At 60.3% G+C, this 55148-nt stretch carries 56 protein-coding genes, 1 tRNA gene and 2 pseudogenes (2 of these 59 cut by a window edge); 23 read left to right on the forward strand and 36 right to left on the reverse strand.

Annotation, left to right across the window (positions count from 1 at the left end):
• A protein-coding gene (locus D3879_RS12480) for an IS110 family RNA-guided transposase (RefSeq protein ID WP_119954543.1) crosses the window boundary here: on the forward strand, positions 1-307 show its final stretch. It extends 716 nt beyond the left edge of the window; only the last 307 of its 1023 coding nucleotides appear in the window; its start codon lies beyond the left edge, outside the window; its stop codon occupies positions 305-307.
• 253 nt (positions 308-560) lie between these two features.
• On the opposite strand, the pseudogene D3879_RS12485 reads toward D3879_RS12480, so the two are convergent.
• Positions 561-1057, reverse strand: a pseudogene (locus D3879_RS12485) (IS5 family transposase); the annotation flags it as partial.
• Between the two features lie 65 nt (positions 1058-1122).
• On the opposite strand from D3879_RS12485, the pseudogene D3879_RS27035 reads away from it, so the two are divergent.
• A pseudogene (locus tag D3879_RS27035) lies at positions 1123-1254 on the forward strand (site-specific integrase); the annotation flags it as partial.
• 70 nt (positions 1255-1324) lie between these two features.
• On the opposite strand, the gene D3879_RS12495 reads toward D3879_RS27035, so the two are convergent.
• A tRNA-Thr gene (locus D3879_RS12495) sits at positions 1325-1400 on the reverse strand.
• An 87-nt stretch (positions 1401-1487) separates the two neighbouring features.
• Entirely contained in the window at positions 1488-2324 is an 837-nt protein-coding gene (locus D3879_RS12500) for a CvfB family protein (RefSeq protein ID WP_119954544.1), read from the reverse strand.
• 145 nt (positions 2325-2469) lie between these two features.
• On the opposite strand from D3879_RS12500, the gene D3879_RS12505 reads away from it, so the two are divergent.
• The 3 genes from D3879_RS12505 to D3879_RS12515 all read left to right on the forward strand — a co-directional run bounded on the left by D3879_RS12505 (position 2470) and on the right by D3879_RS12515 (position 6180).
• Positions 2470-2691, forward strand: coding sequence for a VF530 family protein (locus D3879_RS12505; RefSeq protein ID WP_119954545.1), 222 nt, complete (start codon positions 2470-2472; stop codon positions 2689-2691).
• A 317-nt stretch (positions 2692-3008) separates the two neighbouring features.
• Complete coding sequence (locus D3879_RS12510) at positions 3009-3197, forward strand: hypothetical protein (RefSeq protein ID WP_177412398.1); 189 nt, start codon at positions 3009-3011, stop codon at positions 3195-3197.
• 766 nt (positions 3198-3963) lie between these two features.
• Positions 3964-6180, forward strand: a complete 2217-nt coding sequence (locus tag D3879_RS12515) for an LTA synthase family protein (protein WP_420800911.1) — start codon at positions 3964-3966, stop codon at positions 6178-6180.
• 57 nt (positions 6181-6237) lie between these two features.
• On the opposite strand, the gene D3879_RS12520 is transcribed toward D3879_RS12515, so the two are convergent.
• The 6 genes from D3879_RS12520 to D3879_RS12545 form a co-directional block, all read right to left on the reverse strand.
• On the reverse strand, positions 6238-7392 hold the full coding sequence (locus tag D3879_RS12520) for a PQQ-dependent sugar dehydrogenase (protein WP_119954547.1): 1155 nt from the start codon (positions 7390-7392) through the stop codon (positions 6238-6240).
• 355 nt (positions 7393-7747) lie between these two features.
• Positions 7748-8782, reverse strand: a complete 1035-nt coding sequence (locus D3879_RS12525; protein WP_119954548.1) for an aromatic amino acid lyase — start codon at positions 8780-8782, stop codon at positions 7748-7750.
• A 51-nt stretch (positions 8783-8833) separates the two neighbouring features.
• On the reverse strand, positions 8834-9409 hold the full coding sequence (locus tag D3879_RS12530) for a hypothetical protein (protein ID WP_119954549.1): 576 nt from the start codon (positions 9407-9409) through the stop codon (positions 8834-8836).
• Between the two features lie 10 nt (positions 9410-9419).
• A complete protein-coding gene (locus D3879_RS12535) occupies positions 9420-11591 on the reverse strand; it encodes a xanthine dehydrogenase family protein molybdopterin-binding subunit (protein ID WP_119954550.1) in 2172 nt (723 codons plus the stop codon).
• A 50-nt stretch (positions 11592-11641) separates the two neighbouring features.
• Positions 11642-12097: a (2Fe-2S)-binding protein gene (locus D3879_RS12540; protein ID WP_119954551.1), complete on the reverse strand. Its 456-nt coding sequence runs from the start codon at positions 12095-12097 to the stop codon at positions 11642-11644.
• Positions 12098-12317: 220 nt separating this feature from the next.
• Positions 12318-12524, reverse strand: a complete 207-nt coding sequence (locus tag D3879_RS12545) for a hypothetical protein (RefSeq protein ID WP_119954552.1) — start codon at positions 12522-12524, stop codon at positions 12318-12320.
• Between D3879_RS12545 and D3879_RS12550 the strand changes: the two genes are divergently transcribed.
• Entirely contained in the window at positions 12469-12975 is a 507-nt protein-coding gene (locus tag D3879_RS12550; RefSeq protein ID WP_476644157.1) for a glutamate-cysteine ligase family protein, read from the forward strand. The two genes, D3879_RS12545 and D3879_RS12550, sit on opposite strands and share 56 nt — an antisense overlap.
• 160 nt (positions 12976-13135) lie before the next feature.
• Here D3879_RS12550 and D3879_RS12555 read toward each other — a convergent pair whose 3' ends face one another.
• Genes D3879_RS12555 through D3879_RS12565 form a run of 3 tightly spaced genes read right to left on the reverse strand, consistent with a single transcriptional unit; the run spans position 13136 to position 16239 of the window.
• Positions 13136-13459, reverse strand: a complete 324-nt coding sequence (locus tag D3879_RS12555) for a YdbL family probable chaperone protein (protein WP_119954554.1) — start codon at positions 13457-13459, stop codon at positions 13136-13138.
• Positions 13460-13468: 9 nt separating this feature from the next.
• Positions 13469-13648: a YnbE family lipoprotein gene (locus D3879_RS12560; protein WP_119954555.1), complete on the reverse strand. Its 180-nt coding sequence runs from the start codon at positions 13646-13648 to the stop codon at positions 13469-13471.
• Positions 13645-16239 (reverse strand): intermembrane phospholipid transport YdbH family protein, encoded by a 2595-nt coding sequence (locus D3879_RS12565; RefSeq protein ID WP_218567827.1) that lies wholly within the window; start codon positions 16237-16239, stop codon positions 13645-13647. The genes D3879_RS12560 and D3879_RS12565 overlap by 4 nt, the downstream gene beginning before the upstream one ends.
• Positions 16240-16566: 327 nt before the next feature.
• On the opposite strand from D3879_RS12565, the gene D3879_RS12570 reads away from it, so the two are divergent.
• Positions 16567-16908 carry an FKBP-type peptidyl-prolyl cis-trans isomerase gene (locus tag D3879_RS12570; RefSeq protein ID WP_119954557.1) on the forward strand — a complete coding sequence of 114 codons (342 nt, stop codon included), beginning with the start codon at positions 16567-16569 and terminating at the stop codon, positions 16906-16908.
• Between the two features lie 147 nt (positions 16909-17055).
• Here the strand turns inward: D3879_RS12570 and D3879_RS12575 are convergent, their stop codons facing one another.
• The gene (locus D3879_RS12575; protein ID WP_119954558.1) at positions 17056-17673 is read right to left on the reverse strand and encodes a nitroreductase family protein; all 618 of its coding nucleotides are present in this window, start codon (positions 17671-17673) and stop codon (positions 17056-17058) included.
• A 67-nt stretch (positions 17674-17740) separates the two neighbouring features.
• Positions 17741-18640, reverse strand: coding sequence for an EamA family transporter (locus tag D3879_RS12580; protein ID WP_119954559.1), 900 nt, complete (start codon positions 18638-18640; stop codon positions 17741-17743).
• Positions 18641-18720: 80 nt separating this feature from the next.
• Here D3879_RS12580 and D3879_RS12585 point away from each other — a divergent pair, with 80 nt between their 5' ends.
• Entirely contained in the window at positions 18721-19233 is a 513-nt protein-coding gene (locus D3879_RS12585) for a MarR family winged helix-turn-helix transcriptional regulator (RefSeq protein WP_119954560.1), read from the forward strand.
• Between the two features lie 298 nt (positions 19234-19531).
• Positions 19532-20101, forward strand: a complete 570-nt coding sequence (locus tag D3879_RS12590; protein ID WP_119954561.1) for a hypothetical protein — start codon at positions 19532-19534, stop codon at positions 20099-20101.
• Between the two features lie 313 nt (positions 20102-20414).
• Here D3879_RS12590 and D3879_RS12595 read toward each other — a convergent pair whose 3' ends face one another.
• From D3879_RS12595 to D3879_RS12605, 3 genes are all read right to left on the reverse strand, one after another.
• Entirely contained in the window at positions 20415-20999 is a 585-nt protein-coding gene (locus D3879_RS12595) for an isochorismatase family protein (RefSeq protein WP_119954562.1), read from the reverse strand.
• A 63-nt stretch (positions 21000-21062) separates the two neighbouring features.
• Positions 21063-21899 carry a pirin family protein gene (locus D3879_RS12600; protein ID WP_119954563.1) on the reverse strand — a complete coding sequence of 279 codons (837 nt, stop codon included), beginning with the start codon at positions 21897-21899 and terminating at the stop codon, positions 21063-21065.
• A gap of 10 nt (positions 21900-21909) precedes the next feature.
• Positions 21910-22980 (reverse strand): alkene reductase, encoded by a 1071-nt coding sequence (locus tag D3879_RS12605; RefSeq protein WP_119954564.1) that lies wholly within the window; start codon positions 22978-22980, stop codon positions 21910-21912.
• 102 nt (positions 22981-23082) lie between these two features.
• Between D3879_RS12605 and D3879_RS12610 the strand changes: the two genes are divergently transcribed.
• Positions 23083-23964 carry a LysR family transcriptional regulator gene (locus D3879_RS12610; RefSeq protein ID WP_119954963.1) on the forward strand — a complete coding sequence of 294 codons (882 nt, stop codon included), beginning with the start codon at positions 23083-23085 and terminating at the stop codon, positions 23962-23964.
• A gap of 205 nt (positions 23965-24169) precedes the next feature.
• Here the strand turns inward: D3879_RS12610 and trhA are convergent, their stop codons facing one another.
• Entirely contained in the window at positions 24170-24787 is a 618-nt protein-coding gene (gene trhA / locus D3879_RS12615; protein WP_119954565.1) for a PAQR family membrane homeostasis protein TrhA, read from the reverse strand.
• A gap of 392 nt (positions 24788-25179) precedes the next feature.
• Here trhA and D3879_RS12620 point away from each other — a divergent pair, with 392 nt between their 5' ends.
• A complete protein-coding gene (locus D3879_RS12620; RefSeq protein ID WP_119954566.1) occupies positions 25180-25944 on the forward strand; it encodes an alpha/beta hydrolase in 765 nt (254 codons plus the stop codon).
• 283 nt (positions 25945-26227) lie between these two features.
• Here D3879_RS12620 and D3879_RS12625 read toward each other — a convergent pair whose 3' ends face one another.
• Together D3879_RS12625 and D3879_RS12630 are read right to left on the reverse strand one after the other, a co-directional pair.
• On the reverse strand, positions 26228-26653 hold the full coding sequence (locus D3879_RS12625) for a 3-isopropylmalate dehydratase (RefSeq protein WP_119954567.1): 426 nt from the start codon (positions 26651-26653) through the stop codon (positions 26228-26230).
• A 151-nt stretch (positions 26654-26804) separates the two neighbouring features.
• Positions 26805-27488, reverse strand: coding sequence for a winged helix-turn-helix transcriptional regulator (locus tag D3879_RS12630; protein ID WP_119954568.1), 684 nt, complete (start codon positions 27486-27488; stop codon positions 26805-26807).
• 104 nt (positions 27489-27592) lie between these two features.
• On the opposite strand from D3879_RS12630, the gene D3879_RS12635 reads away from it, so the two are divergent.
• Both D3879_RS12635 and D3879_RS12640 read left to right on the forward strand, forming a co-directional pair.
• Positions 27593-28534, forward strand: a complete 942-nt coding sequence (locus D3879_RS12635; protein ID WP_119954569.1) for a carbon-nitrogen hydrolase family protein — start codon at positions 27593-27595, stop codon at positions 28532-28534.
• A gap of 72 nt (positions 28535-28606) precedes the next feature.
• Positions 28607-29041 (forward strand): GFA family protein, encoded by a 435-nt coding sequence (locus tag D3879_RS12640; protein WP_119954570.1) that lies wholly within the window; start codon positions 28607-28609, stop codon positions 29039-29041.
• 335 nt (positions 29042-29376) lie between these two features.
• Here D3879_RS12640 and D3879_RS12645 read toward each other — a convergent pair whose 3' ends face one another.
• The 6 genes from D3879_RS12645 to D3879_RS12670 all read right to left on the reverse strand — a co-directional run bounded on the left by D3879_RS12645 (position 29377) and on the right by D3879_RS12670 (position 35757).
• Positions 29377-29814: a nucleoside deaminase gene (locus D3879_RS12645; RefSeq protein WP_119954571.1), complete on the reverse strand. Its 438-nt coding sequence runs from the start codon at positions 29812-29814 to the stop codon at positions 29377-29379.
• A gap of 673 nt (positions 29815-30487) precedes the next feature.
• Positions 30488-31543, reverse strand: a complete 1056-nt coding sequence (locus tag D3879_RS12650) for an HAD family hydrolase (protein WP_119954572.1) — start codon at positions 31541-31543, stop codon at positions 30488-30490.
• Positions 31544-31829: 286 nt separating this feature from the next.
• Entirely contained in the window at positions 31830-32645 is an 816-nt protein-coding gene (locus D3879_RS12655) for an ABC transporter permease (RefSeq protein WP_119954573.1), read from the reverse strand.
• A gap of 3 nt (positions 32646-32648) precedes the next feature.
• Positions 32649-33485, reverse strand: coding sequence for an ABC transporter permease (locus tag D3879_RS12660; protein ID WP_119954574.1), 837 nt, complete (start codon positions 33483-33485; stop codon positions 32649-32651).
• Between the two features lie 15 nt (positions 33486-33500).
• A complete protein-coding gene (locus tag D3879_RS12665) occupies positions 33501-34613 on the reverse strand; it encodes an ABC transporter substrate-binding protein (RefSeq protein WP_119954575.1) in 1113 nt (370 codons plus the stop codon).
• 58 nt (positions 34614-34671) lie between these two features.
• A complete protein-coding gene (locus tag D3879_RS12670) occupies positions 34672-35757 on the reverse strand; it encodes an ABC transporter ATP-binding protein (protein WP_119954576.1) in 1086 nt (361 codons plus the stop codon).
• A gap of 637 nt (positions 35758-36394) precedes the next feature.
• Here D3879_RS12670 and D3879_RS12675 point away from each other — a divergent pair.
• The gene (locus D3879_RS12675) at positions 36395-37375 is read left to right on the forward strand and encodes a zinc-dependent alcohol dehydrogenase family protein (protein WP_119954577.1); all 981 of its coding nucleotides are present in this window, start codon (positions 36395-36397) and stop codon (positions 37373-37375) included.
• Positions 37376-37452: 77 nt separating this feature from the next.
• Here D3879_RS12675 and D3879_RS12680 read toward each other — a convergent pair whose 3' ends face one another.
• The gene (locus D3879_RS12680; protein WP_119954578.1) at positions 37453-38796 is read right to left on the reverse strand and encodes a DEAD/DEAH box helicase; all 1344 of its coding nucleotides are present in this window, start codon (positions 38794-38796) and stop codon (positions 37453-37455) included.
• Between the two features lie 147 nt (positions 38797-38943).
• Here D3879_RS12680 and D3879_RS12685 point away from each other — a divergent pair, with 147 nt between their 5' ends.
• The 3 genes from D3879_RS12685 to D3879_RS12695 are packed head-to-tail and all read left to right on the forward strand — an operon-like array spanning position 38944 to position 40200.
• Positions 38944-39198 carry a hypothetical protein gene (locus D3879_RS12685; protein WP_119954579.1) on the forward strand — a complete coding sequence of 85 codons (255 nt, stop codon included), beginning with the start codon at positions 38944-38946 and terminating at the stop codon, positions 39196-39198.
• A gap of 19 nt (positions 39199-39217) precedes the next feature.
• Positions 39218-39763 (forward strand): dihydrofolate reductase family protein, encoded by a 546-nt coding sequence (locus D3879_RS12690; RefSeq protein WP_119954580.1) that lies wholly within the window; start codon positions 39218-39220, stop codon positions 39761-39763.
• Positions 39760-40200 (forward strand): NUDIX hydrolase, encoded by a 441-nt coding sequence (locus D3879_RS12695; RefSeq protein ID WP_119954581.1) that lies wholly within the window; start codon positions 39760-39762, stop codon positions 40198-40200. The genes D3879_RS12690 and D3879_RS12695 overlap by 4 nt, the downstream gene beginning before the upstream one ends.
• Here the strand turns inward: D3879_RS12695 and rarD are convergent.
• The 4 genes from rarD to D3879_RS12715 all read right to left on the reverse strand — a co-directional run bounded on the left by rarD (position 40141) and on the right by D3879_RS12715 (position 42948).
• Positions 40141-41037 (reverse strand): EamA family transporter RarD, encoded by an 897-nt coding sequence (gene rarD / locus D3879_RS12700; protein WP_119954582.1) that lies wholly within the window; start codon positions 41035-41037, stop codon positions 40141-40143. The genes D3879_RS12695 and rarD overlap by 60 nt on opposite strands.
• A 387-nt stretch (positions 41038-41424) precedes the next feature.
• Positions 41425-42024 carry an FMN-dependent NADH-azoreductase gene (locus D3879_RS12705; protein WP_119954583.1) on the reverse strand — a complete coding sequence of 200 codons (600 nt, stop codon included), beginning with the start codon at positions 42022-42024 and terminating at the stop codon, positions 41425-41427.
• A 178-nt stretch (positions 42025-42202) separates the two neighbouring features.
• Positions 42203-42523, reverse strand: coding sequence for a 3-phosphoglycerate kinase (locus D3879_RS12710; protein ID WP_119954584.1), 321 nt, complete (start codon positions 42521-42523; stop codon positions 42203-42205).
• Positions 42524-42627: 104 nt separating this feature from the next.
• Entirely contained in the window at positions 42628-42948 is a 321-nt protein-coding gene (locus tag D3879_RS12715) for a 3-phosphoglycerate kinase (protein ID WP_119954585.1), read from the reverse strand.
• Positions 42949-43330: 382 nt separating this feature from the next.
• Here D3879_RS12715 and D3879_RS12720 point away from each other — a divergent pair, with 382 nt between their 5' ends.
• From D3879_RS12720 to D3879_RS12740, 5 genes are all read left to right on the forward strand, one after another.
• On the forward strand, positions 43331-44257 hold the full coding sequence (locus tag D3879_RS12720; protein WP_119954586.1) for a LysR family transcriptional regulator: 927 nt from the start codon (positions 43331-43333) through the stop codon (positions 44255-44257).
• An 86-nt stretch (positions 44258-44343) separates the two neighbouring features.
• On the forward strand, positions 44344-45159 hold the full coding sequence (locus tag D3879_RS12725; RefSeq protein WP_119954587.1) for an alpha/beta fold hydrolase: 816 nt from the start codon (positions 44344-44346) through the stop codon (positions 45157-45159).
• A gap of 2 nt (positions 45160-45161) precedes the next feature.
• Positions 45162-45728 carry a peptidylprolyl isomerase gene (locus D3879_RS12730; RefSeq protein ID WP_119954588.1) on the forward strand — a complete coding sequence of 189 codons (567 nt, stop codon included), beginning with the start codon at positions 45162-45164 and terminating at the stop codon, positions 45726-45728.
• Between the two features lie 84 nt (positions 45729-45812).
• Positions 45813-47645: an ABC transporter ATP-binding protein gene (locus tag D3879_RS12735; protein WP_119954589.1), complete on the forward strand. Its 1833-nt coding sequence runs from the start codon at positions 45813-45815 to the stop codon at positions 47643-47645.
• 209 nt (positions 47646-47854) lie between these two features.
• Positions 47855-48133 (forward strand): DUF2790 domain-containing protein, encoded by a 279-nt coding sequence (locus D3879_RS12740; RefSeq protein WP_119954590.1) that lies wholly within the window; start codon positions 47855-47857, stop codon positions 48131-48133.
• Here D3879_RS12740 and D3879_RS12745 read toward each other — a convergent pair whose 3' ends face one another.
• From D3879_RS12745 to D3879_RS12760, 4 genes are all read right to left on the reverse strand, one after another.
• On the reverse strand, positions 48134-49258 hold the full coding sequence (locus D3879_RS12745; RefSeq protein WP_119954591.1) for a GNAT family N-acetyltransferase: 1125 nt from the start codon (positions 49256-49258) through the stop codon (positions 48134-48136). It lies immediately after the preceding gene.
• Between the two features lie 88 nt (positions 49259-49346).
• Positions 49347-50699: an OprO/OprP family phosphate-selective porin gene (locus D3879_RS12750; protein WP_119954592.1), complete on the reverse strand. Its 1353-nt coding sequence runs from the start codon at positions 50697-50699 to the stop codon at positions 49347-49349.
• A 163-nt stretch (positions 50700-50862) separates the two neighbouring features.
• Positions 50863-51147 carry a hypothetical protein gene (locus tag D3879_RS27845; RefSeq protein ID WP_238474230.1) on the reverse strand — a complete coding sequence of 95 codons (285 nt, stop codon included), beginning with the start codon at positions 51145-51147 and terminating at the stop codon, positions 50863-50865.
• A gap of 335 nt (positions 51148-51482) precedes the next feature.
• Positions 51483-53876 (reverse strand): heavy metal translocating P-type ATPase, encoded by a 2394-nt coding sequence (locus D3879_RS12760; RefSeq protein WP_177412399.1) that lies wholly within the window; start codon positions 53874-53876, stop codon positions 51483-51485.
• Between the two features lie 82 nt (positions 53877-53958).
• Between D3879_RS12760 and D3879_RS12765 the strand changes: the two genes are divergently transcribed.
• Positions 53959-54396 (forward strand): Cd(II)/Pb(II)-responsive transcriptional regulator, encoded by a 438-nt coding sequence (locus D3879_RS12765; RefSeq protein WP_119954593.1) that lies wholly within the window; start codon positions 53959-53961, stop codon positions 54394-54396.
• Positions 54397-54668: 272 nt separating this feature from the next.
• Here the strand turns inward: D3879_RS12765 and D3879_RS12770 are convergent, their stop codons facing one another.
• Positions 54669-55148, reverse strand: partial view of a LysE family translocator gene (locus tag D3879_RS12770; RefSeq protein ID WP_119954594.1) — the 3' portion only. Its footprint extends 138 nt past the window's final position; only the last 480 of its 618 coding nucleotides appear in the window; its start codon lies off the right edge, out of view; its stop codon occupies positions 54669-54671.

Raw genomic sequence — 55148 nt, forward strand, 5'->3', positions numbered from 1 at the left:
ATCTGCGCGCGACTTTGCCGCCTCACTAGGTCTGGTGCCTCGGCAACATTCAACGGGCGGCAAGACCGTACTGCTCAATATCAGCAAGCGCGGCGACAAGCACCTACGACGACTGTTGGTGCAGGGCGCTCGCGCCATCCTGATACGTATCGATAAGCGCGAAGATCTCCTCGGGGTCTGGGCCAGAGAATTGCTGACCCGCAAACACCCCAATAAGGTGGCCTGTGCCTTGGCCAACAAGCTGGCAAGGATCGTCTGGGCAGTTCTGGCCCGGGGCGGTACTTACAACCCGCATCCCAGCGTTTGAGCAATAGGAATGACCATCTGCTTTTGCGATGTCAGTGACTGATGACAGTAAACGGCACACATCCCGACTGAAAACCTGAAGACCAAGATAGCTTTCGAGGCTGATGCCCTTTTCAAGGACAGTCGGGAGCGACTTCTCATCAAGGGCCGAGCGCGCTAATGAACCGCGTTCAACAGGAGCCCGGATACATTAGCGCAAGCATGCTTTACCGTTCTCGAAACTGAGGTTGCGAAAGGTGGGCTGACCATACATTCTTGGTCTGGTGCATTTCCGGGTCGCGCTTGCCGTCTTTGTTCTTCGTCGAACTGGGCGCATGGATGATCGTGGCATCGACGATAGTGCCCTGACGCAACATCAGCCCGCGGTCGCCCAAGTAGCCATTGATGACGCCCAGAATCCCGGCGGCCAGGTCGTGTTTCTCCAGCAGGCGGCGGAAGTTGAGGATGGTGGTTTCATCCGGAATGCAATCCAGATCAAGTCCGGCAAACTGGCGCAGAATTGTGGTCTCGTACAGCGACTCTTCCATCGCCGGATCGCTGTAGCCGAACCAGTTTTGCATCAGATGCACACGCAAGATGGCCATCAACGGATACGCCGGACGACCGCCTTCACCCTTCGGATAATGGGGCTCAATCAACGCTATCAAGCCTTTCCACGGCACCACCTGATCCATCTCGATCAGGAAGCGCTCACGGCGGGTTTGCTTGCGCTTGCCGTCGTACTCGGCATCGCGAAGGAGATCTGCTTCATCGGGCAACTCGGATAACTGGACGGGCGTATTTCACCAGAATCGGGAAGTCTTTTTCAGAGTTTCCCTAAAGCGCCGCGGCGTTACGGACACACCAGGAACTCGTGCCGAGAAGCAGGACGCATCTGGGCACCGCAGCGAAGCCATGCTTGATGTATACGATCTAAGTTTGCCGCTGGTTGGGCCGTCAGCGGGCTAAAAATGTACGTCTAATTGTACGCACTGGCAAAACCGAGGGGTCTTACTACTCCGGAGACCCCTGATTCAACTGGTGCCGTTGAGAGGAATTGAACCCCCGACCTACTGATTACGAATCAGTTGCTCTACCAACTGAGCTACAACGGCTTATAAAGCGAGTAACACGGACAACTCAACAATAGCGCAAAACGTTATTCCTACTCAGCAAAAGCTGGCGTACACCTCTGGCTTGTGTCAGCTCAGCTCAATCCGATCCGCATGAATCACAATCTGGCCTTGCTTGTACAAGGCGCCAATCGCCTTCTTGAAATTGCCTTTACTGACGCCAAACAGGCTGGTGATGATGTCCGGTGGGCTTTTGTCGCTGACCTGCAGCACACCATCGTGCTCACGCAGTTTTGCCAAGATCTTCTCGTGCAGGGCGTTGGCGGCTTCCTTGCCCACAGGCTGCAGGCTCAGGCTTATTTTGCCGTCTGGACGGACTTCTTTGATGAAGCCTTTTTCCTGTTTGCCGGCACGTAAGAACTTGAAGACTTCGTTCTTATGGATCAAGCCCCAGTGCTGATTGTTGATAATGGCTTTAAAGCCCATATCCGTCGACTCAGCCACCAACAGGTCGACCGCCTGCCCGGTTTTGTAATTAGCCGGGACATTATCTAAATGCCGATCCAGGCGTGCGGTCGCAGTAATCCGGCGGGTATGTTTATCCAGATACACATAAACCACACAGTATTCGCCCGTCTGCACTTGGCGCTTTTCTTCTGAATAAGGCAGCAACAAATCTTTCGGCAAGCCCCAATCCAGAAAAATACCGATACTGTTAATTTCCACAACTTTCAAGCTGGCAAACTCGCCAACCTGCACTTTGGGCTTCTCGGTGGTAGCAATCAACTTGTCATCGCTATCCAGATAAATAAATACATTTAACCAGTCGTCAACTTCGCTCGGCGTATCTTTGGGCACATAACGGTTGGGTAGCAATATCTCGCCATCCGCCCCGCCGTCCAAATAAAGCCCAAAGCTGGTGTGTTTAACCACCTGCAGACTGTTAAAACGCCCGACTAATGCCATTCTCAATACCCTCATTGCGTGACCGGCATTCTACCCGAGTTTCACCCCGTCGGCGGTGCAGCACAGCATGACGAGATCGCCATGATCGCCGATAATTGCCCCGTCCACCGCTGGCAGTCCAGACCATCCCGAGCACAGGCAACGCATGAACACCGAGCAGAACAAGAACCCGCTTCACGGTATTACCCTGGAAGGCATCGTCAACGCACTGGTCGAGCACTACGGCTGGGAGCAGCTGGGCCAACTGATCGAGATTCGCTGTTTTCAGAGCGACCCGAGCGTGAAATCCAGCCTGAAGTTTCTGCGAAAAACCCCGTGGGCTCGGGAGAAAGTTGAAGCCCTGTATGTGAAACTGAAGCAGTGCTGATAGCTCACACGCCACGCCAAGACGGCCTTTTACGACCTCTACCGGCGCGTGATCCCACCTTCGCTGGGGGACCACGGCAATGCCCCCAGCCGAGCTGAGCGTGCGCCGAGGACGCCTGTGCCTTCTTGAGTGCACGCGTTTTTCCAGCAATGACTTGATGAAAAACAAGCAGTTACCTAGCGTCTAGGCGATATGGTGCAAGATCGTGTTTCGCTTAAATATCGCAGCCACACCCAGCTTTTATGCCATTTATTTAGCAAGCAATTACTCAGTTTTTTGTGTACAATAGCCGGTCATATTAATTTTTAAATAGGTTAATGGCCGCCATGCGCGTTAAAGCATCCGAAATGAAGAAGAAAGCACCACCCGCTGTTGAAACCCACAGTTCGATTGACGAGCAGGTTGCTGCTTTTCTGAAGTCCGGCGGTGAAATCCAGGAAATCCCAAAGGGTGTTAGCGGCCAAGTATTTGGCACCTCGAAGCAAATCACTCTTGGCAAGAAATAGTAACTTCTGCGAAACGCCCGTACTCCTCTTCTATGCGCTTTGATCTCCAGCAGACAAAGCGCTCGGGCAAAAATGCCCCTCTCCCCTCTCCGCAATACCCGCATTCAATATCTTCTGGCCTGCCTGGCTTAAATAAATTCAATTCAGCAATTACCCAGCTACTATTAATTCAGTTTTGATCTTGTTCAGCCCTCTCGCTAACGCGGTTTGGCAGCAGCAACGACCAAAGACTATTCTTTAGGTGCAATGCACAGCACATCAACCTCGTTGATGAAGAGAGGACAGCCATGAGCAAAGGTCTGGATGCAAAAAAAACGGCGAAGAAGAAGCCCGCTAAAACACTCGACGAAAAGCGCGCGATGAAGAAGGCCAAGAAGGCTGGCGGTGGTGTTTTCACCCAATAATCATCCGCTTTCCGCGATGCTCCCCTGCCAAGCAGGGGAGAAAGCTACGGAGCTTTCACCCGCAAAAATCGCTGCTTGATCAACCCATCGGCCGCGCTGCGAGGTAGCGGCACGGCCTTGGGGCAGCGAGGCCAAAGCAGCGCCCTCACAGTTGGTGCAGGGCATCACGGCTAGTGACCCGCAGCAATTCCTCCCAGCCAAATCGCTGCATAAACACTCTTTCTCACACTTAAATCCCCCTCGTTTGGCCTAAACTTACTGGCGACTAGCAAACTGTTGTTTCAAAATCATGTCCAATAAAACATCTAGCTCGTCTGGACAAATTTTTTGCGGATTCTCGCTGCCTGATCTCAGGAGTTCCTGTGCACCCTTTCAGCCGCTGGCTGCAGCACCCCGCTAGTTCTTTGATGGCTCTCGGCTTTCTGTTCCTGCTCGTACCCCTGGCCAGCCGGTATTGGCTCGGTTGGTCGAATGGTTTTGGCTACTTCTCTGACCTGGGTATCGGCTGCTTGCTGATCCTGCTGCTGCACAACCGCTCACTGCTGCTGGCTCTACCGCTGATGCTGATCTGGAGCATATTCACCCTGGGCTCGGCGGAACTGGTCGGCGCAGTCGGGCGCATGCCAGAACTCAGTGACCTGAAATACCTGACCGACCCGCAATTCGTCAGCCACTCCACCCAAGGTGGCGGCCTCACCTATCCACTGCTCGGGCTGGCCCTGGCTGGAGGCATACTGGCTAATCTGCTGTTGAGCGGCCGCAAGCCGTCGGGTCACGTGCTGGCGATCCCACGCTACTGGTATGCCCTGCCAGTAGTATTTCTCGCTGCCCATGCGGCGAGCCAATACACGAATCCCAACGAAGCGGATCAATGGAAGCAGTTCAATCTGCCGCATAAGTTGCTGGCGGAAACCTTCAATGCTGGCCAGCTACGCGTAGAAGATTGGCTGGACGGTGACACTCCCGACCCCCAGCCAGACATCGCCGGCCTGACCCAACTGGACTTGAACGGCAGCAAGTTATTCGCCGGTAAAGGCAAAGCGCGAAATGTGCTGATCATTACCCTGGAAGGCATTCCCGGCGCGTACATCGCGACCAACCGCGCCGCCATCAACAGCAGTTACCACGAGGCGCTGATGCCCAAGCTCAGTCAATGGGCCGAGCGCGCCATGAGCACTCCGGATTATGTGCTGCACAGCCACCAGACCATTCGCGGCCTCTACGCCATGCTGTGCGGTGATTACGAGAAGCTCGTCAGTGGCTCTCCGAAAGGCGTTGAGCTACTGAATAACCATGCGCGCAATCAACAGTGCCTGCCGGCACAACTGCATGAACAGGGCTTTCGCACGCACTTCCTGCAAGGTGCCGGCCTGCGCTTCATGGCCAAAGACAAAATCATGCCGCACATGGGTTTCGACAAAACCCTCGGCCGCGGCTGGTTCAAGAACAAGCCTTACCTGGAGTTCCCCTGGGGTATGGATGACAAGTCCTTCTTTGAAGGCGCCCTGAAGTACGTGAAACAACTGCGCCAGCAGAAAAAACCCTGGATGCTGACCCTGCTGACTGTCGGCACCCATCAGCCTTATTCCGCCCCCCAGGAATACCTGGATCGTTACCCCAGCGCCAAGCAAGCGGCCATTGGTTATCTGGATGATGCGGTGGCGAGCTTTTTAACCGGGCTGGAACAGCAGGGAGTCCTGAAGGACACCCTGGTGATCGTTACCTCGGATGAGTCGCATGGGATCGAGGATGTGCGCCTGGCCTCGACCTGGGGCTTCAATCTTGTACTCGCACCGGAACAGGACAAGCTACCGATACTCAAACGCGGGGTTTATGGGCATGTCGACCTGACCACCTCGGTGCTCGATTACTTCGACTTGCCGGTACCCTCGAACCTCTCCGGCCGTTCAATGTTTCGCGACTACCAAAGCGGGCGCGAAATCATGTCTTACACCAACGGCGTGCTACGCCAGCATGACGGCAAGGGCACCTTTACCGAGTGCAACTTCCAGCAGATCTGTCGGCGTTATGCCAGCGAGGGATTTATTGCCGATAAAGTGCGTTACCTCGGGCGTTTCAGTGGCAAACAGGCCCGTTTGATGGTGCAGCGTGCGGCACTGCTGGATCAATCACTGACGAGCGGGCAGATCGGCCAGCAATACCAGTTCGCCAACCGTGAGCGGATCAAGCTGCAAGAGACCATGGGCAACGACTGGGCCGACAATCTGATCGGCGCGCAATACCTGGAACTGCCGAAGGGCACCCACACCAGGGTCAGCCTGAAGATTCGCGCCGTGCGGATGGACAAGCAAGGCGCCAAACTCCTGCTCAAAACCAAAGAGTTCGATCGGGATGTGGTCGGGCTGATCCCGGAGTTGCCGCTGCTCAAGCCCGGTAAAACACTGAAAGTGAGCTTTGGCTTCGACAACCTCGACACCCGCAAGGCGTTCTCCTTCCACCTACTGGGGCAAGGCCGTGGCGCAATCGAGATTACCGACTTCAGCGTCGTCACCGAGCCACTGATAAAACCCTATCTGCTGGACATCAAGCAGGCCGAAGAAAGCGCTCTAGCTCAATAAGCCCCCTCTGGCGGCAGCCGACTTGGCGTCAAGCCGGGCCAGGCCGCCATGGCGCCTTCACTTTGGCTGCAAGCCTAACCGCAGCAGTTGCCCATCCGCTTCATCGGTCAGCACATACAGATAGCCATCCGGGCCTTGCCTGACGTCGCGGATGCGCGCGTCCAGCTCCTCAAGCAGGCGTTCCTCATGGACGATCCGGTCGCCCTCCAACTCCAGCCGAATCAGCGCCTGCTCGACCAGCGCGCCAATAAACAGACTGTGCTGCCAGTCGGGAAACCGCTCGGCAGCGTAGAACGCCATGCCGCTGATCGCGGGCGATTTCTCCCAGACATAGTGCGGCGGCTCGGTACCTGCGACGGTTTTGCCTTTTGCCTCAGGTATCGGCAGCAGCGAGTAATCGATGCCATGGGTCGCCAGTGGCCAGCCATAGTTCTTGCCGGCCTGCGCGATATTGATTTCATCACCGCCACGCGGGCCGTGCTCGTGGGTCCACAGTTTGCCGGTCCAGGGGTTGAGCGCGGCGCCTTGCGGGTTGCGATGACCGTAAGACCAGATCTCCGGGCGCACGCCCGACTGGCCCACAAAGGGGTTGTCGGCCGGCACGCTACCGTCCGGATAGACTCGCACGACTTTGCCCTGGAGCTTGCCAAGATCCTGGGCGGTCGGACGCTGGTAGTGTTCGCCGAGGGTGATGAACAGATGCCCGTCACGGTCGAAAACCAGACGCGAGCCAAAATGATTGCCAGTAGACAGCTTGGGCTCCTGCCGGAAGATCACGCTGAACCCTTCCAGCCTTGCCCGATCAACGGAGAGCCTGCCGCGCCCGACAGCAGTACCGGCACGGCCATCCGCACCACCGCCTTCGGCATACGCCAGATAGACCCAACGGTCGTTGGCAAACGCTGGGGAAAGCGCCACATCGAGCAGCCCGCCCTGCCCTTGGGCATACACCGCTGGCAGGCCCATGAGAGGTGCGGACAGAGCTCCATCCGCACCGACAATCCGCAAACGCCCCGGCCGCTCAGTCACCAGCAGCCCCTGCTCGCCCGGCAGGAAGGCCAGGCTCCAGGGGTGCTCCAGCCCAGCGGCCACTAGCGCGACGCTGAGCAGGCCGCGCTCACTGGCGTACTCCCGGGCTGGGTCCGAGCTAGCCACCGGCGCCACTAATAACGTCGCCAGGGCTAAGCCGGTTAAGAATGCCTGTCGCACCATTGATCCCTCCTGCACGGGGCTGGCCACTCGATCAATTAATAGCTCAACAACGCCCGATCGCTTACAACAATGCGAGCATTTCCTTGAGTATCAGCGCGCAGGCGCCTTGGTGCTTGATATAGCGAAGGCCACTACTGGCCGCCCACTAGTTTTTGCCTTGTCGATGAGAGGGAGAGAGTTCCGCTGGGCACACCGGACAACCGCAGAATGTCCGGTGCGCAGTCGAGCCGATCATAACCAGACGCGAGGCGGGATCGTCAGGTGAGAGGCGTCCTTGTCGACGCCCCTCCAGTAGCACGGCACCAGCGACCAATCCCAGCCGCTATTCAGCCAGTAGCCTGGCTGGATTTACCCATTACAGGCTCGGCAGAACCTTTTCCGGCAACAAAAGATTCAAGCTACGCTCGGCCAGCAACTGGCTGGCCGCCTCGATATCCGGGGCGAAGAAACGGTCCTGCTGGTAGTGGGACACCTGCTCGCGCAGTGCCTGCCGCGCCTGCTCCAGCTTCGGCGAGGTCTTGCGGCCTTCGCGGAAGTCCAGGCCCTGGCAAGCCGCCAACCATTCGATGGCGATAATCCCCCGCACGTTGTCGGCCATCTCCCACAGGCGTTTGCCGGCAGCCGGCGCCATCGACACGTGGTCTTCCTGGTTGGCCGAGGTCGGCAGGCTGTCGACGCTGTGCGGATGCGCCAGCGCCTTGTTCTCGCTGGCCAGTGCGGCGGCGGTGACCTGGGCGATCATGAAGCCGGAGTTGACCCCGCCATTGGCCACCAAGAACGGCGGCAGTTGCGACATGTGCTTGTCCATCATCAGCGAGATCCGCCGCTCGCTCAGCGAGCCGATCTCGGCGATGGCCAGCGCCAGGTTGTCGGCGGCCATGGCCACCGGCTCGGCGTGGAAGTTGCCGCCGGAGATCACATCGCCCTCGGCGGCGAACACCAGCGGGTTGTCCGACACCGCATTGGCCTCGACGCTCAAGACTTCGGCGGCCTGACGGATCTGCGTCAGGCAGGCGCCCATCACCTGCGGCTGGCAGCGCAGGGAATAGGGATCCTGCACCTTGTCGCAGTTCTCGTGGGAGCGGGAGATCTCGCTGCTCGGCGTGAGCAGATCGCGATAGGCCTCTTCGTCATCCTCGTCCTCACTCGCACCGGTACTGTAGCGACGCACCACCGGCTCACCCGAGTCGGTTAGCCACCAGGCCTTTTTCGCCACGTCGGCCTCCAGACAACCGCCGCTGATGGCGCCGACCGTCTTGCCATACAGCGGAATGAACATCCGCGCGCCAGGCCGGCGATACGCCGAACCCTCGACCTTGACCACCGTAGCCAGTACCGCTTCGTCGCCCTTTTGCTCGGCAGCCGTGATCGCCTCCAGCAAAGAACTCATACCTGAGATAGCACGCCTCCTCGCCAGATCAGCGCTTGGCCCAAGGGCAACTCAGCTTCCAGCTGCCGGGCATGGCCCGCCCGCATCCGCCCACAGCTTGAACTGGGCGACGAACTCGTCATGCGCCACCGGCACCGGCGCGCGCGTACCACCTGGGTTCCAGCCCCAGAGCACCAGCTTGTCCTCGCTGACATGTTTGATCAGCGCGGCAAAATCCCGATCGCCGTTGCGACTCTTGTCCTTGATGATTTCGCAGAGTTCATTCGCTGGCAGGCCGATCCAGGCCATTTTGTGAGCCGCCGGCGGCAAGCTCCAATGCGGCGCTCCGGGTGGAGCGTGCGGCCCGTAGCTCGCCGGTGGGTTGGCTTCAGCATGGCAGGCGGCGCAGGGCAAGCCCGCAGCGCCCTTGCCATCCTCGCCGCGCACAACGCCCATCTCATGGGGTAGGCCCGCCTCGAACTGCAAGGGTGAGTCACCGGGGATATGGCAGTTCTGGCAACGCGGGTGTTGGAAGACTTTCTGCACCGTGGCGAAGGCGGCGAGTGCGGCCTGCTGCTGTTCGCTGCCCTGGTCCGGCCCGCAGCCGGCGAGCGGTAGTAGCAGCAACGACGCTAGGAGTCTGCGCATGACTGTCTCCTCACACCTTGGCCAATTGCAGGGGCAACTCGCGCAGCCGCTGACCGGTCAACGCGAATACGGCATTGGCAACCGCCGGAGCGGTAGGCGGCACGCCGGTTTCACCTATGCCGCCCATCTTGTCTGTGCTCGGGACTATATGAACTTCGACCTGTGGCATCTCATTCAGGCGCAGCACCTGGTAATCGTGAAAATTCGACTCCTGCACCCGCCCATCCTTGAGTGTGAGTTTGCTGTGCAAGGCTGCGCTCAGGCCGAAGGCGATACCCGACTCCATCTGCGCGGCAATGCTTGTGGGGTTGACCGCGATGCCGCAATCCACGGCGCAGACCACGCGATGTACGTGGATCGCGCCGTTCTCGACGGAGACTTCCGCCACCTGGGCGACGAAACTGCCGAACGACTCATGCACGGCAACCCCTCGAGCATGCCCCTTGGCAAGCGGCGACGCCCAACCGGCCTTCTCTACCGCAAGATTCAGCACCCCCAGATGACGGGGATGGTTCTTCAGCAATGCACGCCGGTAGTCGACCGGGGCCTTGCCGGCGGCATGCGCCAGCTCATCGATCAGCGACTCCATCACGAAACCGGTGTGGCTGTGGCCGACCGAGCGCCACCACAGCACCGGGATACCGGTCTTGGGCGAATGCAGATCGACGCGATGATCCGCTACTTCCTTCATGTACGGAGAATCGGCGACCCCCTCGACCGAAGTGCCATCGATGCCGTTCTTCACGAATGACGCTTCGAACAGCGTGCCGGCCATGATCGATTGTCCGGCGATCCCATGCTGCCAGGCGATCGGCAGGCCCTGCGCATCGAGGCCGACACGTGCCCGGTGCACGAAGGCCGAACGATAGAAACCACCGCGCACGTCGTCCTCGCGCGACCAGACGGTCTTGACCGGCGCATTGGCGGCCTTGGCCACATGCACAGCCTCGAACACGAAGTCGAGCGAAGGATTGGCGCGGCGGCCGAAACCACCGCCGAGAAAGGTGGTGTGGACTTCCACCTGCTCCGGCTTGAGCCCGGTGATCTGTGCCGCGACCTGCTGGTCGAGGGTCTGGAACTGGGTGCCGGTCCAGAGTTCGCATTTGTCCTTCTCGATTCGCACCGTGCAATTGAGCGGCTCCATAGGCGCGTGCGCCAGATAGGGCACGGCGTACTCGGCCTCTACGGTCTTGGCCGCCTTGGCCAGTGCCGCGCTGGCGTCGCCGGCCTGGGCCGCGGGTTGGCCGGGTTGGCCGGCGAGGCCGGCGAACTCCTGGCGCAAGCGGTCGCTGTCCAGCGTGGCGAATTCACCGAGGTCCCAATCGATCTTCAGCGCGTCGCGGCCGAGTTTGGCGGCCCAGTAGTGATCGGCGACCACCGCGACGCCGGAAGGCACCTGCACCACCTGGCGTACGCCAGGAATCGCCTTGGTCGCCGTTGCATCGAACGACTTGACCTTGCCGCCGAACACCGGCGAACGGGCGACCATCGCGGTCAGCAGCCCGTCGAACTGCACATCCATGCCGAACTGCGCGCGGCCGGTGATTTTCTCCGGCGTGTCCAGGCGCTTGGTCGGTTTGCCGATGATCTTCCAGTCCTTCGGCTCCTTGAGCTTCAGCGAGGCGGGGTCGGGAGCCTTCAGCTTGCCGGCCGCATCGGCCAGCTCACCGTAACGGACGCGTTGGTCACCGGCTATCGCTTCGCCGTTCTCGGTGCGGATGGCCGACGGCGCTACGCCGAAGCGCTGCGCCGCCGCCTGCACCAGCAACGCCCGCGCGGTCGCGCCGGCCTGACGGTAACGATCGAATTCCGACCAGGTGCTGGTCGAACCGCCGGTGCCTTGTATGCCGAACACCAGGCTCGAATAGGCCGGCGCCGCCGGTGCATGCTCGACGCGGATCTTCGACCAGTCGGCATCCAGTTCTTCGGCGATCAGCATCGACAGCCCGGTCCAGATGCCCTGGCCCATCTCGGAATGGGCCAGCAGCACGGTGACGCTGTCGTCACTGCCGATACGCAGGAAGGCGTTGGGCACAAAAGCCGCGTCAGCCCCTTGGGTCACCGTCTCTGCCAGGGCGAAACGCTTGGCGCCAGGGATGACGAAGGCGACTACCAGGCCGCCGCCGAGTATTGCGCTGTTCTTGAGAAATCTGCGCCGGGAAGTATCGGTCACGCTATTCATGACAAGCCTCCAATCCACGAGGGTTTGCAGCGAAAATTCAGGGGCAGGTTTTACCCGAGTTCAGCCGCGCGCTTCACGGCTGCACGGATACGCGGATAGGTGCCGCAGCGGCAGATATTCCCCGACAGGGCTTGGTCTATATCGGTGTCCGTTGGCGCGGGGACCTTAGCCAGCAAGGCGGCCGCCGACATGATCTGGCCGGACTGGCAGTAACCGCACTGCACCACATCGAGTTCCGCCCAGGCGCGCTGCACTGGGTGCGAGCCGTCCGCTGAAAGGCCTTCGATGGTGACGATCTTCTGCCCGCTGGCGACCGCCGAGACTGGTGTGATGCAGGAGCGTTTCGGGGCGCCATCGACATGCACGGTGCAGGCACCGCATTGGGCGATGCCACAACCGAACTTGGTGCCGGTCAGGTGGGCCACATCACGCAGCACCCACAACAACGGCATGTCATCTGGAACGTCGAATTGCTGCTCTTTGGCATTGATGTTGAGCGTAATCATGGTTATCCCCTCATGCCATTCTCAGGACTCACGGAATCTGTTTCTGCTTACGCTGTGACTGTCATGCCTACGCGCGCAGTTATTTACCCATTCAGCTAAGCGCAGTTTCTGGATCGATACAGTTCCAGCGACCACCGGTCATATGAGCCGTGCCGCGCCATCCCAGGGGCAGCACAGGCGCACACAACGATAGCGACGAAGTTCGTGCACAGTCTGAAAGTCAAAAGTTCGTCGACGACGACAGAGCTCCCCAAGTGTCGAGCTCCTGCTGAACAAAGGCGTTCTTGCCCTCGACGAAGCTGAAGGCATCGGTGCCCAGCGGAAGCCGCAGCGGTGGCAGTCTGACCACTTCACCATTGCAATCGGGATCGATGAAGAGCGACAGCGATATCAGGTGGAACATCCGCCCATCAGCGCGCTTCCCCATCCTGGAGCTGCGTATCGCTGACTCCTGCCCGTCCGTGGCCGACGTGCTGTGCATCGCCGCGTTGTTCCGCGCCATGGTTCATCACGCAGTAGTGACGCCAGATGAGGGCGTCAAGCACAACGAGATGACCCGATTGTTAATCGAGGAAAATCGCTGGCGCGCGAAGCGATTCGGCACCAAGGCCTCTTTCCTGGATCAGGCCAGCCGCCGAAACGTCCCCATCGAGGAATGGTTGGACATGGCCTATGCCACCATTGGCGAATCCGCCGAAGCCCTTGGCGACAGCCATGCCTTCGTGCAGGCCAAAACCATCCTCCATGATGGCAGCAGCGCAGACCGGCAGCTGCGACGTTATACAGACGCCCGAAATGCCGGGCTGTCCCGCCAGCGCTCACTGATCGCTGTGGTCGACGAACTGATGGCAGTGACACGAAATGGCAGAATTAACTAGCGGGTGAAACCCTAGCCGCCGGCCTCGCTGGATTTGCTGCGCGGATTGCTCCAACCGGATCAATCGTCAGCACCCAAGACAAGCAGCTCACCAGAACCTGTGAGCAGCTTCAGGGCATGCTGAAGCGAGGGCTGATTGTGTCCGGTGCATACGCCGGGGATTATTTTTTGACCCACTGACCATCAGGGGTTTTTACGTAAGTCCCCGGCGCCGTTTTTTCTATGGCTTTCTGTCCAGCCAGACTGGCCACCTGATCCAGGGTTGCGCCATTTTTCTTGGCAATGGCCTCATAGGCATCGCGACGTTTGGCATTGATATCCGCGGCAAGCTGTACGGCGTCAGGGGTTGCCTTGACCACCCCCAGGTAACCATCGGGTTGCTCCCCCACCATTCCCTGCGACTTGGCAGCATCCAGGTCAAGCGCCATGGCCAGCGAACCGCAGGCCAGCAATAGCATTGCCACCAATAGCTTTCTGATTTTCATGGCCCTCTCCTAGAACAATGCGCTGTCTTCACTGAAGAGTTTATCGATGTCTTTTTCCACTTTGAGGCGAATCTCATGGTCAATCTTCACATTCAGATTGATGGTGATCGGCTCTTTGGGGGCCTCGAGAACGACCCGTGGGGTACAGGCTGCCAGAGCCAGTGAAACCACCAGCCAAACGGGCTTCATGGTGAATCCTCCGCGTCATGTGGTCGTGAGCCTTCTGCCGGTCTCCGGTCCAATACCGACTGGGATATCTCATCACCAATACGCAGGCTGCGCAGTAGTTCCCGCACATTTTCCCGGTGCGTGTAGTTTAGAACGACCGGCAGGTTGTTCTGCTGCGGGTTCTGGCCCTTGATGGTCACCGCAGCATCCAACCAGCCGTCCGGTTTCATATTCAGGCGGGCCTGGAGGTCATTGATCGTCAAATCGCTCAGCGTGTCCAGCGCCAACTGCACCGCGCGATTGGATTGGCCCATGGCGCCGACGCCGGCAGAAGGCAGGACCTTGAGAGACAAGGGGCCTTCGTTGCTCATGCTCCCCCCTTGCAAGTCCAGGGAGTCCTGCAACAACTGTAGCGGCAGATACCCGCCCACGCGGCCGGCGAGCTGAACAGTCGGGTTTGGATCGTTTTGCAGGGCGGCCACCTCTGCCAGGTCGATATGCCTGATCGCCACTGGCTGATGCATCGAGGAAGGCCATTGCAGGGTTGGAGCCTGCATAGAGCCCCCCAGCACCTCGGCATAGACATCGGTGAAGTGCCAGGTGGCAAGGTCGGACTGTATCTTCATGCGGACATTGCTCACCAATGTGCCCACATCCAGCTCGGCCAACTCGATGGGCCCGGTGCTGGTCAGCGTCCAGGCACCCTGGCGCAGCTCGATGTGCGCGTCGCCAATGCCCCCCGAAGCCAGTATGCCGCCCCAGCCCAGCGCCAGCCCGGACACTGTCATGTCGCCTTGTAGCTGCCAGTGATCCTGCCACTGCCAGCGACCCTGGCCATTGAGCTTGCCCTGCTGCAAGGTGACGCCAAGGCCACGGCTCATGGCGGCAGACAGGGGCGTTGTCATATTCACCCGGCCTTGCGCACCGGTTTTGCCCCCGCGGCTTGCCAGCTCTGCGCTCAGGTTCAGTTCGGATTGCCAGGCTGGCACCCGCAGTCTGGCCCTGCCTTGCTGCCCGGAGACGGTCATCTGCCCGTTCACCGCCGGCAATTCCCAGCGTTCCGCCACGACACCGTCGGCCTTGACCTGCAAGGTCCCGAATACCCCCTCGGGGCTCAGACGCAGTGGCGTACTGGCGGTGACGGCCAGCGGCTTGATTAGGGTGGTTCCGATCAGGCCTTCGGCAAAGCTGAGGCGACTACCGCTGCCCAGAAACCACTGCCCGTCTTTGTCATACCAGGGTGCAGCAAGCTGCAGCCCCCCACCCTGGGCATAGAAGGGCGGACGAGAGCGCCCTTCAAGGGCGCCTTGCCAATGCCCCTGTGCATAGGTGGCATCGAGCACTCCGGTGATGGGGTAGTCGCCATAGTGACCATCGAACTTCACCTGCGTGGCCCAGCCGGGCGCGCGAAAGCCGGTGACCGGCAGCTGCAACGCCAGCACTAGATCCTTTCCCTTGACCGTCAGGCTGGCCGGTTCGCCGGCAAGGCCAGAGGCATCGATACGACCCTGCCAAGACCCGGCCAGGTCATGCCCGGAGGCTTTGCCCTCCAGGTCGAGCCGCCCTTCCCAACCCCATTGGGTTTGCTGCCAGGACAACAGGCTGTCGACGGTATTAACCCTTATGTCCCGATACTGAAGTTCGGCAGAAATTGTGCTTTTACCAGCCAATGCCAGCGCCAGCGCCAGGGGGCTGGACCAGCTCAAGCGCAGTTCCTCGGGGAGCTGGATTGCCGCAGGCGACAACTCCAGCCGTTGCTGATTCCAGCGCAAGGGCACAGTGCCGGCCAGCGAGGGCCCGGCCAGCGTCAACCTGCCCTGGCCACGTGCCACGCCAGCGCCCTCGGTATCCAGGATCAGCAGCGCGGTGCCTTGCGGTCCTGCCGCCAGCAGATCCACATGCAGCGACTCCAGCCCATCGAGACTACCGCTAGCCCGAAGCGCTTGCCTGGCTTCCAGGCTCCAACCGCCCCCAAGCGCCAGTGGTGCCGCCAGCACGGCATTCAACTGCCATTGTTTAGCGGCCAGGCTGGCCTCGAGTCTCGTATCAGCTCGTTGCGGTTGCCCCGCATAACCCAGTTGCTGCCCCTTCGCCAGCAAAGCGCCGTCCAGGCGATCAGCCTGCCACTGTCCCTCGCCCATAAAGGTCAGCGCACCCAGGAACTGGGGTGCAATGTCAGCGGCCTGAATCTGTCCTTGCGCGGTCCAGCGCCCGGAAACGCGATCATATTCAGCGTCTACCCTGCTGATCTGAAGCTGTGCCTGTGCTTGCCAGCGCTGCTCATGTTGACGGATGGCCACCGCCAGCGGCGGCAAGCCGGGAACAGAGAGAGCGCCAATGCTGAGATCGAATGGCGGCGTCCAGGGGGGAGAAGTCAGCGCCTCAGCGCCCGTTTCGCACCTGGGTAGGCTCATGCTGGCCATGGTGATAGTCAACGGCCGCCAGCCGGTGACCCGCAATCCTCCGCCCTCGGCTTTCACGCAGCCGTTTTGCAGCCATTGCCACTGCGCCAGCTCCAGCCCGTCATGCCAGCCGGGGCCCTGTATACGCAGGCCCAGCGCATAAGCTGTGACCACCACCAGGAGCACTCCCAATAGGAGCAACGCCAACATGATCATCAGCCATCCAAAGTAGCGACGCACAAACGCAGGACCGGGGCTCATGCTCATTGGCTGCCCATCTGTTGCATGCCTCTCGAAGGTTGTCGGGCTGTCGGCCGGGACCATGCCGCAACCCGTTTACCGGCTCTGATTTCCACACTGCTCCTGAGCATATACGGGTACCAGGGATCTGCAGCACAGCATGGCCCCCGGGCCAGCCTTTGAGGGAATTGGGGACAAGGTAATTGGAAGGTAAAGGTGATTGCAAGGCAGTGAAATTCCTGAGAAAAATCTGCCCGGGCAGCCATCCACGGGCTACCGAATGAACGAGAGAGAGTGATGAGCAGCGAATTGAAGGTTGTAGACATTCAACTAGGCGACGGCAAAGAAGTGATCAAAGGCGCCTTGATCACCACCCAGTACAACGGTTTCCTGGAGGACGGCACCACGTTCGATTCCTCCTACGATCGCGGCAAGCCTTTCCAGTGCGTCATCGGAACCGGACGCGTGATCAAAGGCTGGGATCAGGGGTTGATGGGCATGAAAGTCGGCGGCAAACGCAAACTCTTTGTGCCGGCCCACCTTGCCTATGGTGAAAGACAGATCGGCGCCCACATCACGCCGAACTCAAACCTGGTCTTCGAAATCGAGCTACTGGAAGTGCTGACGCGGGACGATTGATGGCCGTCTGAATAGGCTCTACTTTCTTAGGCGTTCTGAATGCCTGCGGTGGGTCGAGGGCCGCCACTCACAGCGACCCCTTGCAAATCCAGGGTGTTCCGTCCTGTGGGGCAGCAATGGCGCGCTCCCATCGCACCCTAAGACCACTCAAGCAAACTCAAGTACCTCTTGCAGCGGCCTGCGTGGCTTTTGTGGCCAGTTGCCTGTTGCTGGGTAGCCAGCCGTTACCAGGATGACCGGCACCTCGTTAGCGGCCAACCCGAACTCGCGCGCCACGCCAAGTGCATCGAAGCCGCTCATCGCCCCTGTCGACAGTCCCATGCCTTGAGCGGCGAGCATTAGCGTCATCGCCGCCAGGGATGCCGAACGAAGCGCCTCGTCGCGCTGTAGTTGCGGGTTGCCGGGGTGCGAACCTTTGGCTGCGGCGACCCAGCCCTCAAGGGTCGACTGATCCAGGATGCCCGCATCGACCGAAGGTTGCAGCGCCTGAGCGAGGCTTTCATGCGCCGCTAGGGTGCCGCAGATGATGAAGGTAACGGGCGCGTCCACCACCTGTTGCTGCCCGTAGGACACAGCTCGCAAACGTGCTTTGGCCTCCGGCGAGCGTACGACGATGAATTTCCAGTTCTGGAAGTTGTAGGCCGAGGGTGCTCGGGTGGCTAGGCGCACCAGTTCGCTGACGTCCTGATCCGATAGATCACGGTTAACTTGGTAACGGCCGGTCGAGACCCGCGATTCGATAAGGCTCTTAATGGGGTTGGACATAGCGTTTTCCTTCTGAGGATGGCTGTTGATGATCGGCGAGTCATTCGCAATGCCCCCAAGGTGCGCATCAGCGCGCGCCTTGGGGGGCCGGCGTTGGTTCGCGTGAGCTGGAAGCCCACTGCACCGCCAGGATGCTGCCGAGCACGGCAATCAGCCCAGCCAGCGACACGCCTGTCATGCTCTGGCCCAACAGTGCCCAACCCATGACGACCGCCATCAAGGGGCTCAAAAGGCCCAGCGACGACACCGCCACTGGCGATAGCCGTGCAATACCGCGGAACCACAGCACATAGGCCAGCAGGGCACCGAAGAGCGAGAGATAGGCGTAACCCAGCATCTGCGTGGCGCTCAGCGTCGGCAGGGGCGGATCGACCGCCCAGGCCACGGGCAGCAGTAACAGCCCGCCCACCAGCAACTGCCAGCCGGTGAAGGCCAGCAATGGCACCGCGGGCCGCCAGCGCCGCGTCAGGTAGGTGCCGGCGGCCATGCACGTAGTACCGGCAAAGGCCGCGGCAATTCCGATCGGGTCCCACGCGGCACCGGGAGACAGCAGCAAGGCGGCCATGCCCCCTATCCCCAGCAGGCTGGCCCAAACGGCCAGGTAAGCAGGCTGGTGCCGGTCAAGGACCCACACCAGTCCCATCACCAACAGGGGCTGGACGGCACCGACCACTGCTGCCAAGCCGCCGGGCAACCGATATGCCGCCACAAACAGCAGCGCCTGAAAGAAGCCGATATTCAGCGCCGCGAGTACAGCCAAACGGCCCCACTCAGCCTGCTTGGGTATATGCCGGCTGAACAGCACCAGCAAAACGCCCGCCGGCAGGGTGCGCAGCAAGGCCGCCGTGAAGGGCAGGTCCGGCGGCAGCAGCTCGGTGGTGACTATGTAGGTCGAGCCCCAGATAGCCGGGGCCAGCGCGGTGGTGAGCGCATCCAGCCAGGCTAGACGGGTGTGTGTGGTGACCATGTGATTACCTTGAACTCAAGATATAATTGAAGCCTAGCGAGCATTTGTCTTGAATTCAAGCTAAATAATGGAAGGTGACTATGGCTATCAAACAACGGGCTGATGCGGTAGACGCCATCCTTGAACAATGGCGGCGGGAGCGCCCTGACTTGGACGTCAGTCCGATGGGCACCATTGGCCGGATCAAACGCTGCTCGGCGCTGCTTCAGCGTGAACTGGAGGTGATCTTCAAAGCCTTCGGCATGACCGCTTGGGAGTTCGATGTGCTGGCCACTTTGCGGCGCTCCGGGGCCCCCTACTGCTTGGCGCCGACGGCCTTGTTCTCGGCCTTGATGATCACCTCCGGCACCATGACCCGCCAACTGCAACGGTTGGAGGCTGTTGGCCTGGTAAGCCGGATGCCCAATCCCAACGACGCGCGCAGCATGCTGGTGCAGTTGACGCCGGCTGGGCTTGAGCTGATCGACCGGGCGGTGGAGGCGCATGTCGAGAACGAGGCGAGGATCCTGGCCCCCATAAAGCCTGCTGACCTGGCGGAGCTGGATGTCCGCTTGTCAGAGCTGCTGGCGGTGTTGGAGCCTAATGTCGACTGACTGGGAACGGCCACAACCCGACATTCGCACATTCGATCAATTCAGTTCCCCCGCAAGAGTCCGTTCCCAAATAGGTCATATTGCACCTACACTGGCATACACTATCTGCCGGGTTTCTCTGGAATCGTTATGCCTGTATAAACAAACAGCACGCGGGCCGCGAAGCTAGAAGGCAAGCCACTCTTAAGCGTTTCGCATGAACACGTTATCCCGCAGCCACATTTGTATCCCGCAGATGATGCGGCATACATTACGTTAGAGCCCAGAGGTACCTATGGACCCAGGACCATGGAGTTGGTTGGAAGTTGCGAAGCTCACTGCTAGCCTCTTGGTACCAGGTGCCTTGGCTGCTTTGGGCGTCTACATCCATCGCGTCACGAAGCGATTCGAACATCTCCAGTGGCGCAGTCAAAAGCTGATTGAGAAGCGACTTGCCGTCTATGACGATTTGGCCCCTCAGCTCAATGATCTTCTTTGCTACTACACGTACGTAGGTGGTTGGCGAGATCTCACCCCACCCAGCGTGATTGCAATGAAGCGCGTCGTCGACAAGAAGATCTACCTTGCCGCCCCCTTGTTCAGCGAGGAGTTCTTTGCCTCCTGCATCGAATTTCAGAGCCTCTGCTTCGAAACGTATACCGGCTGGGGCCGCGACACCTGTCTTCGTACGCTGTTCGAGCGTCGCAGAGAAGGTTGGCTCAAAGACTGGAATCCCGAGTGGGAGAGTTGCTTTAGCAAAGAAGCAGTTGATCCGGCCCTCGTGCGCAAATCGCATCAGCGTGTGATGGAAGCGTTTTCGCAAGATATTGGCGTGCACTCATCCTTTGTCGTTCCGATGTCTGGCTCCGTCCCGCTCAATGTGCGGTAGCTGTAACATTGGCTCTAACCCTTCCATCGAGCGGACATCTACAAGCTCCACTTGCGGCTATCGCTCATGTCAAATGTTGAAGGTCTGTTTCGGAGCAAGTTGACTGGCGCCGTCGGGTCGACTGCTGCCGGCCGTGACAGGCCGGAGTCGACCCATAGCTGCCGGTCAGCTAGCGACCCAAAGGACAATGGTTGGCTGGAGCATGGCAGGATATGGAACTGATCGGAGATGAGCTCCCACGGTCAAGCGTCACTGGACGCTCAAGGTTGGCAGAACCTCACGTCGAGGTTCTGCCAGTCGTCCAAGCACGCTTTTAGCCTTGAAGCGCCGTCATGAGGACTTGCACCAACTGACCACCTTCCGGCGTAGCCCAGCTTCCGGCGAGTTCTGCAATCAGCTGGTTGGTGGTGGTCAGCGTCACGCCGCCTTTATCCATCCGACGCAGGGCGATGTCATCGGCCATTACGCTCGGTGAGCCACCACCATCGGCAACCACCTGAACTTCATACCCCTCGCGCACCAGACTCAGCGCCGGATAGACCGTGCAGACGTCGTTGGTGACACCGGCAATGATGAGTTTTTTACGGCCCGTGGCTTTGACGGCGGCGGCGAAGTTTTCATCGTCCATGGCGTTGACGATGCCCAGGCGTTTGACGCGGGAAGCGAATTCGGCAGGCAGAATCTGCTCCAGTTCACTCAGCAGTGGCCCCTGAGCGTGCTCCTCCATGCTGGAGGTCAGTACCACCGGAAGCTTCAGAATGCTTGCCGCCTTTGCGAGCATCAGCGCGTTGCGTTTCAGCTCTTCGAACGGAATGGATTTCACCCACCCCATCGTTCCCACCTGGTGATCGATCAACAGCAGGGCGGCATTGTCGGCACTGAATTTTTCGTACGTCATGATGATTCTCCTGGCAGTAAGGTTGGGGCACTAACGCCCCGGGTTTGGGACTGTTTCGATCATTCAACGAGGTTGCAGCTTTCCGAACGCACCGCGCTGGTAGCTCTCGACGGCCTCGGTCAGCGCTTCTGAAGAGGCAAGCGCCAGTGGCCCTTGCCAATACACCGGTTGACGAAGGGGGAGGCCAGAAAACAGCACCGCCTTGGTGTTTCCCTTGTTTGCACCCAACGTGACGATGCGATCCTCGCGCTGCGGCAGGTTCACTGGCAGCTTTGGCTCGATGAGGTTGAAGAGTTGGCCATCGACCGACACCTCACCGTCAATCGGCATCACGAACGCGGTATGGCCCTCCGGTATCGGGATGCTCACTTCAGAGCCTTCCTCGATGGCGATGTCCAGCATGCGCACGTCGGTGGGCAGCGATAGCGGCGAAGAAACACCCGCAAAACTGCCCAGCGGCACCCTGACTTTGGCCCCCGGCAAATGCACCACGGGCACGTCCTGCGCTTCGAGGCTAAACACAAACGGCGAGGCCGCTTGCCGATCCCGTGGGAGGTTGATGAAAATCTGCAGCATGTGCACGGTCTTGCCCGGCTCGGCGGGCACTTCTTCATGCACCACGCCGTTACCCGCCGCCGTCCAATGCAGCCCACCCGGCCGAATCAGGTTGCGATTGCCCAGCGAGTCCCGGTTATCAATCCCTGTCTCGGAATCAAGAAACAGGTAGGACACCGCTGAAAAACCAGCATGCGGGTGCGGTGGAAACGTCGGCCCGCTGATCCAGGCATGGTCGACCGCGAGAAACGGGTCGATGGGTTCGGCGGACTGACCTCCCCGCAGCGTGAACGCACGGAAGTGACTGCCGTGATTCATGCGCTGTAGTCGTGCGACGGTCGTCATGGCAGTTTCCTCAGGCGCTTTGTGCCGGGCTCATCGCCGGGTAATCGATATACCCCTCCACGCCCGGTGCGTAGAACGTGTCCTTGTTCGGCACATTAAGCCCGGCGCCTGTGCGAAAACGCTCGGGCAGATCGGGGTTGGCGAGGAATGCGCTGCCAAAAACTGCCGCGTCTGCTCGACCATCAACGATCAGGGATTCGGCGGAGTGTTGGTCGAGTCCGCCACCTATCAGGTAGCTGCCATCGAACAGTGGGCGCAACAAGGCGTGGTAGTCGATGCTGGCGCCGAACAGGGCAACATGCAGATAGCCGAGATTGAGCCCGCGCAGTTGCTCGACCAGATAGGTGTAGGTTTCTTGCGGGTTGGCATCGACGATGTCGTTGAAGTTCATTTCAGGTGAGATCTTGAGGCCCACACGATCACTACCAATCTCCGTCGATACTGCGTTCAGCACCTCCAGTACAAAGCGAACACGGTTTTCAACCGATCCACCGTACTCATCAGTGCGCTGATTGCTGCCAGTCGAGAGAAACTGTTCAGGCAGATACCCCGAAGCGGCATGCAACTCGACACCGTCGAACCCGGCTTCCACAGCTAGGCGTGCCGCCCGACGGTAGTCCTCGATGACCGAGGCGATCTCCACCACGCTCAACGCATGTGGAGTGACGAAGTCCTCAAGGCCCGTAGCTGTCCACGTCTGGCCTGCGGGTTTGATCGCGGAGGGTGCCTGTGGCTGGGCGCCATTAGGCAACAGCGAAGGGTGCGAAATGCGTCCGCAGTGCATCAACTGCATGAAGATCCGTCCACCGCGAGCATGTACGGCCTCGGAGACTTGCTTCCAGGCGGCAACCTGCTCGGCGGTTTCGATACCGGGGGTGCGGACGTAACCCTTACCCAGTGCGACAGGGAACACCCCTTCAGTGATGATCAACCCAGCACCGGCGCGCTGTGCGTAGTAGGTGGGCACCAGCTCGGTCGGTACCCCTGAATCATCGGAACGCGAGCGAGTCATCGGAGCCATGACCATACGGTTGGACAGTGTGTAGCGACCGAGCTGGACTTGAGAAAAAAGCGAATTCATTGCGGTGCTCCTCAGTAAACGATGTGGCTATCATTCATCAATCCGAATCCGGGATAAACCGGGTAAAATTGAAATGACTGATCCACTGATGGAGCAATGGCATTGGAGTTTCTCAACGACATGGCACTGTTTGTCGAGGTCGTGAAGGCGCGTAGTTTCCGCCGAGCGGCGGAGGCTATGGGTATGCCGAACTCGACGCTGTCTCGCCGGATAAGTGGCCTCGAGAAGGAAATCGGGCTAAGGCTTCTGCATCGTACAACCCGCAAGATCGAGCTGACTGAGGCGGGGCAGTTGTACTTCGATCGCTGCAAACGCATCGTCGAGGAGGCCAGGCTCGCGCACGAGCAGCTGGGCGAAATGCTTGCTCGACCCAGCGGTGTACTGCGGGCCTCGCTCCCGGTGGATTTCGCCAATATCTACCTGGCGCCGCTGATTGCGGAGTTTGCTCGGCTGTATCCCGGTATCAGCTTCGAGTTCGATCTGACCCCGCGTCAGGTCGATCTGGTGAGTGAGCCGGTTGATGTGGTCATTCGCATGGGCGAGCCTGCAAGTTCGAACCTGATTGCCCGTAAGCTCGCCAGTTTGCGCCGCTGTCTTTACGCCTCACCCCACTATCTCGAACTGTCCGGTGATCCTATTCATCCCTCGGATCTGACAAATCACGAATGCCTACGGCTGCGCGGAACGCGTGCTGACCGCTGGACGCTCTCCAGCAATGAAGGGGCTGTGGACGTCGAGATTGGCGGTCGATTCGAACTCAACAGCGTGGGAATGATTCGACGTCTGGCGACGCTGGACCTAGGTATCGCGTTACTACCGGAAGGCATCGCTGCGCAAGACCTTGCCAATGGCACTCTGCGCAAAGTCTTGCCGCAGTGGCACGCCTCGCCCATCTCGGTTTACGCCCTCACCGAGACGCGACTGTTGCCAGCGAAAACCCAACGGTTTATCGAGTTTCTGCGGGAACGACTCGAAAATGCATAGCGTGATCACCTTGAAAAAAGGTACTTGGAGAATCCGTGCCAGTACGGGCGCGAAACAAATTTTCGTCCTGATTTATAGGCACCTAGGACAGCCAGTGTCTGCTGTTGGCCGGTAGCTGCCTGTCGCGAAAGGCAGAAGTCGACCCATTCCGGACAATCGCAGGGCGCCTATTAAACCCGGAGCTGTTCAATTGGCCAGGGTTGTTTCATAAGACATAGAACAAGATCGCAACAAAGTGCAGCAAGCTCCCGGCAATAACAAACAGGTGCCAGATACCATGCCAATGACGGAAGCGGCTGTCGAAGGCAAAGAAGATAATCCCGACGGTGTAGAAAACTCCGCCAGCGGCCAACCAGGTAAAGCCCACATTGCCCAGGGCTGCGATCAGAGGTTTGACCGCCACCAGGACAATCCAGCCCATCAGCGCATAGATCACGATGGATAAAATCCGCGCCTCGGAGCGCGGCTTGATCTCTTGCAGCATGCCGATCAGCGCCAGCCCCCAGACTATTCCGAACAACGACCAGCCCCACGGCCCACGCAAAGTCACCAGACAAAACGGCGTGTAGCTGCCCGCGATCAATAGATAAATCGACAGGTGATCGAGCTTGCGCATGATCACCTTCGCTCGCCCCTGCACGCTGTGATAGATCGTCGAGGTGCTGTAGAGCAACAGCAAGGTAGCGCCATAGATCGCGACACTGATGATCTTCCACGGGGAGCCATCCAGGCTTGCCAACACCAGCAGCCAGACCGCGCCGATACAGGCCAGGACAGCACCGACCAAGTGAGTCCAGGCGTTGAATCTTTCACCGTGATACATGTTTTCCTGACCTCAAACCGCCGCAATTGTGCGAGCGCCCCAGGCTTATGGCTGAAAGCACAAGCCGCCGCCACCATTGCTTCCTTAAGTAGGGCATCACAAACAATCCAGAGCATCTGGACGATTTTGCCATTACTCATCAACGGCGCTCATCGACTAAGCGGAAGAGCAAAGGCCGCGAACGTTGCTTACCCAAGGATTGCCGCTTCAGCCCTTGCAGGCCCACGTTCAGCATTCACACGGGTAGCGACCTTGAGCGGTCAGTGGACAGAAAGCTGGCACTTTACTAGCGTTGTTTGGGCTGCTGCCGAATCGACTTGAGCAGCCCGGGCTTGCTGTCCAAGTCGTGTTTCACCTCGAACAGAGTCGCCTACTAGATAGTAGTTAGCCGCATGCCGCGAACCTTGGTTTCACTCTTCGCATTAGTTGCAGCCTTGTACCTGGGGCTCTGTGCCGCGCTGTTCGTGTTTCAACGCGCCCTCATCTACCACCCACAACCACGCGCCATTGGTACCTCCGCAACTATTCTTAAGCTGCCAGTAGCCGACGCGGATGTACTGGTGTCAGTCAGGCCGCACGACGGCCCGAATGCTTTGATCTACTTCGGAGGAAATGCCGAGGACGTCTCTTTGAGCCTGCCCACGTTTTCGCAGGCTTTTCCAGATCACGCCATCTACTTGCTTCACTACAGAGGCTACGGTGGAAGTTCTGGGTCGCCATCTGAGGATTCAATTCAGCGCGATGCGATTGCCTTGTTTGACAAGGTCTACGCCGCACACTCACGTATTGCGGTTGTGGGTCGCAGCTTGGGCTCGGGCGTTGCCGTTCGCCTCGCTAGCCAACGCCCGGCAGCGCGCCTGATCCTGATCACGCCCTACAACAGTCTTCAAGAACTCGCCGCAAGTCAGTTCCCCTATTTCCCGGTGAAGTGGCTGCTAAAGGACAAGTTTGAATCCTGGAAATACGCGCCTCGCATAGCTGTGCCGACACTCTTGATCGCCGCTGAGCACGACGAAGTCATACCGCGCTCAAGCACGCAGAAGCTCTACACGCATTTCGCCAACGGCGTGGCCTCGCTACAAGTCATACCGGGTAGGGGCCACAACTCAATATCCGAGAGCCCCCAGTACCTCAAAATGCTAGGCGCCGCGCTGTGAGTGCAGCGGCCTCTTTCATCGAACGTTAGTACGCGAGAGACCGCTTTTTGCCGATCTCAGCCAGCCACGGCCATCCCAACAGGCTTGTGCCATAGAACCAATATTTCTGTGAAAACCATTATCTCGGCAGCTCAGGCCTCATTAGCGTGCGCAATGACGTGCCCGCTGCCCGCTACCCCATACAGCGACACAGCGCGTGGCGGGAGACGGTGAACCAGGGGAAGCGTGCGCAGGAGGGATTGCACACTGGTGCCGTCCTCTTGCAATCACACGCGGATGAGGCTCAACGTGCCTCCGCCCGAATCGCAAACCCGCCCTTGTTCTCACTGACGATTCGGAAATGCTGGCTCTCACCCTCCTCCAACCGAACAGCCAGTTCGCTGCGCAGGCGGCCCTTGCCGCAGAGTGTGTCGTCCTGTTCATCGATGCCGATGCCGACGATGCGAGCTCCCGCTGGCACGTGGAAGTTGGCCACCTCGCCGATGCCGATACGCGCGGCCACCTGGCGGTCGATCAGGAAGGCCACGTAACAACCACCGCCGAGCATGCCCATGTCGCGGTTCACCACGACCTGACCACCGCCTTCGATAGGCTGCTGATAGGCCAGCAGGCGGTCATCGGGGACCTGGGTCACTTGGTCTGGGTCGGCGCGAAAGGATGAACAACCGGCGAGCGCCAGTAGGGGTAGTACTGCACAGATCAATCGCATTGGGGCCCTCCTTGGGCGGATGATCGGTGGGGATGCTGCAGGAACTGTAGCTGAACCGCCTCTGATTCTGTAGATGCCTCATAGCATCCGAAAGAGGTCGAGAGCGGTTTGTCGACCGTGGAAGATGGTTCCGCGATGGCAGCCGCCAGGGCTAGAGTGCAGCGCTCCGGGTACCGGCGAACGTGCTCGTGCCAAGCCAGCGCCACAGGCTTTCCGCATCCTGTGCCACGCCGTCGACACCCAGCTCTCGGGACTGAAGGACCTCCCGCGGTGTGCGGTCGCCAGTCCACACCTCGGTCAACGCGCGCACGCTAGAGTCCACGACGAGCGTCAGGTCGCGTCCGGGGTCGTCGCGGCACAGGTCTGCCACACCATGCTCGACCACGAGCCACCACTCTTGCTCGCCGGGCCGCGCGTCGCGGAACCTGAAGTGGATGACCACCGGTCGGGGCGGGAACTCCTCGATGCGCGCGAACCGGCGCACGTCCCACATGAGCAGGCCCGCGTCGAGTTCGTCATCGCGAAGGCGACTGCCGATCCAGCGCGCGCCCCAATGACCGAGCGCCATGATGATGGGGCGCAAATCCTCGCCCGCCTCGGTCAGGCTGTACTTCCAGACTTTGCCTGCGGCCGTGCGATGAACGACACCGATATCTTCCAAATGGCGCAGCCGCTGTGCCAGCAGGCTGGTGGACATCCGTGGTACGCCGCGGTGTAGGTCATTGAAGCGCTTACTGCCGCACAGCAGCTCGCGCACGACCAAAGGCGTCCAGCGCTCGCACAGTGCTTCAGCACCGCGCGCGACCGTGCAGAACTGACCGTAGCTATCTTCCATTGCCTGGACTCCGCGACTACAACGCTTCAGATTCTGGACTAGCCTTGCAACTTCGTCACGCGCACGCTGAGGCCGTCGAAAGCCCACAGCCACAGGAGAACACCATGACGACGATTGCCATCATTCAGCGCCCGCCAGTGCTGCTCGATCGCAGCGCCACGATCGCCCGGGCCGTGCAATCGGTCGCTGAGGCTGCGGCGGCGGGAGCCTCGCTGATCGTTTTGCCCGAGCAGTTCATTCCAGGTTACCCGTCATGGATCTGGCGGCTGGCGGCGGGAAGGGACGGGGCTGTAATGGGCCAGTTGCATGCGCGGCTGCTGGCCAACGCCGTCGATATCGCGAACGGTGACCTGAGCGAATTGTGCGAGGCCGCTAGAGTTCACGCCGTGACGATCGTGTGCGGCATCAATGAATGCGACCGGATCCATGGCGGCGGCACGCTCTACAACAGCGTAGTCGTTATCGGCGCGAACGGCGAAGTGCTCAACCGACACCGCAAGCTGATGCCAACCAATCCCGAGCGCATGGTGCATGGCTTCGGTGATGCAACCGGGTTGCGCACGGTCGATACACCGGTCGGCCGCGTTGGCGCGCTCATCTGCTGGGAAAACTACATGCCGCTGGCACGCTATTCACTGTATGCCCAAGGGGTGGAGATCTACGTCGCACCCACGTACGACAGTGGCGATGGCTGGATCAGCACGATGCGCCACATTGCACTCGAAGGCCGCTGTTGGGTGCTCGGCAGCGGCACCTTGCTGCGCGGCAGCGACATCCCCGACGACTTCCCGGCTCGTACGCAGCTGTTTCCCGATCCGGACGAATGGATCAACGACGGCGACTCGGTGGTAGTCGATCCCCAAGGCCGGCTCGTGGCCGGTCCGTTGCACCGAGAGGCAGGCATCCTGTATGCGGACATCGACGTCACACGCGTGGCGCCAGCGCGGCGGACGTTCGACGTCACCGGGCACTACGCGCGCCCTGACATTTTCGAACTGCAGGTGCGGCGCACGCCGGCGACAGCGGTGCGCTACATCGACGGGTGAAGGTAGGCAACCTCCAGGCGATCCATGCCATGCCCGGCGGTATCGCCTGGCAATCGATCAAGGAGTCATTCCATGAGCATTGAACGGTCTTACAAGGGCAGCTGTTTTTGCGGCGCAGTCGAGTTCACAGTCAGCGGCGAGCCGGCCGCGATGGGCTATTGCCATTGCGAGTCGTGTCGGCATTGGTCAGCAGGGCCGGTCAATGCCTTCACGCTGTGGAAACCCGAGGCCGTGCAAGTGACTCGGGGTGCTGACAACATCGGCACATACAACAAGTCACCGCAGAGTTACCGCAAGTGGTGCAAGACTTGCGGCGGGCACATCTTCACCGAACACCCGGGGATGGGGCTCATCGACGTGTATGCCGCGGTCATCCCGGATCTCGCGTACTCGCCAGGCGTTCACGTCCACTATCAGGAGACCGTGCTGCGCATCAAAGATGGGTTCCCCAAGCTGAAGGATGTTCCCAAGGAATTAGGGGGATCGGGCATCAGCGTGGACGAATAGCGCTAGCAAGCGCGTTTCCATCGGGTAGGGCGCATGGGCACTGTGTCAATCCCTGTAACGTGCGCGGCAACTCGCACGTTACCTTCTAACCATGCGCCGCTGGATGGAAGTCCTTGCAAACGGAATAGGTCGAAAGCAGCTGTTGGTGAAGGGCGGCTTATGACCCAGGCTGTGTGAAGCCGTAGCGAGCGAAGGTTAGACAAGGCAAAAACAGGCGAAAAGGCGCAGTTTACGAGTTGTAAATGAGCATTTTGAGCCTGGTTTTAACGCCGTCTAACCGAGCGCAGTAGTTTTCACACAGCCTGGACCAATTTCGGATGCCCGGATGGTCAGGGTCATTCACCAATGTCTTCATTCCAAAGCTCGGGCTTGCGGGCGATAAAGCTGCGCATCAGCTCCACGCAAGTATCATCCTGCAAGACGTCCACCTGCACGCCTCGCGCCCGGAGCGATTCTTCCTCGCCCATAAAAGTCAGGTTTTCGCCGATGACGACTTTCGGAATGCCGTAAAGCAGGATCGCACCACTGCACATCGCACAGGGCGACAGGGTGGTATACAGCACCGAAGCCCGGTAGATGTGGGCAGGTAAGCGGCCGGCATTCTCGAAAGCATCCATCTCTCCGTGCTTGATCACGCTGCCCTGCTGCACACGCTGGTTGTGTCCGCGCCCAATGATACGGCCATGGTGCACGATGACCGAACCGATCGGAATTCCGCCCTCGGCCAGACCAAGTTGTGCTTCTTCAATCGCAGCTTGCATGAACGGGTCCATCTTTTTTCCTTACGGCTTGAAGATACTGGCTGAAGAGCGCCACTCACGACTGGCAAAACCCGCCCCAAAACAGATGGTCGATATCACGATAAATAAGTTGTAGCCCGGATTCTGCTTCACTCCAACCGGGCTACGCGTGCTGGGTATCCTTTTTCATGGCAACGAACGTACCCCGAACCAGTATTTGGTCACCGCCGCGCTGCTTCAGGGTGTGGACTAGCGAGTTGAATCATCCATGCCGACAGCCTTTATTCGGCAGCATTCAGCAATGAGTGAGGGCGAATCTTCGCCGTACGTGGTCACAAAACAAGGTCGCGTCGGTGAGCAACCTTTGGCACCCCGGTAACCGCTTCCAGTTTGCCGGGCACTTCTGAGTAGAACGGCCTTGGCTCATGCCATGCCTGTCGCTCCAGGCGTTTAGCCTTGCTGTTGCCGGTAGGCACCAGGGTGTCTGAAGGCGAGCTGGTGGCAGAAATCATCGACCCGGTTACTGGCCACTTCGAGACTCTGTACAGCCCCACGCAGGCCTGCTCTATGCATGCACTTTATATCGCTTCGTGAAACGAGGGGATACGGTCGCCAAAGTAGCTGGCAGCGAGATTCGTCATAGCGGCAAGCTGCTGGACGCCTGAGGCATGAGCAAAGCCGCCGGACTGGCCGGCGGCGGCAAGGTTTACTGAATATCTTCCGGCACCACGACTATCCAGTTCTTGTCGGCAGTCACCGGCTGGCCGAGCTTGGCCTGGGCGGCGGCGTGCTTGGCGATCATGCCGTTGATCTGGTCCATGTATTTAGCCTTGCGGTTGATCCACAGATGGATGCCGCCTTTGTCCACATCGGTGCTGTGGAACAGCATGTAGCCATCGCTGCTAGGCGTATCGCCGGCCACCAGGATCGGCTTCTTCCACTCGTCGATGTAAGTGAGGATGGCCGCCTGCTTACCAGACATCCAGGTCGCCGGAGTCCACAGATAAGGCGTGAGCTCCAGGCCCAGGTTGGCCTTCTCGTCATACTTGCCAGCCGTGATCTGTTTGCGCGCAGTGGTCACCGCCCCGGTGGCACGGTCTTTCAGTAGCGTGCTGACGCCGATGACGTTTTGCGGTTTGACGTTGTAGCCGTACTTGGGGTCGGCGGCGACCATCCGCACCAGCTCTTCATGGGCGGCGGTCATCACATAGACCTCGATGCCGTTTTCCATCAGCAGGTTCATCAGCTCGCGCTGACCGGAGAAAACCTTCGGCGGGTTGATCTCGATGTTTTTTACCGTGTCGCCTTCGTAATAAGTGCTCGGCACCGGCTTGCCATAGGCCATCAACTCATCGACGTAGCCTTTCAGCTCTTTCAGGGTGAAACCCGAGAACACCTGCGCGACCCAGGGGTAGCAAACCATGTCGTCGATTTCGCAGAGGCGGTAGTAGTAGCTATTGAGGCTTTCCTTGTGGCCATTGACGTCCTTGAAGGGGATCAGCTTCAACGAGGGATCGAGCTTTTCCCGAGTCAGTACGCCCTTCATTTCCATAAAGGGCAGCAGCGACTCTTCCAAGTCATAGCGGTAGCTGGTGTTGTCCATGTCGAACACGGCGTAATTGCCTTTGTTGGCATTCGCCTTGACCAACGCGTCGAGTTGCTTGGCCGCCGGCTCTGGCCAATGGGTCAATTCAGTGGCCAGAACCTGACCGGCGAGGCCAGTTAACAACAAACCCGCGAGCAACCCCTTTGCAAATGACATATACGTCCCTCCCCTGTCGTGACAGAAATGAAGGCTCAGAACCGAGCCTCATCGAGGAACCTAACAAAAGCATCAAAAGCTTCACGACATGCAACCGACCCCGAGCATCGCGATAGCGCCATGCAACTCGAGGTGCCGCTTTCGACACTCATAGGCCTATGCCGCGACCAACCTCACTGGAACCTGGCCCTCTCTCCAGCCTTCTCCCTTTAGGATCGCCCTGGACGGGCGCCCATAGCCGTAGAGAGAACTAATCAACTCAGGGGATAGAGGACAAGTGGGACTTTTATTCCTGAAGCTGCCTTGCCGCGTAACGCTGGGCAAGCATCCTGCCGACCAGCGTCACCAGAGTCACTCCAATCAACAGCACGGAAATCGCCGCCACCGCCGGATCGATGTTGTCGCGTAGGCCCGACCAGATCTGTCGTGGCAGGGTGTTGACCTCGGTGCTGGTGACAAACAGGGTCACCGCAATCTCTTCCCAGGACAGCGCGAAGCACAGCAGCGCTGTACTGGCGATGCCCAGCTTGAGATTCGGCAGCACCACCATGAAAGTGGTCTGGCTGAGGCTGGCGCCGAGGTTTCGCGCAGCCAGTTCGATGCGTCGGTCGAGTTGGCTGAGCGCTACCAGCATGGTTACCACGCCGTAGGGCACGACCATTACGATGTGCGCGATGGTCAGACCGAACAGGGTGTCGTAACCCAGCCCGGGAGCGAAGCGACTGACAGTGGTTTCCATGAAATACAGGACCATCGCCGAGATCATCGGCGGGATCGCCATCGGCAGCAGCACCAGGCCGATCAGCAGGGTCGCCAGGCGCGAGCGCAGATACCAGATGCCAAGGCTGAAGCTCACCGCTAGGGCGGTGGCGATGATGCAGGTCGCAGTTGCCACCAAAGCGCTCTGGCCGAGACTGGAGAGCCATTCCGGGCTGTCCAGCAGGGCTTCGTAGTGGCGCAGTGACCAGTGCCCGTTGGGCATCGACAGAAAGCGTTTAGCGGTGAAGGAGACGGGAATCACCGCCAGCAGTGGAAACACCATGAAGATCATGGCGATCACCGCGAACAGCCGGCTGGTCCCTCGGGTTTCGTGTGAGTTCATGGTTCAGCCCACCAACTTGTCAACGCGGGTCATGCGCAGCAGCGCCCAGATCAAGCCCATTACCATGGCCAGCAGCACCACGCTGAGCGCGGCACCGAGGCCCCAGTTGCTGGTCTGGAACATCTGCAGGTAGACGTATTCGGCGACCATCACCGTCTGCCCGCCGCCGAGGATCGCCGGAGTGATGAAGAAGCCCAGGCAGAACACGAAGACGATGATGAAGGCACCGAGAATGCCCGGTGTGGTCTGCGGCACGAAGATCGTCCAGAAGGTGCGCAGTTGCCCGGCCCCCAGCCCGCGTGCGGCCAGCAGCACGCGCGGGTCGAGACGGCGCATGGTCGAAACCAGCGGGAACAGCGCGAATGGCACCATGAAATGGACCATTCCGATGATCACGCCGAGTTCGTTGCGGGTCAGTTGCAACGGCTCGCTGATCAACCCCAGCGCTTGCAGCCAGCCGTTCAGCAAGCCATTGCTGCGCAGTGCGATCAGCCAGCCGAAGGCACGCACCAGCACCGACAGCCAGAACGGGATGAACACGCAGATTTCCACCATGCGCTGCCAGAACGGCGAGCTGAACACCCAGCAGTAAGCCATCAGGTACGCGATCACCAGGGCGGTCACGCTCACCGTCGCGCACAGCCTGAAGGTACGCCAGAGAACGTCGTGGATCGCCGGGTCGGTGGCAATGCGCTGGTACTGTTCGATGCCGGGCTCCGGCAGGCTGAAACTCCAGCCCACCACGCCGGCGAACGGCAGCACATAGAACACCAGCAGGATCAGCGGTAGCGGCAACAGCAGAGCGCTAAGCTTGAGCCGCGAGGGAGCATTACCGGCCATGCATGTCGCTCCCGGTCATTTCGAAATTCGCGTCAGGTACTGTTCGAGCGCTACCGCGTAATGGTCGGTGTACCACTCGTGGCTGAGCTGGATCTGCTTGGGCAGGTTCTCTACCGCCGTGCAGTTCAAATGCTGCAGCTCTGGCGGGATCAGCGCCGCGCCTGCCGGGTTGGCCGGGCCATTGCCGAACAGCTTGAACAGTTCGGCCTGCGACTGTGGGTCTTGCGCGTAGGCGATGAAGCGCATCGCCGCATCGCGACCCGCGGGGTTGCCCTTGAGCACGCCCCAGTTGCTGCAAGTGAGCAGGGCGTTGTCGAAACTCCAGGCGATGCGCCCTTCGCTGTCCTCGCCGATCACCTTGGCGCGGGTGTTCCAGATCGCGCCCATGGAGACCTCGCCTTCGATCAGCAGTTGCTGGGTTTCCGCTCCCGAACCCCAGAAGGCCAGCACGTGTGGCTTGAGTTCCTCGATCTTGTTCAGGGCGCGCGCAACGTCCAGCGGGTAGAGCTTGTCCGGCTCAACGCCGTCGGCCAACAGCGCGGCCTCGAGCATGCCGTTCATCCACTTGTAGAGGGTACGCTTGCCGGGGAATTTCTCGACGTTCCAGAAATCCTTCCAGTCGCGCGGGGCGTTGTCGCCGAAGCGTTCGGTGTCGTAGGCGATCACGTAGCTGAGCATGTAGTCGGCGATGCCGTATTCATAGGCGAAGCCGGGCAGCACCTTGTTGCGGTCGACGACGTTGTAGTCGATCGCCTGCACCAAGCCTTCCTTGCCGAGGTTCTGCAGGATCGAGCTTTCCGCATCGACCACGTCCCAGCTCACCCGGCCGCTGCTCAGTTGGGTACGGATGGCGCCTTCGGTGGGCCCGCTGCCGTCGATCTTCACCGGAATGCCGGTGGCCTTGCTGAAGCCTTCGGTCCAGGCCTTGCCGAACGCCTTGATCGCGTCCCCACCCCAGTTGACCACGATCAGCGGTTTGTCCGCCGCCCAGCTCACCCCGTTTCGCAGGGCCAGTGGCAGCGCGGCGAGCAGGCCCATGCCCTTGAGGAAGGAGCGACGGTCGATCTGCCCGCGACGGGCCTTTTCCATGAGGATTTCGATGCAGTCTTGCTGATGCGGATTGTGCATGACGGATTACCTGCGAATAAGGGAAGGACGTGCGGAACCGATGGCGCCGATAGGTGGATTAGGCCAGCAGCAGACTTTTTTCGATGGGCCAGCTCAGCCAGACGTGCGCCCCATGTTCCAGGCGCGCCGCGAGGTGGTCGGCATGTACCGCCAGGCTCATCGGCGGTGTCCCGTCAGCGGAGGTACTGAGGCCCAGCTCAGTGCACGAGCCCTGATAGGTCTTGGCGGTCAGCACCGCCTGCACCACGTTGTGGCCTTCGGCGCTGGGCACCGAGGTATGCAGTTGCATGTGTTCCGGCCGCACGGCCAACAGTGGGGCACTTGCATCGAGTGCTAGCGAGGGTTCGGCGCGCAGTTCGGCTTCGCCATAGCGGCCGCAGGCGTGGGTGCCGGAACGGCTCATCTGACTCAGTGGGAACAGGTTCATTTTGCCGAGGAACTCAGCGACGAAGCGGTTGCTCGGCTGGTTGTAGATGGTGTGAGGGGTGTCGATCTGTGCCAGTTGGCCGCGATTGAAGATGGCGATGCGGGTGGACAGGGCAAGAGCTTCGTTCTGGTCATGGGTGACGAAGACGAAGGTGGTGCCGATCTGCCGGTGGATGCGCTGCAATTCGGCCTGCAATTGTTCGCGGAGGTTCTTGTCCAGCGCCGAGAGTGGTTCGTCGAGCAGCAGCATGTCCGGCTCGAACACCAGCGCGCGGGCGATGGCCACGCGTTGCTGCTGGCCGCCGGACAATTCGCTGGGACGCTTGCCACGGTGTTCGCCAAGGCCGACCACATCGAGCATGTGCCGCACGCGGCGGTTGCGTTCCTCGGTTTTCACGCCGCGGATCTTCAGCGGAAAAGCGACGTTGTCCTCGATGCTCATGTGCGGGAACAGCGCGTAGCCCTGGAACACCATGCCGAAATTACGCTGTTCGGCGGGGCGCCGGGTGATGTCTTGGCCTTGTTCTTCCAAGCGGCCATGTGAAGGATTCTGGAACCCGGCGAGAATCATCAGGAAAGTGGTTTTACCGGAACCGGAGGGGCCTAGCAGAGTGAGGAATTCGCCTTGCTGGATATCGATGGAAACGCTATCCAACGCACAGAAGCTGCCATAGCTTTTGCCGATTTCGATGGCACGAAGTTGGGGTTGTTGCACCACTGCGCTTACCTCATTTTCTTCTTGTTATCGAGTAGGTCGACTGATGGGTCAGGTCGGCCCTTTGCACAGTATTGTTAGATCTACATCCGCTTCAATCGCATTTTTTTGGAGTGATTATTCGATATTTCTCAGCATTCGATCTCCACGAACAATTGCCACGTCGGTGACGCAGTGGCAGCGGTTCGGCGGTTTGATAGCGATGTTGAAGGGCGCGCCAGCAGCAATGCCGTTCATTTGAGCATGCGTCTGAGCCGTTTATCCCTCGCCCGCCCCCGCTCCCGTAAACGGGCGAGGGGTTTTAGGCGCGCAGTCCTTAAGTGAGCGGCATCAGCGCCGCTGCGGTGCTCAGTCGTTCACTTGAGCAGGCGTTGGCGCCATTTGTCCCCTCGCCCCTTTGGGGAGAGGGCTAGCGAGAGGGGAACATGGCCAAATGAATTCACTTTTGCCTGTGACTCACCCTCTCCCCCAGCCCCTCTTCCGTGAAACAGGCGAGGGGAGTCAGGCGCGCAGACCTCAAGTGAACGGCCGTTCCTGCGCATTTTGTTTCTGCCGTCGGCAGACCGCGCGTTTCTTTTAGCCACTGAGGTCTAGACTCTATCGCAGCCGTTTTTGTCCCTGTGACTCTTGGAGAATCAGCATGCTGAAAGCCGAATACCAACGCCGCGGCCCAGTGCCGCAAGAGGTAATCGAAGCCGTCGAACTGCAGCTGCCTGCGCTGGCCCCCGGTCAGGTGCGGGTCAAAGTCTTGGCCGCACCGATCAACCCCTCGGACGTACTCACCCTGACCGGCGAATACGGCATGCTGCCGCCGCTGCCGGCGATTGGCGGCAATGAAGGGGTTGGCCGTGTCGAAGAATTGGGCCCGGAGGTGAGCCAGCTGAAAATCGGCCAAACTGTGCTTTTACCGATTGGCTGTGGCACGTGGGTAACGCACCTGAACGTCGAAGCGAAGAAGCTGATTGCGCTACCCGACGCCGACCCACAGCAGTTGGCGATGATGACAGTGAACCCGCCGACGGCTTCGCTACTGCTCAGCGAGTTCGTCGATCTGCAACCGGGCGACTGGGTAATTCAGAACGCCGCCAACTCCGGCGTCGGTAGCTATTTGATCCAGCTGGCTAAACTGCGCGGCTTCAAAACCCTCAACGTGGTACGCCGGGAGTCGGCGGTCGCCGCGGTAAAAGCCGAAGGTGCCGATGTGGTGCTGGTGGACGGGCCAGACTTGCCCAAACGCGTGCGCGAAGCCACCGGTGGCGCTGCCGTACGCTTAGGTATCGATGCGGTTGGCGGCGTTGCCACAGACCATCTGGCCGGCAGCCTTAGTGAAGGCGGCGTGCTGGTGAACTACGGCATGATGAGTCGCGAACCGTGCCAGGTTTCGCCGGCCTCCTTCGTCTTCCGTGACGTAAGTTTGCGCGGCTTCTGGCTGGCCAAGTGGTTCCGCGTGTCCACGCCGGCGCAGCAGGTGAAGGTATTTGCCGAACTGACCCAACTGATTGCCAGCGGCAAGCTGAAAACCCGCGTCGCCGCGACCTACGATGTCAGCCAGATCAAGGAAGCCGTGGCCGCCGCAGCCAGGGGTGAACGCGATGGCAAAATACTGATCGTGCCGAAGTAAGGTCGTAAAGCTCAGTTTGATGGAGTAACTGCCGTTCGATGGGTTACGGCCCGTGGCCTAACCCACCCTACAAACGCTTATTCGGCCGCTGGCTCGGTCGGTTTCTTGCGTTTGAGCGGCGCGAGACCATCGCGGCTGACCAGGGCCGGCGCATCGCTTTTCGGCCGGTTGGCGGTTTTGCGTTTGGTCGCGGTCTTGGCCGGAGCTTTCTTCTCGGTTTTCTTGTCGGTCTTCTTCTTTTTCACACCGACAGCTTTACCAGAGGCTTTGACCTTTTTCGGCCCCTGGTAAGTGCCTTTCAACTCCTTGATGGTGCGTCGCTCGAAGCTTTGCTTCAGGTAGCGCTCGATGCTCGACATCAGGTTCCAGTCGCCGTGGCAGATCAGCGAAACCGCCAAGCCTTCTCCACCGGCACGCCCGGTACGGCCAATGCGATGCACATATTCGTCGCCACTGCGCGGCATGTCGAAGTTGATTACCAGATCCAGACCGTCCACATCCAGGCCGCGGGCAGCCACATCGGTGGCCACCAGAATTTTCACGCCGCCCTGCTTCAAGCGGTCGATGGCCAGCTTGCGGTCTTTCTGGTCTTTCTCACCGTGCAGTACGAAGACCTTGTGATCGGTCGCGACCAAGCGGCCATACAGGCGGTCGGCCTGCACGCGAGTGTTGGTGAAGATGATCGCCTTCTGGTAGGTCTCGTTGGCCAGTAGCCAGTGCACCAGCTGCTCTTTGTGCTGGTTGTGGTCGGCGGTGATGATTTGCTGGCGGGTGCCTTCGTTCAGCTGGCTAACGCTGTTGAGTTGCAGGTGCTGCGGCTCACGCAGCACCGAGGCGACCATTTCCCGCAGCCCGGCACCGCCACTGGTGGCAGAGAACAGCATGGTCTGGTGCGCGCCTTTGCACTCACCGGCCAGGCGTTGCACGTCCTCGGCAAAACCCATGTCGAGCATGCGGTCGGCTTCGTCGAGCACCAGCACTTCGACGTTCTTGAGATCGAGGTTACCGGCGTTCAATTGTTCGAGCAGACGCCCCGGTGTACCGATCAACACGTCCGGCACCTTACGCAGCATCGCGGCTTGCACCTTGAAGTCTTCACCGCCGGTGATCAGCCCGGACTTGATGAAAGTGAACTGCGAGAAACGCTCGACTTCTTTGAGGGTTTGCTGCGCCAGCTCACGAGTCGGTAGCAGGATTACCGCACGAATCACCACCCGCGGCTTGGCGTCGCCCATTAGCCGGTTCAGCATCGGCAGCACAAAGGCCGCGGTCTTGCCGCTGCCGGTTTGCGCCGTCACCCGTAGATCACGCCCTTCCAGCGCCGGCGGAATAGCCGCCGTTTGCACCGGCGTCGGCTCGACAAATTTCAGCTCGGCCACGGCTTTAAGCAGGCGTTCGTGCAGGGCGAATTGGGAAAACACGGGGGTTACCTCGGCGAAAATCAGTAAACAGTTGTATAGCGTAACGGTTGTCGCCACGGAAAACTCGCAGTCTGTGCATTTTGCCGCGGATTCGTCCGCGGCAAGCGGGGTAAGCTTGCCGCCATTTTCACCACAGGGGCCGCCTGTATGAATGCACTTATTGAGCACCCTGGGGTCCGCGTCGAACAACTGCCGCCACTGCTGCAATGCGCTAGCCAGGGCACTATCCGCCTATCCGGACCGGTCATCGAGGGGCGCGGCCGTGGCTTGGCGTGGCTACTCGATAGGCTGCTGGATATGCCGGAAGCAGGTACTGCGGAGCCTTTGGTCGGCTCCTGCGGCAATCTCGACTTGCACGACAGTGCCGAACTTGTCGCCAGCGCTCCACTCCAAAAGGCATAACACACACTTGGAAGTGGACATGACTGCCTCACTTATCTACTACGTCGCCGCCAGTCTGGACGGCTATATCGCGCGCCCGGACGGCAGCGTTGACTGGCTCAAACAGATCGAGGCCGCCGGTGACGATCATGGCTACAGCGGCTTTTACCAAAGCATCGACGGCCTGTTGATGGGCCGCGGCACCTACGAGACGGTGCAAGCCTTCGAGGGAGGCTGGCCTTACCCTGGCAAGCCGTGCACGGTACTGACCCGCGCCGACCTGCCGCGTGCGGCGCCCGAGGTGAGTATCAGCCACAGCACCCCGACCGAGGCCATCGCCGAGCTGGCTGCCGCCGGCTGCAAGCGCATCTGGCTGGTCGGTGGCGGCTCACTGGCCGCCAGCTGTTTTAGCGTCGGGTTGCTCGATGAACTCGTGGTCAGCGTGATTCCGTACTTACTCGGCGCGGGCATCCCGCTGTTCTCCACGGGCCTGGAACGCAACCTGAAGCTGCATGAACAACGCAGCTTCAGCACCGGTGTCGTGCAATTGCATTACCAGGTGCAGCCGGAAGGCGAACTCGCATGAGCGTGTTACAGATCGCCGCGGCCTGCCTGCTGGATCAGCACGGCCGACTGCTGCTGGTGCGCAAACGTGGCACGCTGGCCTTTATGTTGCCGGGCGGCAAACGCGAGACAGGAGAGTCGGCCTTGGCCGCAGTGCAGAGGGAGTTATGGGAAGAGTTGCAGCTGCAGCTAAATGACGCCGACCTCACGCCGCTGGGTCGTTTCCACGCGGTCGCGGCCAATGAGGTCGATACCTGGGTGGATGCGGAAGTCTTTATCGCCGAGTTACCGCATACGGTGCATGCCGCCGCCGAGCTGGAAGAACTGGCCTGGCTGGAGCGCGACCGTCCCTACCCGGCCAACCTTGCCCCGCTGCTGCGCGACCATGTACTGCCAGCCTTACAGCCCCTGGCGCGCCTGCTTGCGCAGGACGTGCACACTGTCCCAACCGGTCAGTAATATCGCCAGCCAGATCGGCGCATAGGTCCAGATCTGAGCCGGGTCGAAGGCTTCGCCGAGAAACAGCACCGCCACGGCAAACAGCAACACCGGCTCGACATAACTGAGAATACCGAACACGCCCAGCGGCAGTAGCCGGCTGGCGGCCATCATGGCGGCAAACGCCAAGGTTCCAAGCAAGCCCACGCCTGGGAGTAGCCACCAGAGTTGCGGGCTCAGGCTGAACAGCTCCGCCGGGCTATAAGTGACGATCAACCATACCGCCAGTGGCGCCAGCATCAGCATCTCCAGGATGAAACCGGACAGCGCGTCCAAACGCATCCAGCGGCGCAGCATGAAATACGGCGGATAGCCAAGCGCGGCGAGCAAAGTCACCCATGAGAACGCCCGCGTCAGCCACAGCTCATGGGCCACCCCAAGCAGCGCGAACGCCACCGCAATACCTTGCAGCGGGCTCAGGCGTTCGCTATAGAACAAGCGGCCGGCCAGCACCATCACCAGCGGTAAGAGGAAGTAGCCGAGCGACACCTCCAGCATCCGTCCCACCAGCGGAGCCCAAAGAAACAAGCCCCACTGCAAGCCAATCAACACCGCCGCCAATGGCAAGGCGGCCAACAACAATGGCTCGTTACGCAGACGCTGGAACACCGCCCCCAACACAGCCCATTGGCGCGCCACGGCTACCAATAGCAGCACAGCAGGAATCGACCAGAGCACGCGCTGGGCGAACACCTGGATACCATCCAGCGGTGCCAATTCGCGCACATACCCCGGCATCAGGGCGAACAACACCGAAGCCGTTAACGACAACGCCACGCCGCGACCGGACAACCTCATGGCCGCCCCCCCTGCACTATCTTCGAAAAACCCAACAGCACCATGGCTAGCCTCGCAAAACAGCCGGCGACCTTAACCCGAACGTGGCGGTTTAAATAGCCTGGACGATGCAATGGATAATGAGCAAAGCGTGCCAGCACCACCGGCACCACCCAATAACCGCCATAAAAAAGCCCGGACGACCAAGGGGAATAGTCGACCGGGCTAGTACGCCCAGGAGCAACGGGCGTGAAGAGAGAACTGGTTTAGCGCTTAAAGCACCGCGGCTTGAGTCCTCAGCCACCTCTTGATACTGCCTGGCGCCTGGGCTCCCGCTTGGGTGGGAGCGAGGCAAAGCGGTGGTTTACGAGCCTTCTATCTTTAGTCCAGTAGCAAATCCGCTGGAGATCAAGCCACTTGAGCCAGTTGTGCCTTGGCCTGGTTCAGGCCCTTTTCCAAAAATTCACCACCGAGGTTCAGGCCTTCGGCATGAATAAATCTGACCTCATGAATCCCGATAAAACCCAGGGCCTGGCGCAGGTAGGGTTCCTGGTGATCCATGCTGCTGCCGGCGTAGATACCGCCCCGCGCAGTCAACACATAGGCGCGCTTGCCAGTAAGCAGGCCTTGCGGGCCGGTATCGGTGTATTTGAAGGTCACCCCGGCACGTAGCACGTGATCCAGCCAGGACTTCAAGGTGCTAGGAATCGCAAAGTTGTACATGGGCGCCGCCAGTACCAGCACATCGGCCGCCAGCAACTCATCGGTGAGCGTATTGGAGCGCGCCAGCGCGGCTTTTTCCGCGTCCGTTTGCTGTTCCGCCGGCGTCATCCAGCCGCCCAGCAGGTTGATATCCAGGTGCGGCACCTGCTCTACAGCCAGGTCACGTACAGTCACCTGGTCGGTTGGATGAGCCGCTTGCCACTGCACGATGAATTCATCGGTCAGCTGGCGGGAAATCGAACCTTGCTGGCGGGCGCTGCTTTCAATCACGAGAACCTTGGACATGCTGGCGAACTCCATCGAATGGCTGGTGTGTTTCGATGGAACGCAGATTACCCACGTCAATATCGATAAAAAAGCGCAAAAAACCGCTCAGAACAATCAATCAATTTGATTTATCCGGGTAGCCGTTTCAGCCTTCGATCAAAATCAGCGCAGCGCAGCGCAGCGCTCGTGCTGGGCGTTACTTCGGGTTGCAGGTCACCTTGATCCGCAGCCTGATGACCTTGCTCTTGAAACTGCTGGTCAGCAGTGCACTCTGGCCCGGTTCGAGGTCGGCCTTACGGGTACGCGGCGACTCGGGGCCATTGCGGAACACCACCTGGCACTCGGCCGCAGCCTTCCCATAGTTGTTGAGCTGGATGCCGGCCATGTTGAAGTCGATGGCTTGCGAGCTGGCCGACACTTCGGCGCCGTTCAGTTGCTTCTCCACTTCGATGGGAAAGGTGGCGGCCAGGGCGCTCAGCGGCAACAGAGCGAATACGGCACAGCGGATCTTTTGCATTGGGCAGGACTCCAGTAACGGGGGCTCAGCATAGGGCAAGAATCGGCGCCGACGAAAGCTTGCCCCTTGCCCCTGGGGTTAACAGACTGTCGACGCTCGGCCACCTAAACCGGAACGCAGGTCAACTCGATGCGCATCCGGATGATTTCGCTCTTGAAATTGCCCGCCAGCGTCGCCTGTTCCCCAGGCTCGAGGATGACCTTGCGCACCCGCGGATATTCCGGACCGTTGTTGAACACCACCTTGCAGGCCGCCGCCGTCTTGCCTTTGTTATGCAGTGACATGACACCCATATTGAACAAGAGCGGGGTGGTCTCGTAAGCCACGTCGGTACCGTCCATGTGCGGCGTGACGTCGATGGGAAAGAAGGTGGCCAGCGCGGTCACCGGCACTAACAGCGCCACGGCACAAATAAGTCTGTTCATGATCGACCTCCGACACGGCATCTGGTCCAGCGTCCATCACGGCTGGAAGGCCCCTGACGATCCCATTTTACGCCGCTCGCACCAGCCTGGAAGGTATTGGGCATACGGCCGACGCCAGGCCCCCCAGCCCAAAAACATCGAGATAAGTGCACCAAGACTGACAAAAACAAATCAATAGATTTGTTTTTTAGATATAAGCGCCCTACGATCTGAACCGGGCTGCAACGCGCCTACCCGTGGGACCTCCAGGCCGAGGCGGGCCCTCTGCCGTTTGCGCCGCCGGAGTCGCCGCCCAAGGCGTGAGTGGGGCTGCAAGCCGACTCCCAGGGTTTGTTTGCTTCGACCACGCATCACTACAGGCCCCCGACATGAGGAACTGGCGATGAAAGCGCCCCGCGTGACCCTGGATCAATGGCGCACCCTACAGGCAGTGGTCGATCACGGCGGTTTCGCCCAGGCCGCCGAAGCGCTGCACCGTTCGCAATCATCGGTGAGCTACACCGTGGCGCGAATGCAGGAGCAACTCGGCGTGCCGCTGTTGCGCATCGACGGCCGCAAAGCTGTGCTGACCGAGGCCGGTGGCGTACTGCTGCGCCGCTCGCGGCAACTGGTCAAGCAAGCCAGCCAATTGGAAGACCTGGCTCACCACATGGAGCAAGGCTGGGAAGCCGAAGTCCGCGTGGTGGTCGACGCCGCCTACCCGAATGCCCGTCTGGTACGCGCGCTGACCGCTTTTATGCCGCAGAGCCGTGGCTGTCGCGTGCGCCTGCGCGAAGAGGTGCTCTCCGGCGTCGAGGAAGTGCTCAAGGAAGGCATCGCCGACCTGGCCATCAGTGGCTTCAATATTTCCGGCTACCTGGGTATGGAGATGAGCTCGGTCGAGTTTGTCGCGGTCGCTCATCCAGAGCATCCGCTGCACCGCCTGCAACGCGAGATCAACTTTCAGGATCTGGAATCCCAACTGCAGGTGGTAATTCGAGACTCCGGCCGGCAGCAGCCGCGCGACGTCGGTTGGCTCGGCGCAGAACAGCGCTGGACCGTCGGCAGCCTGGTCACCGCCGCCACTTTCGTCAGCAGCGGTCTGGGCTTCGCCTGGCTGCCGCGCCACCTGATCGAGCGCGAACTCAAGGAGGGTTCACTCAAGGCCTTGCCGCTGGATCAGGGCGGTACGCGTAATCCGACCTTCTTTCTGTACTCGAACAAAGACAAACCGCTCGGCCCGGCCACGCAGATCCTTGTCGAGCTGATTAAAAACTTCGATGCTGCGCCGCTGGATGCGGCCTTTGCAGCACCGCAAGCGCGTACCTGAGCGACAGCGAGACCCTGCCGGCACTCTCCGGATGCCTGGCCACCCTCAGCCAATGGCAGAATTGAACCCATTTACCTGGAGTGTGCATGTCCTACTTCGATAACGATGGTTGCCAGCTGCATTACGAGGAGTACGGCCACGGCGCCCCGCTGCTGCTAGTGCATGGCCTGGGCTCCAGCACCCAGGACTGGGAATATCAGATCCCGCAACTCAGCGCCCACTACCGGGTGATCGCCCTCGACGTGCGCGGCCACGGCCGCTCGGCCAAACCGCGCGAGGCTTATAGCATTGCCGGCTTTGCCGAAGACGTCGCCGCGCTGGTCGAGCACCTCAAGCTCGGCTCGGTGCATCTGGTCGGCATTTCCATGGGTGGGATGATCGGCTTTCAGTTGGGCGTCGATTACCCGCACTTGCTGAAAAGCCTGACCATCGTCAACAGCGGCCCGGAGGTGAAGGCAAAAAGCCCGAGCGACGTGCTGATGATCGCCCAACGCTGGACGCTGTCACGCCTGCTGAGCCTGGAGACCATCGGCAAAAACCTGGGCAAGTTACTCTTCCCCAAACCTGAACAAGTCGAGCTGCGTTTGAAGATCGAACGACGCTGGCCACTGAACGACAAACGCGCCTATCTCGCCAGTCTTGATGCCATTATCGGCTGGGGCGTACGGGAACGACTCGCGCGCATCACCTGTCCTACCTTGGTGGTGAGCGCCGATCACGACTACACCCCGGTGGCGCTGAAACAGGCGTACGTGCAAGAGCTGCCTAACGCACGCCTGGTGGTTATCGACGATTCGCGCCACGCCACGCCAATGGATCAACCTGAACGGTTTAACTCCACCCTGCTCGACTTTCTCGCTGAAGTCGAACAACACAGTCCGCCCTCTAAGAAGGCCCGCTAAAAATGCTGAAGAAACTTGTCCTTGTCGCCTGTTCCCTGTTGTTCGCCAGCAGCCTGCTGGCCGCAGAAAAACCCACCGCAAAGCCCCATGTCCTGCTGACTACCAGCCTGGGTGAGATTGAGATCGAGCTGGAGGCCGACAAGGCACCGATCAGCGTGCAGAACTTCCTCTCCTATGTGGACAGCGGCTTCTACGACAACACCGTGTTCCACCGGGTGATCCCCGGCTTCATGGTGCAAGGCGGCGGCTTCGATGCGGACATGCAGCAGCGCAATACCCAGGCCCCGATCAAGAACGAAGCCAATAATGGCCTGCACAACGTGCGCGGCACCCTGGCCATGGCACGCACCCAAGTCGTCGACTCTGCTACTAGCCAGTTCTTTATCAACCACAAGGACAACGCCTTCCTCGACAATGGCTCGCGCGATTTTGGTTACGCGGTATTCGCCAAGGTCATACGTGGCATGGACGTGGTCGACAAAATCGCCCAAGTCCCGACGGGCAACATCGCCGGCTTCCAGAACGTCCCGCGCACTCCGGTGCTGATTCTGTCCGCCAAACGTTTGTAAGAGCCTGTTCATGATCTAGTCGAGTAGGCTGGGTAGAGCGCAGCGAAACCCAGCCTACGATCTATCCAGCGCCTGTGAGCCGCCATGCTTTATCGCCGTTTCGAGCAGTTGATTGCGGTTTTTCGCCCGAGCCCCGCTGGGGCCCCGCCAACCAGTGTCTGGCCGTTCTACCTGCACTTCTTGCGGCAGGTCTGGCCGAGCTTCGCCGCGCTCCTGGCGGTTGGGTTGATCGTTGCGCTGATCGAAGTGGCCCTGTTCAGCTTTCTCGGGCGCATCGTCGATCTGGCCCAGAGCACGCCGCACAGCGAGTTCTTCACCCTGCACGGCACTGAACTGCTGTGGATGGCTGTCGTCGCACTGATTCTCCGCCCACTGTTCAACGGCTTGCATGACCTGCTGGTACATCAGACGATCAACCCCAGCCTGACCAACCTGATCCGCTGGCAGAACCACAGCTATGTGCTGAAACAAAGCCTCGGTTTCTTCCAGAACGACTTCGCCGGGCGCATCGCGCAACGCATCATGCAGACCGGTAACGCCCTGCGCGAGTCGGCGGTGCAGGCGGTGGACTCGCTCTGGCATGTGCTGATCTATGCGGTCAGCAGCCTGGTGCTGTTCGCCGAGGCCGACTGGCGACTGATGCTGCCGCTGCTGCTGTGGATCGTCGGCTACCTCATTGCCCTGGGCTACTTCGTGCCGAGGGTCAAACAGCGTTCGGTGGTGGCCTCGGAAGCCCGCTCGAAACTGATGGGTCGGATCGTCGACGGCTACACCAACATCGCCACCCTCAAGCTGTTTGCGCATACCCACTATGAGCAAGGCTACGCCCGTGAGGCGCTGCAGGAACAAACCGAAAAAACCCAGCTGGCCGGCCGCGTGGTCACCTCCATGGATGTACTGATCACCAGCTTGAACGGCGTACTGATCGCCAGCACCACCGGCCTCGCCCTCTGGCTGTGGAGCCAGGAGCTGATCTCGGTCGGCGCCATTGCACTGGCTACCGGTCTGGTAATCCGCATCAACAATATGTCTGGCTGGATCATGTGGGTGGTCAATGGCATCTTCGAGAACATCGGCACTGTGCAGGACGGCATGCAGACCATCGCCCAGCCACGCACCGTGACTGACCGCGAGAACGCCCCGGCGCTGCAGGTGCAACGCGGCGAAGTACGCCTAGAGCAGATCGATTTCCACTACGGCAAAGGCAGCGGGGTGATCGACGGGTTGAACCTGTGGATCAAGGCGGGCGAGAAGATTGGCCTGATCGGCCCGTCCGGCGCCGGCAAGTCGACCCTGGTCTATCTGCTGCTGCGCCTGTATGACCTGGAAAGCGGACGCATTCTGATCGACGGCCAGAATATCGCCGAAGTCGCCCAGGAAAGCCTGCGCGAGCAAATCGGCATGGTCACCCAGGACACTTCGCTGCTGCATCGCTCGATCCGCGACAATTTGCTGTATGGCAAACCCGACGCCAGCGATGCGGAACTCTGGGAAGCGGCGCGCAAAGCACGCGCCGACGAATTCATTCCACTGCTCTCGGATGCCCAGGGCCGCACAGGCTTTGACGCCCACGTGGGCGAGCGCGGGGTGAAACTCTCCGGCGGCCAGCGCCAACGCATCGCCATCGCTCGCGTACTGCTGAAGGATGCACCGATCTTGATCCTCGACGAAGCCACCTCGGCGCTGGACTCGGAGGTCGAAGCGGCGATCCAGGAAAGCCTGGACACCCTGATGCAAGGCAAGACGGTGATTGCCATCGCCCACCGCCTGTCGACCATCGCACGGATGGATCGCCTGGTAGTGTTGGACAAAGGGCAGATCGCCGAGAGCGGCACCCATGCCGAGCTGATCGCCCACGGTGGCCTGTATGCGCGCCTATGGCAGCACCAGACCGGCGGGTTCGTCGGGGTAGAGTGAGCCAGCAGCCCTCGTTAAACCATCGCACCCAGTTCTGCCCGCCAATTTCAAGACATGTGACGAACGGTCGCACCCCCTCAACCACGGGCAATTGCCGGCGCCTGGCCGCCCGCTGAAAGGCACCTCCGGCCGGGGCCGAATGAACTAACCGGCTCTCGTGGGTCAGATGAAGTCCTTAGCAAGCGAAACCCAACAGAGGAAAAAGCCTTATGAAAATGGCCTCGGTTGTCAGCGCCGTGATCTCCAGTCTAGCGCCCAGCGTATTCGCCCAGGACGGCGTGCAAACTCCCGGCGCGGGCATCTCCGCCGTGGACTACCACTACGGGATGGAAATCGATGTACAGAAGGTGCTGCACCGCACCGACACCTCCGACAAAACAGGCGCTGTGCCGGTGACCCTGGTCTATGAAGACAGCGAGGGCGAGGTGCACAAGATCCGTTTCCTCGAATGGGGCGGTAGTACCGCCAGCACCACCAGCATTGCCTGATCAGTCCTGGCGATAGGGGAGCAGGTCGCGCGCTTCCTCGGCGTAAGCCCGCACCCCGACGCGTTCCTGCTCGAGAAAATCCGCCACCGCCGCGCGCAACCCAGGGTGTGTGAGGTAATGCCAGGAGCGCGTGAGCACCGGCTCGAAACCGCGAATCAGCTTGTGTTCGCCCTGCGCGCCAGCGTCGAAACGTTGTAGACCCTGGCTGATCGCATAGTCCATGCCTTGGTAGAAACAGGTCTCGAAATGCAGCCGGTCGAACTCCGCCAGACACCCCCAATAGCGCCCGTACAGGCTGTCGCCAGCGAGCAAACTGAAGGCCATCGCCACCGGGCGTGAGCCCTGACGCGCCAATACCACGCGGATCGCCGTAGGCATCCGCTCGGCCAGCAGGCTAAAGAATGTACGCGTCAGGTAAGGCATCTGCCCGCGTATGGCGTAGGTGTTGGCATAGCAGGCGTAGACGAAATCCCACTCGGCCTCGCTCAGTTGCTGGCCCAGCCGCCAGTCGAAGTCGATGCCCTGCCCCGCCACTTGGTCGCGCTCTTTACGGATTTGTTTGCGCTTGCGCGAGGCCAACGCAGCGAGGAAATCCTGAAAATCCCGGTAACCATGGTTGCGCCAGTGGTACTGACAGCCCAGCCGCTCCAACCAGCCCTCACGTCCGCTCAGCAGCGCATCCGCCAGATCATCGGTGAAGTTAATATGTAGCCCGGACAGGCCTTGCGCCGCCAAACCTTGGCTGAGTTGGTCGAGCAACTGACCCGCCGCCTCGGGATAGCCGAGCAGGCGCGGGCCAGTGACCGGTGAAAACGGCACGCCGCAGAGCAGCTTCGGGTAATAGGCGATGCCGGCGCGCTGACAGGCATCCGCCCAGCCATGGTCGAACACGTATTCCCCATAGGAGTGGGCTTTGACATAGGCCGGCAGCGCGGCCAGCAACTGGCCTTGGGCATCGACCCATAAACGATGGGATGGCGTCCAGCCAGTGCGCCCACCGACACTGCCACTGTCTTCCAGCGCAGAGAGAAAAGCGTGGCTAAGGAACGGTTGCGCACTCGGCACCAGGGCGTCCCAGGCGGAGGCGTCCAGATCGGCAAGGCGTTGCAGAATCAAATTCGACATCCGCGCAGTCTGGCCTGTGCCGCAGACGAAAAAAAGCCCCGCACTAGGCGGGGCTTAAATAAGGAGCGGAGCAGTTGGTTACTTGAACTTAGAACACGTACTGAGCGCGGACTACGAAGCCGTCGCCGTCGTCGTCACCCGCGCGGTTGGTGATCTTGTCGGTTTTGGCCTTGGTGTACATGCCGCTGATCTTGACTGCTTCGTTGGCGTACCAGTTGACGCCCAGGTTATGCACCTTGGCTTCGGTATCGTCAGCTTCACGCAGGAAGGTGCTGGTAGGCGTGTTGACCGCAGTGACTGCCACATCGTTGTCGGCGGAGATGCTGTCGTAGCGGTAGTAGACTTCCCAGGCGCCAATTTCCTTATTGGCCGGCTTGATGGAGTCGAACTTGCCCATCTTGTAGCCACGAGCCTCGCCGGTGAGGGTGTAGGCGGCCTGCACGTAGAAGCCATCGGCTTCCAGGTCCGTCTGGGGACCAGCGGAGTCGGTTTCGCGCTTCATCCACTCACCCTGCAGGGAGAAGGGGCCGGTAGCGAAGGCCGCTTCCAGGCCCCAGGCGGTATCGTCGTCCCAGAACTTGTTGGCGGCGTTGGTGCCGGCGAACACGGCACGGTTGCCCAGGTTGCCGGCGGAGTTGCCGCCGTTGGTATCCACACCGCGCATGCCCAGACGAGAACGGTAGCGCACGTCGGCACCCGCCACATCGTCCAGCCCGCGCTGGGCGAAGTTCACGCCGAAGTGCAGCACCTTGCCGGCTTCAGCCATGGGAGCGAACACGCCACGGGCGTTGAACTGCTTGACGCTATCGCCCTCGTCGTCGTTGGCATCCTTGCTGGATACGCTGCTGGAGACGTAGGCGTAATTGCTGATCAGCGCCTGCACCTGCAGACCCAGGCCGTCCTGGTGGCTGTTGGTCCAGTCGATCACTTCGTTGAAGGCGTTACGCTCGAGGGCGGTGACCCACTTGGAGCTGGTGGCCTTTTCCAGGCCGAAATCGGGGTCGAAACGACCAGCGCGCAAGGTAATCGGAGCGAAGCCGGTGTAGCTGAAGGAGGCCTCGTCGAAGTTGCCGCTGTTCGCGGCACCGTTGCTGTTGCCCGAGTTTTCCGAGAAGTCATAGGCAACGGTGTAGGCCCAGTCGGTATAGGCGATACCGGAGAGTTCAAGGTAGGCACGACGGAAATACGCGGCATCCCCCGTGTCACCATTGCGGGTGTAGAAACCATCGAAGCGGCCGTAGTCAGCCTGGATGCGACCACCCAGCTTGAAGCTGAAGGATTTGTCAGTAGTGGCGACTTCCAGGCCACCTTTAGTTTTGACAACGATGTCAGCGCCGTCAGTGGTTACGGTGCCGGCGAAAGCCTGGGCGGAAATGGCCAGGGCCAGGGTGCTGGCGGCAACACCGGCCCCCATCCCAAAGAATGAGTGCTTACGGATCATCGAAGAATTCCCCTTTTGGTCTTTAAAAAACACCCGAGCATCTGGCCCGTTTGTGTTGGGAGGGAATCTTGGCGACGGGTTATTTCAGCGCAGTTGCTTTTATATAAATGTTTTATGACAAAGGAACTTTTTTACTTCCAATAAGAATAAGAGAGAAACCGCTCTAGGACGTGCATCCCAGACGTTTTCGCCGACCTGACGACGACTGAAAAGCCAGCAGAAACCCCGAGTTTTGTCTCAAACTGCGCGGCGCAAACACCGCGCCAGCCAATAATCGACACTCAACCAGCGCCCAGCACCACTGAAAAAGCGCCAGCAACATAAGCAGATACGTCACCGCGAACTCCATTCCTTTATTCGGCACCTCGAACTTGCCGCTGCGGGTCAGCCAGTCATAGTGGCCATGCCTGATAAGGATCGCCCGTGCCTGCTCTAGCTTCTCTGCCAAGGCCAATATCTGGCATTGACGAAAGGCGTGGGATCGGCAATCGCTTGCTAGCCGAACTGCTACTGCCCACTGAAGATCGCCATCAGCAGGGTGACCATCAGCGACAATCGCGCCCCGCCACTCTCCGTCAGCGCCGCCAGCCTGGCCGGCAACTACGGTATTCAGACGCTGCGGCGTTTAAATGGGGCCGGCTTGGCACCCTCAGCGCAATGGACGGAACTCAATGGAGGACGTTGCAGCGAGGTAGGCTTTATTTGTTGGCCGGGCTGGCGCGAAGTGGCGCCCGGCCCCATGGCCGGTCGACCTCGGCCTGATAAGCGCCCTCCTCGCCACAGCTACTCGACCACCCACGGGGCGCGGCTGGCACTCACTGCCGTTGGCGGGAAATACCCAAGCAAGCGCAGCCCATTGAACACCACCAGCAAGCTCGCTCCCATGTCAGCGAACACCGCCATCCACAGCGTGGCATGGCCGGTTAGCGCCAACCCGAGGAAGACCACCTTGATGCCCAGCGCCAGTGCGATGTTCTGCTTCAAGACTGATCCCGCGCGGCGGCTCAGGCGGATGAAATCGGCGATCTTGCGCGGGTCGTCATCCATGATGGCTACATCGGCGGTTTCCAGCGCAGTGGCGGTGCCGGCCGCGCCCATCGCGAAACCGATGTCGGCCCGCGCCAACGCTGGGGCATCGTTCACGCCATCGCCGACCATGCCGACCGTGCCATGACGGCTCTTGAGTTCGGCGACGGCGGTTTGTTTATCTTCCGGCATCAGGTTGCCGCGTGCGTTCTGGATACCGAGTTGATCGGCAATCGCCCGCGCGGTGGCCGGGTTGTCGCCGGTCAGCATCACCGGTTCGACGTGCAGCGCCTTGAGGGCCGCCACCGCAGCAAAGCTCTCGGGCCTGACCGTGTCGGCGACAGCGAACAGCGCTACCGGGCCGCTGGCCGCGCACAGGACGATGGCGGTCTTGCCGGCATTTTCCAACAGCGCTAGCCGTGCTTCGAGTGCTGGCGAGCAAATACCCAGCTCTTCGACTAACCGATGGTTGCCCAGATGCCACGGCTGACCAGCGATGCTGCCCTTGACACCACGGCCGTTGAGCACGCCGAAGTCTTCAACCGGCACGGTCGCGGCATCCGGTTGGCGTGCTCGCCATCCGCTGACCAAGGCTTGCGCAACCGGATGAGTGCTGTGCTCGTCAAGACTGGCCGCGATCATCAAGGCTTGCTCGAGCGGCATGTCGCCGAACGGCGCCGCATCGGTCAGCACAGGTTGGCCTTGAGTCAGTGTGCCAGTCTTGTCCAACGCCACGACTTTCAGCAGCCGACCACCTTCGAGGTAAACCCCGCCCTTGATCAGGATGCCGTGCTTGGCCGCTGCCGCCAGCCCGCTGACCACCGTGATCGGCGTGGATATCACTAGGGCGCAGGGACAGGCGATCACCAGCAATACCAGCGCTTGGTAGATCCATGCCCCCCACGTACCACCGAACAGCAGCGGGCCAAGCACGGCCACCAGGAGAGCCAGGGCAACCACTACGGGGGTGTAGTAGCGGGCGAACTGATCGACGAAGCGCTGTGTCGGCGCGCGTTGCGATTGCGCATCCTGGATGGCGGCAGCGATGCGGGCCAGGGTGCTGTCACCGGCCGCGGCCGTCACGGTCGCCTCCACCACGCCGTCGGTGACGATGCTGCCGGCGTACAGGGCGTCGCCGGCCTGCTTGTCCACTGGCAGGCTCTCGCCGGTGATCGGCGCCTGGTCGAGCGCGGCCCGGCCCGAGTCGACGCGTGCATCCAGCGGCACTCGCGCACCGGTACGAACCCGGATGCGGCTACCGACCGCCACCCCAGCCACCGGTTGCTCTTGCCAGCCGTCCCCGACCCTGACCTCGGCGGTTTCCGGGGCCAGCGCGGTCAGCGACTTGATCGCGTTGCGCGCCCGTTCCAGCGACAACGCTTCGATGGCCTCGGCGACAGCGAACAGGAACACCACCATCGCCGCTTCTGGCCACTTACCGATGATGACGGCACCGGCTACCGCCAGCGACATCAGGAAATAGATGTTGAGCGTCCGGTTCTTGAGCGCGACCCAGCCCTTCTTGAGGGTTGGCAGGCCGGCGCTCAGGATGGACAACGCAGCCAGGGCCATCACCGGCCAGGAGGCTTCCTGCCCGGTCGTCCAGGCGATGACTTCGGCGCCGACCGCGGCCAAGCCGCTGATAATCAACAGGCCTTTCAGTTTTGCGCCCAGGGCCGGTGGCACGGCGGTTGCCGGCGCACCGACTTCGAACAGGCTGGGAGCCATATCTAGCGCGGTTAACGCGGCGGCGATGGGCTGCGGATCGCCCAGGCGGTGGTACACCGTCAGTTCCCGATCCAGCAGGTTGAAATCGAGCCGGGCGATCCCTGGCATCGGTTCCAACCGGTTGCGGATCAGCCGCTCCTCGGTGGGGCAGTCCATCTTGTCGATGCGGTAACGCACCCGGCTGGCGCCTTCGGGCGGCGGGGTGTGCTTGGCCTGCGATGCGCCTTTGCTGGCTTCCGTGCCGGGGGTGCTGCACGCATCGGCGTGATCATGCTGATGGCCATCGTGGCTGTGATCGTGACTCGCTTCATCGGCATGCGCAGGGTCGTGTTCAGCCCGGTGCTCATGGGCTGAGCCACAGCATTCGTCTTTTTCCTGTGCGTGGCGGCGGAACACGGGGTTGGGCTCGTTGTGCTGACTCATGCGGGTGTACCCCTGGGAACAATGCCACCATTCAACAGTCTGTAGTAACTACAGGGTCAAGCACTTTTCGGAGGAATGCGGGATGAGGATAGGTGAACTGGCGCAACGCAGCGATTGCGATGTCGAAACGGTGCGCTTTTACGAGCGAGAAGGCTTGCTCGACGTGCCAGCACGCGAGCCCAACGGCTATCGTAGCTACTCCGAAGCGCACTTGGTGCAGCTCAACTTCATTCGCCATTGCCGCTCGCTCGGCATGGGGTTGCCGGACGTGCGCACATTGCGCAGCTTTCAAGCTAAGCCGGAACTGGCCTGCGACGAGATCAACCAACTGATCGACGGGCAGATCGAGCGCATCCACCAGCAAGTCGAATCACTGCGCTTGCTCGAACAGCAATTGCACACACTGCGGGATACCTGCCACGCCAATCAGAAAGCCAGTGAGTGCGGGATCCTGCGCAATCTGGAACAGGCAGCCGAGGGACAGGGTTGCTCCTGCCATCCGCTTGGCAAGACCAGCTGAACGCGCTCGTGCTTTAAATCAAGGCGCGCATAGAGGGTGCTTGAGCGTACGATTTTTCCGAGTTCTGCCTGCGCCCCCAGTGGCCCCTTAGCGGACATGGCGCTGATTACGTTGACAACCTCTGCTACCAATCGATTCATCGACGTTTCCATGAATTGAGAGAGCTGGTAACTCTCAAACATCCCTGCCCGGTGTATTTGCGCAAGCCTTACTCGCGGTCATTGAATCCCCTAGTTTCGTAGACACCCCTGAACGTCCGTAATGGGTCAGATTTAGGTGTACTGCCTCGCAAGTACGAGGCCAAGGCCGACCAGAATCGAACCACTGACCTTTGGCATGAAGCGCATGAGCCCATTAGCCGATAACGGGCCGATCAGCAGCGAAGCGAAGACCACCGCAACGAGGTCTGCCACCGAGAAGATCAGATTGACGATGCTGCCGAGAACCAGGAATTGCAGCCAGAGCGGCGCGGCACTCTCCGGGTTGACGAACTGCGGCAGAAAGGTCAGGAAGAACAGCGCAGTCTTGGGGTTGAGGACTTCCACGACAGCACTGTCGCGCAGGACACCCGGCTTAGGCAAAGCAGAGTCCGCCGACGCCGCGTGCCTGCCGAGGATCATGCTGCCGCCCAGCCAGATCAGATAGACCGCTCCAGCGAGCTTGATGCCGAGATAGACCATCGGCGCGTGATGGAGCAGCGTGGCCAGGCCCGCGGTGGCCGCAGCGATGTGAACATAGCAACCCAGGTGAAT

The sequence above is a fragment of the Pseudomonas cavernicola genome (genome assembly GCF_003596405.1).
Taxonomy (GTDB): Bacteria; Pseudomonadota; Gammaproteobacteria; order Pseudomonadales; family Pseudomonadaceae; genus Aquipseudomonas; species Aquipseudomonas cavernicola.

Bases quoted from the DNA above. Each gene is read 5' to 3' on its own strand.
- D3879_RS12500 (WP_119954544.1), bottom strand. From the start codon at position 2,324: ATGGCATTAGTCGGGCGTTTTAACAGTCTGCAGGTGGTTAAACACACC.
- D3879_RS12505 (WP_119954545.1), top strand. From the start codon at position 2,470: ATGAACACCGAGCAGAACAAGAACCCGCTTCACGGTATTACCCTGGAA.
- D3879_RS12510 (WP_177412398.1), top strand. From the start codon at position 3,009: ATGGCCGCCATGCGCGTTAAAGCATCCGAAATGAAGAAGAAAGCACCA.
- D3879_RS12520 (WP_119954547.1), bottom strand. From the start codon at position 7,392: ATGGTGCGACAGGCATTCTTAACCGGCTTAGCCCTGGCGACGTTATTA.
- D3879_RS12525 (WP_119954548.1), bottom strand. From the start codon at position 8,782: ATGAGTTCTTTGCTGGAGGCGATCACGGCTGCCGAGCAAAAGGGCGAC.
- D3879_RS12530 (WP_119954549.1), bottom strand. From the start codon at position 9,409: ATGCGCAGACTCCTAGCGTCGTTGCTGCTACTACCGCTCGCCGGCTGC.
- D3879_RS12535 (WP_119954550.1), bottom strand. From the start codon at position 11,591: ATGAATAGCGTGACCGATACTTCCCGGCGCAGATTTCTCAAGAACAGC.
- D3879_RS12540 (WP_119954551.1), bottom strand. From the start codon at position 12,097: ATGATTACGCTCAACATCAATGCCAAAGAGCAGCAATTCGACGTTCCA.
- D3879_RS12550 (WP_476644157.1), top strand. From the start codon at position 12,469: ATGAAGAGCGACAGCGATATCAGGTGGAACATCCGCCCATCAGCGCGC.
- D3879_RS12545 (WP_119954552.1), bottom strand. From the start codon at position 12,524: ATGGGGAAGCGCGCTGATGGGCGGATGTTCCACCTGATATCGCTGTCG.
- D3879_RS12555 (WP_119954554.1), bottom strand. From the start codon at position 13,459: ATGAAAATCAGAAAGCTATTGGTGGCAATGCTATTGCTGGCCTGCGGT.
- D3879_RS12560 (WP_119954555.1), bottom strand. From the start codon at position 13,648: ATGAAGCCCGTTTGGCTGGTGGTTTCACTGGCTCTGGCAGCCTGTACC.
- D3879_RS12565 (WP_218567827.1), bottom strand. From the start codon at position 16,239: ATGTTGGCGTTGCTCCTATTGGGAGTGCTCCTGGTGGTGGTCACAGCT.
- D3879_RS12570 (WP_119954557.1), top strand. From the start codon at position 16,567: ATGAGCAGCGAATTGAAGGTTGTAGACATTCAACTAGGCGACGGCAAA.
- D3879_RS12575 (WP_119954558.1), bottom strand. From the start codon at position 17,673: ATGTCCAACCCCATTAAGAGCCTTATCGAATCGCGGGTCTCGACCGGC.
- D3879_RS12580 (WP_119954559.1), bottom strand. From the start codon at position 18,640: ATGGTCACCACACACACCCGTCTAGCCTGGCTGGATGCGCTCACCACC.
- D3879_RS12585 (WP_119954560.1), top strand. From the start codon at position 18,721: ATGGCTATCAAACAACGGGCTGATGCGGTAGACGCCATCCTTGAACAA.
- D3879_RS12595 (WP_119954562.1), bottom strand. From the start codon at position 20,999: ATGACGTACGAAAAATTCAGTGCCGACAATGCCGCCCTGCTGTTGATC.
- D3879_RS12600 (WP_119954563.1), bottom strand. From the start codon at position 21,899: ATGACGACCGTCGCACGACTACAGCGCATGAATCACGGCAGTCACTTC.
- D3879_RS12605 (WP_119954564.1), bottom strand. From the start codon at position 22,980: ATGAATTCGCTTTTTTCTCAAGTCCAGCTCGGTCGCTACACACTGTCC.
- trhA (WP_119954565.1), bottom strand. From the start codon at position 24,787: ATGTATCACGGTGAAAGATTCAACGCCTGGACTCACTTGGTCGGTGCT.
- D3879_RS12620 (WP_119954566.1), top strand. From the start codon at position 25,180: ATGCCGCGAACCTTGGTTTCACTCTTCGCATTAGTTGCAGCCTTGTAC.
- D3879_RS12625 (WP_119954567.1), bottom strand. From the start codon at position 26,653: ATGCGATTGATCTGTGCAGTACTACCCCTACTGGCGCTCGCCGGTTGT.
- D3879_RS12630 (WP_119954568.1), bottom strand. From the start codon at position 27,488: ATGGAAGATAGCTACGGTCAGTTCTGCACGGTCGCGCGCGGTGCTGAA.
- D3879_RS12635 (WP_119954569.1), top strand. From the start codon at position 27,593: ATGACGACGATTGCCATCATTCAGCGCCCGCCAGTGCTGCTCGATCGC.
- D3879_RS12640 (WP_119954570.1), top strand. From the start codon at position 28,607: ATGAGCATTGAACGGTCTTACAAGGGCAGCTGTTTTTGCGGCGCAGTC.
- D3879_RS12645 (WP_119954571.1), bottom strand. From the start codon at position 29,814: ATGGACCCGTTCATGCAAGCTGCGATTGAAGAAGCACAACTTGGTCTG.
- D3879_RS12650 (WP_119954572.1), bottom strand. From the start codon at position 31,543: ATGTCATTTGCAAAGGGGTTGCTCGCGGGTTTGTTGTTAACTGGCCTC.
- D3879_RS12655 (WP_119954573.1), bottom strand. From the start codon at position 32,645: ATGAACTCACACGAAACCCGAGGGACCAGCCGGCTGTTCGCGGTGATC.
- D3879_RS12660 (WP_119954574.1), bottom strand. From the start codon at position 33,485: ATGGCCGGTAATGCTCCCTCGCGGCTCAAGCTTAGCGCTCTGCTGTTG.
- D3879_RS12665 (WP_119954575.1), bottom strand. From the start codon at position 34,613: ATGCACAATCCGCATCAGCAAGACTGCATCGAAATCCTCATGGAAAAG.
- D3879_RS12675 (WP_119954577.1), top strand. From the start codon at position 36,395: ATGCTGAAAGCCGAATACCAACGCCGCGGCCCAGTGCCGCAAGAGGTA.
- D3879_RS12685 (WP_119954579.1), top strand. From the start codon at position 38,944: ATGAATGCACTTATTGAGCACCCTGGGGTCCGCGTCGAACAACTGCCG.
- D3879_RS12690 (WP_119954580.1), top strand. From the start codon at position 39,218: ATGACTGCCTCACTTATCTACTACGTCGCCGCCAGTCTGGACGGCTAT.
- D3879_RS12695 (WP_119954581.1), top strand. From the start codon at position 39,760: ATGAGCGTGTTACAGATCGCCGCGGCCTGCCTGCTGGATCAGCACGGC.
- rarD (WP_119954582.1), bottom strand. From the start codon at position 41,037: ATGAGGTTGTCCGGTCGCGGCGTGGCGTTGTCGTTAACGGCTTCGGTG.
- D3879_RS12705 (WP_119954583.1), bottom strand. From the start codon at position 42,024: ATGTCCAAGGTTCTCGTGATTGAAAGCAGCGCCCGCCAGCAAGGTTCG.
- D3879_RS12710 (WP_119954584.1), bottom strand. From the start codon at position 42,523: ATGCAAAAGATCCGCTGTGCCGTATTCGCTCTGTTGCCGCTGAGCGCC.
- D3879_RS12715 (WP_119954585.1), bottom strand. From the start codon at position 42,948: ATGAACAGACTTATTTGTGCCGTGGCGCTGTTAGTGCCGGTGACCGCG.
- D3879_RS12720 (WP_119954586.1), top strand. From the start codon at position 43,331: ATGAAAGCGCCCCGCGTGACCCTGGATCAATGGCGCACCCTACAGGCA.
- D3879_RS12725 (WP_119954587.1), top strand. From the start codon at position 44,344: ATGTCCTACTTCGATAACGATGGTTGCCAGCTGCATTACGAGGAGTAC.
- D3879_RS12730 (WP_119954588.1), top strand. From the start codon at position 45,162: ATGCTGAAGAAACTTGTCCTTGTCGCCTGTTCCCTGTTGTTCGCCAGC.
- D3879_RS12735 (WP_119954589.1), top strand. From the start codon at position 45,813: ATGCTTTATCGCCGTTTCGAGCAGTTGATTGCGGTTTTTCGCCCGAGC.
- D3879_RS12740 (WP_119954590.1), top strand. From the start codon at position 47,855: ATGAAAATGGCCTCGGTTGTCAGCGCCGTGATCTCCAGTCTAGCGCCC.
- D3879_RS12745 (WP_119954591.1), bottom strand. From the start codon at position 49,258: ATGTCGAATTTGATTCTGCAACGCCTTGCCGATCTGGACGCCTCCGCC.
- D3879_RS12750 (WP_119954592.1), bottom strand. From the start codon at position 50,699: ATGATCCGTAAGCACTCATTCTTTGGGATGGGGGCCGGTGTTGCCGCC.
- D3879_RS12760 (WP_177412399.1), bottom strand. From the start codon at position 53,876: ATGAGTCAGCACAACGAGCCCAACCCCGTGTTCCGCCGCCACGCACAG.
- D3879_RS12765 (WP_119954593.1), top strand. From the start codon at position 53,959: ATGAGGATAGGTGAACTGGCGCAACGCAGCGATTGCGATGTCGAAACG.